The sequence below is a fragment of the Bacillus sp. JHAA genome, from assembly GCF_036961585.1.
Lineage (GTDB): Bacteria > Bacillota > Bacilli > Bacillales > Bacillaceae > Bacillus > Bacillus velezensis.
In genome coordinates, this window is sequence record NZ_JBAMDE010000008.1 from 1 (window position 1) to 57671 (window position 57671).

Genomic DNA, 57671 nt, shown 5'->3' on the forward strand with positions numbered 1-57671 from the left:
CGGGTTCGAGTCCCGTCCGGACCGCCATTTATAAAAAGGCTCGGTAGCTCAGTTGGTAGAGCAACGGACTGAAAATCCGTGTGTCGGCGGTTCGATTCCGTCCCGAGCCACCATTTGCCGGTCTAGCTCAATTGGTAGAGCAACTGACTTGTAATCAGTAGGTTGGGGGTTCAAGTCCTCTGGCCGGCACTCTAAATGATGGAGGGGTAGCGAAGTGGCTAAACGCGGCGGACTGTAAATCCGCTCCCTCAGGGTTCGGCAGTTCGAATCTGCCCCCCTCCACCATTTTATAAATAGGGGCATAGTTTAACGGTAGAACAGAGGTCTCCAAAACCTCCGGTGTGGGTTCGATTCCTACTGCCCCTGCCACTATTTTATTTATTCATCTTCAGATTATGGCGGTTGTGGCGAAGTGGTTAACGCACCAGATTGTGGCTCTGGCACTCGTGGGTTCGATTCCCATCAATCGCCCCATTTTATCATTGGGCTATAGCCAAGCGGTAAGGCAACGGACTTTGACTCCGTCATGCGTTGGTTCGAATCCAGCTAGCCCAGTTGCATTTTTTTAAAAACAACAGCATAACATGTATTAAGTTCTTTTACATGTTGCGGAAGTAGTTCAGTGGTAGAACATCACCTTGCCAAGGTGGGGGTCGCGGGTTCGAATCCCGTCTTCCGCTCCAAATTACGGCGGCATAGCCAAGTGGTAAGGCAGAGGTCTGCAAAACCTTTATCCCCGGTTCGAATCCGGGTGTCGCCTTTCTATTGCCGGGGTGGTGGAATTGGCAGACACACAGGACTTAAAATCCTGCGGTAGGTGACTACCGTGCCGGTTCAAGTCCGGCCCTCGGCACCAATTTAACTTTGAACGAACTATGTTAAATTGGTCATCAGTTTTCACATTATAAAACATATATGAGAGTGATTTGCATATTGCAGATCACTTTTTTTATATAATAAAAACGTAATGACTATCAATATAAGTTTCTTGCTTGTATCGTATATACTGCATTACCTTTTAAAAAACTTTGCTAAAACCGTTGACGTTTTATGAAATACATGTTATATTTATATACGTCGGTTGAACACGACGAATTACATGCCGGTGTGGCGGAATTGGCAGACGCGCACGACTCAAAATCGTGTTCCTTCTGGAGTGCCGGTTCGACCCCGGCCACCGGTATTAACTTTATAAAACGTCAATTAAAGAAGAATTAAGTAATATTAACGTTTTTAACGTCTTTCTACAGTAGTGTAGGAAGGCGTTTTTTCTTGTTTTAATGGCTTTTATTCACATGACAATATAATTTCAAATCGTGTGCACTAATCGTGTTCACAGAGAAAGAGGAATTGTCATGATGGCTAGATGTAAAAACATCTTAGACGAAAAGGGATTGGGTATCTTAGAAAGCGAAACAAAGTCATATGTAGAATCATTTCAGGAGGCAATAAACTGTGAGTTGCGAAAATTTAAGATCACACACTATAAAATAATACACGAATGAATTTAGTGCTTTTTTGATAAACTTAAGAGATCAAAGAATAGATACTCAACTATTAAATCCGTACAACTTTACTGAAGAACACGCAAAGGAAAATGTAATACTGTACATGAAGAATTATAAAGGGAACAGGATAATTACTATCAATGCTCGCTTAAGGGCTTTACGTGCTTTTTTAAGAGATTTAGTGTTAAAATTATCCTGTGAAGTTATTACCTAAGGAGAGATGAGTGTGGGTGTAGCAAAAAAGAACAAATACGACCTAATTTTACAAAATCAAATTGAAGAATCTATAGAAGAGTATCTTAGTGAGCGTGGAAGTAATGACTCTGTAAGTGTCGGGGACAGTTTTTGTGAGTGGATACTTTATAACATATTCGAGTTAAGAGAAGACGAAGTAGCAGAAGCTAAAGAAATAGGTGGGAAGTTTGATAACGGTTTAGACGCGGTTTTTGAATATAACGGTGAAGTTCACTTATTACAAAGTAAGTATAAGACATCCCATAATATTGACTCCACACAAAGGTTTATAGCTGATTGCCAACGAGTTTGTATAGAAGAACCAACTACAGAAAGAGATTCTGTAAAAGAAGCATGTAAAAATGTTAGAGAGTCATATCAGAATGATGAGACTATAAATTGTTACTATATTACGAACAACCATATAAGTGATTGGGAAAGAGTGCAAATAAAATCCAACTTAAAACATCTTAGTATGGAATTTAAGAATTTAAATTTCTTCTTACATGATTTAGATGATATTCAGGAAAGTATAGAAATAAAAAAGGGACTGTTACCAAAAGACTTTCGTGAAAAAACGTTCAGGTTGAATATAGAAGAGAATTTCTCTACTTTCGAAACGACTGTAGCAAAAGTAAGAGTTAAAGACTTTTCTCAATTTGTTAACGAAGGTGAAAACCTTCTCTTCCATTCAAATATAAGAAACTATCTAAAGAGTACTAAAATTAACAAAGGTATTAAAGATACTATAAGAAATGAACCTGAGAACTTTTGGTATTACAATAATGGGGTTACTGTGGTTTGTGATGAGTACTATGAGACTATGGGGAGTTTAGTAATGAAAGCACCGCAAATAGTTAATGGGTGCCAAACTGCCAAAACTCTGGGGGATTTCTATAAGCACAAGACCAATAAAGAACTCTCTGCTTTAGAATCCAATGGACACTTGCTTGTGAAAGTGATTAAAACTAAACGAAGTGCTGAGGAATCTCAAAAGAAAGAGTTAAGAGACAATATTACAAGGTACACAAATAGCCAAAATGCTGTTAGAGGGCTGGATTTTTATGCTTTAGACAGATTTCAAAATGGCTTAAAAGATCGAATGAAAAATTTGGGTTATTTTTATGAAATACAAAGAGGGGCATTCATAACTTTAGATCGAAAAGAACAAGAGTCCTATAGAGGTAATGATAGTTATAATTATTTGCTTGGAAGTGTTAATAGAAAGAAAAAATACGTTCTGCCTGCAAAAGAAGTAATTCAATCTTTTACAGCTGCTATAAAACTAATGCCGAATGTAGCTTATGGGCGAGCTAACGAATTGACTCCAGTAGGTAGTAGGTGGAAAGATATAATGAATGAAGAAACTAAAGGTCTACCTTTAGAACATTTTCTCTTTCCTTATTTAATTTTAATGTATGCTAAAGAAGAACTAAAATATAAGAGTGGATCAAATGACTTTAGAGTTAATTCAGCATTCCTTTTTATTGCAACATATTATTTACTAATTACAGAAATGGTCAATAAACATGCAGATAAGGAATACGATTCTGCCGACAAAATAAATGTTGAAGTTTTTAAAGATATCTTTAATAATCAGAACCTTAATAAGCAATTGTTACTGATTACTAATAGAACGCTTAGGTCATTCTTTAAAGATTTTTCAATTGAAGAAGCAATAGGAGATAACTTAAGAGGTTTCGTACAAAATAAAATGAAAAAAGGAAGCACCTACTGGATTATCCTTGAAAGAAAAATTTATCATAATCTAGATGATTTAGAATTTGAGAATATTGAAGTTTATGAAGAGATAAAGGCAATAATTTTAAAACATGTCTAACGTTACAATATTGTCCCTGGTAACATAATGCACAAAAATATTCTTTATTTATCTCTGCAGAATATAGTATTGTTAAGAACAAGTCGTGTTAATACAAAATTATTCTAGACTTAAATTATCTGCAGAATTACTTAATACCACCGGGAAATTAACGATAATAAAATTAGGTGCAGAAGGAACTTTTCGACTCAAAATCGTGTTCCTTCTGGAGTGCCGGTTCGACCCCGGCCACCGGTATACAAAGGCTTCTACAATATGTAGAAGCCTTTTTTGTTGTGTGAAAATATCCTCCAAGGCTTGTGAAAACATGATACGCGAGCAATTGTATAAATCCGCTTTTTTCAAAGATACTAACAAGAAGTTCTTTGAAAGAGGTGTTTTTTATGGAAGGGACTTGGGCTTGTCTTATCCCATTTATTCTGGTCATTCCCATTTCAATCATTACAAAGCAAGTGCAGTCCGGTCTGTTTGTCGGTTTGCTGGTCGGAAGCTATCTTTTGCATCCCAGCTTGCTTGGCGGGATTGAGCATATGGTTCAATATGTAATCAGCAACATTGTCGTCACCAATAATATTAGAATCATTGTGTTTCTATATTCATTTGCCGGCCTTGTAGGGATTATAAAGCTGACCGGCGGGATAAAAGGATTCGTCCATTTGATCAGTAAAAAAGTTAAAACCAAAAAAGGTGCGATGCTGCTTGCATGGCTGTCGACATTTGGCACGTTCAGTGAACCGGACTTTCGCATCGTCACAATTGCACCGATCATGAAAGCTTTAAGCAAGCGTCTGGACCTGTCGAAACAGAAAATTGCGTATGCCATTGAGTTTACGGCAAACCCTGTCATTGCCTTGATTCCGATAGCAACGGCATTTGTCGGCTACATGGTTTCCATTATCGGACAGGCCCTTAAAACGTCAGGAATAGATCAGCCGGCTTACACGGTGTATGTGAAAAGTATTCCCTTCAATTTTTTCTCCATTGTGATTATAGTAGTCGGAATTTATTACTGCTTTTTTAAGAAACAAAAAGCGGACGAAAGCTTAGAAAAAACAGAAAAGAGCGGACAAACTTCTGCTCGCAAACATAACAAAAATACGGAACCGATTCCGCGGAACAGCGGTGTGTTGCTTTCAAAAGGCTCAGGTTCATTCAACATGGAAACAGGGACGATCTCAGATTTTCACGGTGAACATACGGGAATGTTCAAAAGTGATGAGCATGCTGACCAGCAGGAGGAGCTGGATTCGGCGCACCGTGCTTATATTAAGGAAACACCGATTCGGCCGTGGAATTTAATCATTCCGATCGGGCTGTTTTTGCTATTAACACTCTTTCTCAGCTGGTGGGACGGCCATTCAAAAGCACAAGGGTTTTTGAATGCTTTTATCAAAAGCGATATGCTTGGCGTCATGTTAACCGCATTATTGGCAGCGGTTATTGCAGCATTTGCTCTTTTTATGTTTCAGCGTTTTCATGCAGGCGAGCTTGTTACCCATTTTATTAAGGGCGGAAACGAATTGGTCAACGTTATTATTATGTTATCGCTGATTTGGGCCGTAACAGCAGTATCTGAAGACCTTGGATTCTCGAAATATGTTACTTCTCATTTAACGTCATGGATCCCTCATATGTTTATTGCGCCGTCTCTTTTTATACTGGGGGCTGTTATATCCTATTTTATCGGGTCATCCTGGGGGACTTGGGGGCTATTAATGCCGCTCGGCGTAACGCTGGCGGTTCAGTCACATACCAGCTTATTATTAGCGATCGGGGCCGTGTTTGCGAGCGGAACATTTGGAGCGTTTGCTTCTCCTCTCAGTGATAATACGGTGACAACCTGTACGGTGTTGGGGATCGATGTTGTGAAGTATGCCCGTTCGAAGCTTGTTCCAGCGCTTATCGCCGCGGGGATCTCCGTTGTGTTATACGGTGCGTTTTCATTTTTCAGATAACAAATACTTTTTAAAGGCGGTATCCGAAATTGGGATAACGCCTTTTTATGAGCTGTTATACTAGAGGAAAAAAGAGGTGATGACATTGAAGCAGATTATTGCAATGGGCGGCGGGGGCTTTTCCATGGAGCCGGATCATCTTGTGCTGGATCAGTATATTTTAGAGCAGTCGGCGCGGTCAGAGCCGAAAATTTGTTTTTTGCCGACGGCAAGCGGAGATTCGGAGAATTATATCGGCAGGTTTTATCAGGCCTTTCAAAAGCTGCGGTGTGAGCCGGATCACTTGTCGCTGTTTAAACCGCCGGGTTCTGATCTCAGATCCTTTCTCATGAAGAAAGATATTATATATGTCGGCGGCGGAAATACGCGCAATATGCTTGTCTTATGGAAAGAGTGGGGGATTGACCTTATTCTTCGTGAGGCTTGGGAAAACGGCATCATGTTGGCGGGTCTCAGCGCCGGGGCGATTTGCTGGTATGAAGAAGGATTGACGGATTCGGCTGGAGATTTGAGAGAGTTAAGAGCTTTAGGATTTTTGCCGGGAAGCTTTTGTCCGCACTATGACGGAGAAGCGGAGCGCCGGCCGGTGTATCACCGTCTGATTTCAGAAATGAAACTCAGGGAGGGTTATGCCGCTGATGACGGCGCTGCGCTTCATTATAAAGACGGTCAGCTGTTCCGGGCTGTCTCTTCCCGGGAAACCGCAAAGGGTTATCGGGTTTTTAATACCGAAAAAGGCGTTCGGGAAACAGAGCTTATGACCGTACCGTTATCTGAATTTTGATAATATGCTTTTTTTTGTACACAACTTATGTTACGATGAGAGCGAAATCAATAGTTACTGGGGGTGCCCGTCTGAGCGGGCTGAGAGAGAAGCGGCGGCTTCTTAACCCTTTGGACCTGATCTGGTTCGTACCAGCGTGGGGAAGTAAACGTTTTATTATTGTTGATGAAAACAATAATAGTTTCTTTCTGACTGCAAAAACCGGGTTCTTCTTTGAACCCGGTTTTTTTGTGCTGGTGCTGAGCTTGGTTCTGTTATTCAAATGATAAAGGAGAGATTTGTATGCAAAATCAATCAGTACAGCAAGCGAACATTTCCATTATGTCGAGTTTTTCCGGCAGTAAAAAGGTTTATACAGAAGGTTCTTCGCCCGATATACGAGTGCCGATGCGGGAAATCAGCCTGAGTGCGACTACAGGGGCATTCGGGGAAGAGGAGAATGCGCCGGTCCGTGTTTATGATACGAGCGGGCCGTATACAGACCCGGATGTACAGATTGATATTCATGAAGGGCTGGGGGCGCTCCGCACAAAGTGGATTACCGGGCGCGGAGATGTAGAAGAATATAACGGCCGGACCGTGAGACCTGAAGACAACGGCTATAAAAAAGAGGGCCGTGCCGCCGAATACCCCGGCCTACAGCGGAAACCGCTTCGGGCCAAGCCGGGGAAAAATGTAACACAATTGCATTATGCGAGAAAAGGCATCATTACGCCGGAAATGGAGTTTATCGCAATACGTGAGCATGTGTCTCCCGAATTTGTCAGGGAAGAGGTGGCGAGCGGACGGGCGATTATTCCTTCTAACGTCAACCACCCGGAAAGCGAGCCGATGATTATCGGCCGGAATTTTCATGTGAAAATCAATGCAAATATCGGCAACTCGGCTGTTACATCTTCTATCGAAGAAGAAGTCGAAAAAATGACGTGGGCGATTCGCTGGGGCGCCGATACGATGATGGACTTATCCACGGGAAAAGACATTCATACGACGCGTGAATGGATTATCCGCAACTGCCCCGTGCCTGTGGGGACGGTGCCGATTTATCAGGCGCTTGAAAAAGTTAATGGCATTGCCGAGGATTTAACGTGGGACATTTATCGTGACACATTGATTGAGCAGGCGGAGCAGGGCGTGGATTATTTCACCATCCATGCCGGCGTACTGCTTCGTTACGTTCCGTTAACGGCTAAACGCACGACGGGAATCGTATCCCGCGGCGGGGCGATTATGGCGCAATGGTGCCTGGCTCATCATCAGGAAAGCTTTCTGTACACGCATTTTGAAGAAATTTGTGAAATCATGAAGGCCTATGATATCGCTTTTTCTCTTGGTGACGGGCTTCGCCCCGGTTCGATTGCGGATGCCAATGATGAAGCGCAGTTTGCGGAATTGGAGACTCTCGGAGAATTGACGGAGATTGCGTGGAAGCACGATGTGCAAGTGATGATCGAAGGACCGGGTCATGTGCCGATGCATAAAATTAAGGAAAACATGGACAAGCAGCTGGAAATTTGTAAAGAGGCGCCTTTTTACACGCTCGGGCCATTAACGACGGATATCGCTCCGGGTTATGACCACATTACTTCAGCAATCGGCGCGGCGATGATCGGCTGGTACGGGACGGCGATGCTTTGCTATGTCACGCCGAAGGAGCATTTGGGGCTGCCGAATCGTGATGATGTAAGAGAAGGCGTCATTACGTACAAAATCGCGGCACATGCCGCAGACCTTGCTAAAGGGCATCCGGGTGCACAGATCCGTGACGATGCTCTGTCTAAGGCGCGGTTTGAATTCCGGTGGCGTGATCAATTTCATTTGTCGCTTGATCCTGAAAGAGCAATGGAATATCATGATGAAACGCTGCCGGCTGAAGGCGCAAAAACAGCTCACTTCTGTTCGATGTGCGGTCCGAAGTTCTGCAGTATGAGAATTTCTCAGGATATTCGTGATTATGCGAAGGAAAACGGACTTACTGAAGACGAGGCCGTCAACGAAGGGCTGAAAGAAAAAGCAAAAGAGTTTGCAGAGAAGGGAAGCCGCTTATATCAATAAAAGAAAAGATGAAGATGGAGTTTGCCCATCTTCATCTTTTTTAGAAAAACGGTGAACGGCGAAGCGGCGGAATGCTCTGTTCAAAGCGGAATATATTTTCCGGATCGTATTTCGTTTTGACTTGACGGAGGCGGTGAACATTTTCTCCGTAATACGTTTGCAGCCAGTTTCTGATTTCTCTATCAGGCCAATTCACGTAATCTCCCATCGTTTCTCTTGATAGGGACGTTCTCAGTCCTTCGATCCAGCGGACATTTTGTCTTTCTTCTTCAGCAGATGTCCAAGTTGTAATATATTCTTGGGCAATGATTGCGTTGCGATAGTAGAATGCCGTTTGGTCCGGAGCGATCCGTCCGGCCGCCCCGCCGAGAGATTGCTGCCAGACACTGGCGTTTTCGTTCGGAGCGTGCTCTAAATAGCGCTTTAAAGTGGATATTGCGCGTGTTGATAATGGTTTTTCAATAAAGGATCCTGACCGCTTCATCTTTTGCGGCTGATTGCCTCCCGGGCTGTTAAAAAAGGCTGCCGCTTTAATAAATGGCACTGTCTTGACCATGCCGCTTGTCGGTTTTCCCGCTTTCATTAACGGAGCCAGCAGTTCTTTCAGCTCATCTTTTGTCCCGGTAAATTGACCGAGCGCTTCTATGCGGTTTACTTCCTTAGGCCAAAACTGAATTGATGAGGTAAGCCGGTTGTCTATAAATGGAGCCCAGCGCTGCCATGTGTTAAATACTTCCTCAAAATCATCCCAGCCCCAAGTGACAGAAAAAACAGACACGCACGAGATCGGTACGGCTTTAAACATCATGGATGTGACAATGCCGAAGTTGCCTCCCCCTCCTCCCTGAGACGCCCAAAATAGATCAGAGTGCTTTGAACGGTTGACTGTGATCAAGTCAGCACCCGCTTTTTCGTCCGCTATGATCATTTCGAGCTGGAGGAGACGATCGCAAGTAAGTCCGGCTGTCCTTGTTAAATATCCGATTCCTCCCCCGAGCGTCAGCCCCGTGATTCCCACATTCGCAATGGTTCCCGCAGGAAGAGTCAAGCCGTACCGCCAAAGTGTCCGGTAGACTTCCCCCAATTCGGCTCCCGCTTCAATCGAGACCAGCCGCTTATCCTCATTTACTCTTATTTTCTTCATTTCACTGAGATCAATGACTAGTCCGTCATTTAACAGGGAAAAATTTTCGTAGCTGTGTCTTCCGCCTCTGATACGGAAAGGCACATTGTTCTCACGCGCCCATCTCACCGCATTGAGGGCGTCATGTTTGTTTTGACAAAACACAATGATGTCTGGATATCTTTGCAGGCTTAAATTGATATTGGTTCTCGCAGCATTATAGTCCGGGTCATCTTTTTTGACGATGCGGCCGGTCAATGTTGTCTTTTCCACATTCTCACTCACTTTCACTTGTACTCTGCTATGTTTTCTAGCATATGCGGAAAAATGAGAGAGTGTATGAGGAAAACCCCCGGAAGGAAACGATATTTTAAATTGTAGTTGACAGGTAGGTATTGTATGAATTAACATAATCATTACATATTTCCAAACGATGGCTGATCGGATCACCGAAGGCTCTTATCTTTTAAACAGATAAGGGCCTTTTTTGCGTGAAAGTCATGAATGAAATGAAGAGCGGAGGGATGAAAAGTGGCGTTAAAAAAGGTATCACATGTGCGCAAAAAGAGCAAAAAACGAAAAAAGTATAGAAAACACACATTGAATTTCGAACTGCTTGTAGAGAAAAACAAACGGGAGATTATGAGAAATGAGGAACAGATGGAGCAGATTTATATAAAGATAGATGAAAAGCATGCGGGGGTTCGATAAAGATGAAGGAGAGAAAATGGAGGATAAAAACAACGGTACTCGCGCTGTCGGTATCCATCATGTTATCAGGGTGCGCGTTAGGGAGCGCCGGGGAAGAACCGTCATCTGCGGCGGATAAAAAGGAAGAAACACGTATTGCCCATGTCAAGACAAAGGAATTTAAAGCTTCTCATCCGGCGGCGATTCCCGCTAAATCGAAAGCCAGAACTGACACTTTTGTTGCTGGGATTTCCGCGCCGGGCGGTGTGTTTCTGCCGTACTTTTACGAAAACGGCTGGGACGGAAATGCGACAGATCCTATTTTTGAACCGTTAGTCAAACTGGATAAAACGGGGAAGCCTGCCCCGGCTCTTGCGGAAAGCTGGAAAATTTCCAAAGATCAGCTTACATACACGTTCCGTTTAAGAAAAAATCTCGTTTTCAGCGACGGTTCACCGCTGACCGCAAAGGATGCCGCATTCACTTTAACACTGTTGCATGATCCTGCATACGCGGGCTATGAAGATATCACCACGGCTTATATTAAAGGCGGTAAGGCTTACAAAGAAGGAAAGGCAAAGACGATAGAGGGCATTCGTGTCCTTGATGACAGAACCATTCAAATCACGACTGAGAAAGTCAGTGCGAAGTCGCTGCTTCTTTTGGGCGGGCAGGTGCTGTCAGAAGCCTACTACGGAAAGAATTATCAATTCGGCAAACTGGACTATTTAAAAGAGCTTTATGCCAAACCGCTCGGAGCGGGACCTTATCAATTTACAGAATACCTTCCGGGACAGGAAATACGCTATCAGGCTAATGAACACTATTATGCAGGAAAACCGAAAACGGAAAAGCTGATTTATAAAATTATCGATCCGTCAACTTCCCTTCAGCTGTTTGAAACGGGTGACCTTGATTACGCTTCTTTTTCACCTGATGATGATACGGTTCAGCATTTAAAAAGTCTCGGTTTTGCCAATATAAGCGTATCTGTCGTGAATGATTACGGGCTTGTGTACGTCAATCACAAGCGTCCGCCTTTTCAAGATAAGGAAGTGTCCCAGGCGCTTATTTACGGACTTGACCGTCAAAAAATCGTCGATGTCCGCTTTAAACGCTACGGAGAAGTCGCGAATGTGCCGGTGTCTCCGGTTTCGTGGGCTTATGATGACAAAGATGTCAATCGGTACGCGTTTAACCCTGAAAAAGCCAAAAAGCTTCTCGATGAAGCAGGCTGGAAAACGGGCAAAGACGGTGTACGTGAAAAAAACGGCAAAAAGCTTGAAATCAGCTATTACACGTCTAAAGCAGATGATGATTTCATCCCGATCGCGAAAGAAAATTACGCGGACATCGGAATCTCATTAAAACCGGAAGTGATGGATTTTAATACAGAAGTAGCGAAAATAAATGACAAACAATATGACCTTGCCGCCGTTTCCACCTCGCAGATTCTTGATCCGAATGACACGGTGGAAAAGCTGGCTTCCGGCCATCCCAATAATGTAACGGGGTATTCCAATCCAAAAGCGGACCGGCTGATAGAGAAAGGAGCCGGCACGCTTGATATCAGCAAAAGAAAAGAGATTTATCACCAGCTGTACCGGGAGCTCGGGGAAAACCCGCCTTACATTCTGATTCATTACCGTCAGAGCGCAAGGGCGGTCAGCGGAAAAATAAAAGGGCTTGAGCCTGACAATTATTCTGGAATCAGTTCAAGTCTCTCAAATGTCTCAATTCAATAGAACGGTTGGGCAAAATACCCGGTGCATCCCGGGGATTTTGCCCTTTCAGCGGAAAGGAGGGGCTTTTTGTGAAACGGTATGCCGCAGAACGATTCATTCAAATGCTTGTGATCTTATTCGGTACGTCCTTTATTATTTTTTTCTTATTCGCCATGCTGCCGGGCGACTATATTGATTCCAATGTAAACCTGACTCCTGAAAGAGCGCAGGAGTTAAAAGCGCTTTACGGGCTGGATCAGCCGATTTGGCAGCGCTATGTGACATGGCTCGGAAATGTGCTCAGCGGAGATTTTGGGTTTTCTTTGAAATATCAGGAGAACGTCCTGTCACTGCTTCGGAAATATGTCTGGAATTCGTTTTTTGTCGCGTTTTTGGCGTTGCTTGTCACATGGTCAGCCGCGATGATAACGGGTGTCATATCCGCTGTCAGGAAATACTCATGGTTTGACGGGATCGTGACGTTTCTTGTTTTTGCTTCCATGGCGTTCCCGTCTTTTTTTATCAGCCTTCTGTTTATTAAGTGGTTTGGGGTGGATTTGAAAATATTGCCCGTCGGCGGGATGATTGATACCGGAAGCACGAGTACAGGTTTTTCGTACGTGCTTGAAGCCGCCAGACATATGATTCTTCCGGTCGTGATTTTATCTATGCTCGGCATCGGCTCGCTGACAAGGTATTTCCGCTCCGGCATGCTGGACGTGATCAGACAGGATTATATCAGAACGGCGAGAGCGAAGGGATTGAAAGAGCGCACCGTCATCTGGAAACATGCGTTGAAAAACGCGCTCATTCCGGCCATCACTCTGCTTGCTTTTGAACTGCCGGGACTGTTTTCCGGAGCCATCATTATTGAACAGATTTTCGGGTGGCCGGGTGTCGGACGTATTCAGCTGGAATCTGTGCATTATCGTGATTATCCGGTTTTGATGGCGTTTACCTTGTTTTTGTCTTGTTTAACGATTGTGGGGAACTTCTTGGCGGATATCGCTTATGCCGCGGTTGATCCGCGGGTCAGGCTGAAATAGGGGGTGTTCGGAATGAAAAAACAAAAAGGGGTGCCGCCTTCTCTTTGGAAGCAGACGTACCGCCGCCTGCTGCAGCATAAGCTGACGGTCATCAGTCTTCTTTTCTTATGTTTTATGTTTTTATTGTGCTTTATCGGGCCGTCTTTTTCTCTGTACATAACAGATCGGACGGATATTTCAAATGCCAATCAGCAGCCGGGAATCCATCATTGGCTGGGAACTGACCAGTACGGGAGAGATGTGCTGACGAGGCTGATGCTGGCGGGGCAGATTTCTCTGACTGTGGGGCTTGCTTCAATGGTGCTGTCGCTTGTCATCGGTTCTTTACTCGGGGCTGCGGCCGGATTTTATCGGGGAGCCGCTGATATGATCATTATGCGCATTGCTGATATGCTCATGTCCATCCCGGGACTGCCGCTGCTTTTGATTTTGGCTGCGGTGATGTCGGAGTGGAAAGTGCCTTCTGAACACAGAATGTACCTGATTATGATGATGTTAAGCTTGATCGGATGGCCCGGTCTGGCGCGGCTTGTACGCGGACAGATTTTGTCGCTGAAGGAGCAGCCGTTTATGATGGCCGCGGAAGTTTTGGGGCTTAGTGATAAACGGAAAATCCTCTATCATTTGCTTCCCAATACATTGCCGTTATTACTGGTAGCGGCGACTTTGCATGTGGCGGGAGCGATGCTGAGTGAATCGGCGCTGAGTTTTCTCGGGCTTGGCGTTGCTCCGCCGACACCTTCTTGGGGAAACATGATGGAAGCTGCGAATCATTTTATGGATTTTACACTCCGTCCGTGGCTGTGGATTCCGCCGGGAACGGCCATTTTTCTGACCGTTGTGGCGATTCATCTGCTTGGAGACGGTTTAAGAGACGCTTTTGATCCTAAGGTAAAACGGCAGGTGAAAATGAAATGAAAAAACCGCTTTTAGAAGTGATGCATTTGGAAACGGCTTTTTATACAGAGGAGGGGGCGGTAAAGGCCGTGGACGATGTCAGCTTTACGATACATGAGGAGGAAACGGTTTGTATTGTAGGGGAGTCCGGCTGCGGGAAAAGCATGGCGTCATTGTCCATTATGCAGCTTATTCCCGAGACGGGGAGAATCGAACGGGGAGCGGTGCATTTTTCCGGACGGAACCTGTTGGAATTGAAACCAAAAGACATGCAGAAAATCCGCGGCAGCGAAATCGGGATGATATTTCAGGAACCGATGACATCTTTGAATCCGGTGTTTACAATCGGTGAGCAGCTGGCCGAACCGATTCGCGAACATTTGTTGCTGAGTAAGAAAGAAGCGTGGCGGAAGGCCGTTGAACTGATCACGTTAGTGGAGATCCCGCATGCCGAGCAGGTTATGCACCGATATCCTCATGAGCTGAGCGGCGGCATGCTGCAGCGCATCATGACGGCTGTCGCGCTAAGCTGCGAACCGAAATTGATCATTGCCGACGAGCCGACGACAGCGCTTGACGTAACCATTCAGGCGCAGATATTGGATTTATTGCGGGATATGAAAAAGCAATTCCGCACGTCTATTTTATTCATTACTCATGACCTTGGCGTGGTTGCTGAAATGGCTGATTATGTGATTGTCATGTATGCGGGAAAAATTGTGGAGGAAGGACCGGTTGCAAAGCTGTTTTCTGATCCGAAGCATCCGTATACGAAAGGGCTGCTCGCGGCCAAGCCGGTTATCGGTCAAAGAAGGGAGATGCTGTACACCATTCCGGGGCAGGTCCCCGAGCTTGCGGACCTGTCGGGATCGTCTTGTTATTTTGCGGAGCGATGTGAACACAGCACGGAAATATGCCGGAGATCGAGCCCGCATTTTACTGAATTCGGGAAGGGGCATCAGGCGGCGTGCTGGCTTTACAGAGAGGAGAAAGCAGATGAGTGATGTGTTGCTGGAGGTCAAGGGGCTGAAAAAATATTACGAGGAGCATGGGGGGATGAGAAAGACCCGCAAAAATCCCGTAAAAGCGGTTGACGGTGTCAGTTTTACGATAGAAAAGGGAGAAGTGTTCGGCTTAGCGGGAGAATCGGGCAGCGGAAAGTCATCAATCGGCAAGACCATTTTGAGGCTTCATGAAAAAACAGCGGGAGAGGTGTTTTTTCAGGGGCGTGATGTGTTTCGGATGAGCCGGCGCGAGCTCAAAACTTTCAGATCAGAAGCGCAGCTCATCTTTCAAGATCCGTTCAGTTCTTTAAATCCCCGGCGCCGGATCGGAGAAGCCATTGGTGAAGCGATGATCGAGCATCAATTGGCGGTGAAGCGGAATGCGCGTGATAAAGCGGCGGAAGTTCTTGAAGCCTGCGGACTTTCCGCAAACTTTATCGACCGTTATCCGCATGAATTTTCCGGAGGGCAGCGGCAGCGGATCGTGATTGCAAGAGCGATGGCGCTCAAGCCGCAATTTATCATTATGGATGAACCCGTGGCGGCGTTAGATGTCTCCATCCAGGCGCAGATGATCAATTTGTTCAGCAGCCTTCAAAAACAGCACGGGCTGTCATATTTGTTCATTTCTCATGATTTAAGCGTGGTGGAGCACTTATGTACGAAGGTCGCCATTATGTATTTAGGGACGATTGTGGAATACGCGTCAAAGGAGGAGCTCTTTTCACGGCCGCTTCACCCTTATACGAAAGCGCTGTTATCAGCCGTGCCTGTTCCTGATCCCGGAGCGAAAAGGGAGCGGATAATTTTAAAGGGTGATATACCGAGCCCCTCTGATCCGCCTTCAGGCTGTAAATTCCGAACGAGATGCCCGGCAGCCAAGAAGATATGTGCTGAGAAAAGTCCGGCGCTGTCAGAAAAAGGGCTTCATCATTTTGCGGCATGCCACTTCGTATAATTGAGAAAAAAACGGTTTTATTGATAATAAACAGGAAAAACCTGCCGGGCAGACCGGCAGGTTTTTTGATGTTATTTTGGTGATGGCAGTCCGAGTCCTTCGGCAACGCGTCTGCCGTATTCAGGATCAGCTTTGTAGAAGTGGCCGATCTGGCGCAGCTTAATTTCTTCTTTTTCCACAGGTTTCATCGCACTGACGATATTGGCGACAAGGCGCGCGCGCTCTTCTTCGCTCATCAGGCGGTACAGGTCGCCGGCTTGTGTGTAATGATCATGATGATTATAGCTTACACTGTCAGCGAAACCTGATACAGGATATGCCGCCTGTTTATCTTCAGGTGACTCTTTCGGGCCGCCGAAGCTGTTAGGCTCGTAATAGACAGAGCGGCCGCCGTTATCATCAAAACGCATTTGTCCGTCACGCTGATAGTTTTTCACTTCATTGCGGGAACGGTTGATCGGCAGCGCCTGATGGTTCGCGCCGACACGGTAGCGATGCGCGTCATGGTATGCGAACAACCGGCCTTGAAGCATTTTGTCAGGTGAGACGTCGACGCCGGGGACTAATGTGCCGGGAGAGAACGTCGCCTGTTCTACTTCCGCAAAGTAATTTTCCGGATTGCGGTTCAGAACCATGCGGCCGACTTCAATGAGCGGATAGTCTTTTTGAGACCATACTTTTGTGACGTCAAACGGATCAAAGCGATATGTGTTTGCGTCTTCTAACGGCATGATTTGAACATATAATTTCCATGCGGGGAAATCGCCGTTTTCAATCGCATTGAACAAATCTTCCGTATGGTAATCGGGATTTTCGCCCGCGATTTTTGCGGCTGTATTAACATCAAGGTTTTTCACGCCTTGCTCTGTTTTAAAGTGATATTTGATCCAGACGCCTTCGCCTTTATCATTTGTCCATTTAAATGTATGGCTTCCGAATCCGTGCATATGGCGAAGAGTCGCCGGAATGCCCCGGTCTGACATCAGAATGGTGACCTGGTGCAGGGATTCCGGTGACAGAGACCAGAAATCCCAAACGGCCGTCGGGTTTTTCAGATGTGTTCTCGGATCTCTTTTTTGTGTATGGATAAAGTCAGGGAACTTGATGGCATCGCGGATGAAGAACACGGGTGTATTGTTTCCGACGATGTCGTAGTTTCCTTCTTCTGTATAAAACTTAACGGCAAATCCGCGCGGGTCGCGCACTGTGTCACTAGAGCCCAGTTCGCCCGCAACGGTTGAGAAACGGATGAAGAGCGGCGTGCGTTTACCGACTTCTGACAGAAATGCGGCTTTCGTATATTTTGTAACGTCATTTGTGACTTCAAAATAACCGTGTGCGCCCGCGCCTTTTGCGTGAACGACACGCTCGGGAACGCGTTCTCTGTTAAAGTGCGCCAATTTCTCAAGCAGATGGACGTCTTGTATTAAAGCAGGACCGCGATCGCCGGCCGTCATTGAGTTTTGGTTATCTCCGACAGGAGCGCCCCAGCTGGTTGTCAATTTATTTGAACTCATGTGATCACCTCTTTAGATTTATAAAAATATAATATCACCTATCATTAAAAAGTCAATATTATTTTATAATGATTATAAAATAATTATTTTTATTATCGAAAAAAGGGTTTGGGTTTGAAAGCATACTTGACTGACGGGAATAATGGGTTTAAGATGAGAAAAAATAGAAACCGCTGACTTGGACACAAGAGGCTCTTATTCTTCACTGGATAAGGGCCTTTTTTTATTGTCAGGCGGTAAGGGAGGCGGCGATTGTATGCTTTTCCGGCAGCATTTTAAACCTGTCGATATTCACGGTCATCTGCCGTACAGCCTTTATTTCGGCAAAAACGATAAGACATTTTCCGATTATAACCGGGAGCGGTCAGAAAGAATGAATCTGACTTGGGATTTTCCTGATCCGCATGATGTTGAGGGCGATGACGGCGAAATCGCTTTGATGACAAGATGGGAGAATGAATTAGATAAGTATGGCATTGACGTGCTGAATTTTTTAACAGCAGAGAGCAATGACCGGATGGCGGCGTTTATTCAAGCCAATCCCGCGAGATTTACCGGATTTGCATATCATCCTTTGGAGCGGGAGGATGCGTATGAAGAGCTGAAAAGAGCGGTAGAAGAGCTCGGTCTGAAAGGATATAAACTGTTCGGGCCGCTGACAGACATCGATTTTCATGATCCGTCGCTGAAAAAGCTGTGGACGTATCTGGCTGACAAAAGGCTGCCTGTATTAATTCACTTCGGGCTTTTAGGAAGAGCGGGGGGCATTGTCAGCCATCGCAACATCAACCCGCTCTCCATCTATCGCGTCGCGAGAGAGTATGCTGATATCCCGTTCATCATTCCGCATTTCGGCGCCGGATATTATCAGGAACTGCTGCAGCTGTGCTGGAGCTGCCCGAATGTGTATATTGACACGTCCGGCTCAAATCAGTGGATGAGGTGGATGCCGTACCCGCTTGATTTGGAAATTCTGTTTCGGAAGACATCTGAATTAATCGGTGCTGAACGGATCATCTTCGGGACGGATTCGAACGGATTTCCGAGAGGATATGTATACAGATATCTTCAGGAGCAGGTGAGGACCTGCCGGGAAATCAATATGCGGGAAGAAGATATAGAGAACATTTTCGGCAACAACGCGCGGACATTATTGAAAATCGCCCGTCAAGAAAAGGAAGTAAATACGTGATACAGCCGATGCGCTCTCTGGCAGGGTTATGCCGGAGGGCGTATTTTAATCCTTATAAAAAACAGTTGACAAGTCGGAATAATTTGAATTAACATGATATTCAAATTTAAAAACAAACGGGTTGCCGATCGGACCGCCGAAGGCTCCCATCTCTGCAAGCAATCGGAGATGGGGGCCTTTTTGTTTTTCGATCGCACGCGGCAGAAAGAGAGGGGAAGACAGATGGCTGTAACCATCAGCATACAAGAAAAAGCTTTTGAGCATGAAGGCCGGAAAACGCCGGTGCTGAATGATATTGAGCTGTCAATTGCATCGGGAGAATTTTTGACTGTCATCGGGCCGAGCGGATGCGGCAAAAGCACGCTTTTAAAATTGATTGCCGGTCTTGATACCGATTATAAAGGCTCTGTCACAATAAACGGCCGCAATGTATCGGGACCGGGCATCCGGCAGGGATTTATCTTTCAGGAGCACCGGCTGTTTCCCTGGCTGACGGTAAAACAAAACATCGCTGCCGATCTCAATATGAACGACCCGGCCGTTCGGAAAAAAGTGGATGATCTGATTGAGGTTGTCAGGCTGCAGGGAGCGGAGAACGCTTATCCGCGCGAATTATCCGGCGGCATGTCGCAGCGGGTTGCCATCGCCAGAGCCCTTTTGCGCGAGCCGGAGGTGCTGCTTTTAGATGAACCGTTCGGGGCGCTTGACGCTTTTACGAGAAAACATTTGCAGGATGTGCTGCTTGATATATGGAGCGAGAAAAAAACGACGATGATTCTGGTCACGCATGATATTGATGAATCCGTCTATTTAGGCGATAAGCTGGCGATCCTCAGGGCAAAGCCCGGCCGGCTGCACAGCCTGATGCCGATTCAGCTTCCGCATCCGCGCAATCGGACCTCAGCGGATTTTCAGGCCGTCCGGCAGAAGGTGCTTTCTGAGTTTGAGAAAACGGAAGACCTCCGGTTTGCGGATGGGTCCGGGATATAGAAGGGACGAAGCGAAGTGAAAAAAATCATCATTCTTTTAGCCGCAGCAGTCATGATGTCAGCCGGATGCAGTGCAGACGGGACAGGAGGGAGCGGGAAAACGGTGAAAGAAATCCGGATCGGCATCCAGCAGAGTTTAAGCCCGCTTCTCATTGCCAAGGAAAAAGGCTGGTTTGAAGAGGCCTTCAAAAAAGACGGAATAAAAGTAAAATGGGTCGAATTTCAAAGCGGTCCTCCGCAGTTTGAAGGTCTTGCCGCCGATAAGCTTGATTTTTCCCAGGTCGGCAATTCACCGGTCATTTCCGGTCAGGCGGCTGGAATTGATTTTAAAGAGATCGGGCTGTCTCAGGACGGGTTAAAGGCAAATGGCATTCTCGTAAACAAGGGCAGCGGGATTCAGAGCCTGAAAGAATTGAAAGGTAAAAAAATCGCTGTAGCCAAAGGCAGCAGCGGCTTTGATTTTCTCTATAAAGCTTTAGATAAAGCAGGGCTTTCCGCCGATGACGTCACCATCATCCAGCTTCAGCCTGATGAGGCGGTTTCCGCTTTTGAAAACAAATCAGTTAACGCATGGTCCATTTGGGAGCCGTATTTGTCGATTGAAACGCTGCAGCACGGGGCGGAAATATTGGCGAACGGAGAAAGCACAGATTTATATTCTCCCGGTTTCACGTTAGTCAGAACGGGATTTTCCAAAGAACACCCGGATGAGGTTGTCCGATTTCTGAAAGTGTTCAATAAAGCAGTTGCATGGCAAAAGGAACACAAAGATGAAGCTGTCTCTTTATATGCGAAAATCAAACATCTTGATCCGAAAGTCGTCAGAAACGTGCTTAACAATACTGAGCCTCTCAATGAACCGATCAATGATGATATTGTCAAAGCCCAGCAGGAAACCGCTGATTTTCAATATCAAACAAAAGCGATTCATAAGAAAATTCATGTAAAAGACGTTGTCGACAATTCATTTATTAAAAAAGCGCTTGAAACGGGGGATGGCAAGTAATGAAAGCAGAAGTATCAACGGCTGCCGGCGCAATAAGCCAATCAGAAAAGAAAGCTCTGGCAAGATCCCGGAAGTATTCATACCAATGGATGAAAGGGGTTGTACTCCCGGCTGCGGTCATCGCAGTATGGCAGGTTATCGCAAGTCTGGGCATCGTCTCGACAACGGTGCTCCCGTCACCTGTCGTCATCTTGCAGACGTTTCAGGAACTTCTTCTTTCAGGTGAACTGTGGGGTCATTTAGAGATCAGTTTATACAGGGCGGCTGCCGGATTTCTGCTTGGCGCGGGCCTCGGACTTGTTTTCGGGCTGCTGGTCGGTTTCTCAAAGCGGACGGAAGCATATCTTGATCCGTCTCTTCAAATGCTCAGAACGGTTCCGCACTTGGCCGTGACTCCTCTGTTTATTTTGTGGTTCGGGTTTGATGAGACATCAAAAATTCTGCTGATCGCATTGGGGGCTTTTTTCCCCGTGTACATTAATACGTTTCTCGGAATCCGCAGTGTGGACGCGAAGCTGTTTGACGTCGCGCGGGTGCTGGAATTTAACTGGTATCAGCAGATGACGAAATTAATTCTTCCGGCATCTCTGCCGAATACCCTGCTCGGCATCAGGCTCTCTCTGGGCATTGCGTGGCTCGGTCTCGTGGTGGCGGAACTGATGGGATCGAGCGAGGGCGTCGGTTATATGATTATGGATGCCAGACAATTTTCACAGACAAATAAGGTGTTTGTCGGCATTATCATTTTTGCGGCTGTCGGCAAGCTGACAGATGCATTGGTCAGAATGCTCGAACGGAAACTATTAAAATGGCGGAACAGTTATGAAGGGTAACCTATTAAAAAAGGAGAGATTCATATGGAGATTCTTTGGTTTATTCCGACGCATGGTGACGGCCGGTATTTAGGGACGCAAACGGGAGGGAGAACGGCGGATCATCTTTATTTTAAGCAAGTGGCACAGGCGGCGGACAGACTCGGGTATACGGGGGTGCTGCTGCCGACCGGGAGATCATGTGAAGACCCGTGGCTGACGGCTGCCGCTTTAGCGGGGGAAACGAGTGACTTGAAATTTTTAGTGGCGGTCCGTCCGGGACTGATGCAGCCGTCTGTCGCCGCGAGAATGGCGTCGACAATGGATCGGCTGTCAGACGGCCGTTTGCTCGTAAATGTCGTAGCGGGCGGAGATCCTTATGAACTGGCGGGAGACGGTATGTTTATCAGCCACGATGAACGTTATAAGGCGACTGAAGAATTTTTAACCGTCTGGCGCGGACTCATGCGGGGCGAAACGGTGACATATGAAGGGGACCATATCAAAGTGGAAAACAGCAATCTGCTGTTTCCGCCAAAGCAGTCTCCGCATCCGCCATTATATTTCGGCGGTTCATCACAGGCGGGAATTGAGGCTGCGGCGAAACATACAGATGTCTATTTAACATGGGGAGAGCCGCCGGAGCAGGTAAAAGAAAAGATTGAAACCGTTAAAAAACAGGCTGCCAAGGAAGGAAGGACGATGCGTTTTGGCATCAGACTTCACGTGATTGTCCGGGAGACTGAGGAAGAGGCATGGGAAGCGGCTGAACGATTAATCAGCCATTTAGACGAAGAGACGATTGCGAAAGCGCAGGCTGCGCTCCGGCGCGCTGATTCTTCGGGACAAAAACGGATGGCCGATCTCCATAACGGTGACCGCTCGAAGCTTGAGATCAGCCCGAATCTCTGGGCCGGCATCGGACTGGTCAGAGGCGGAGCGGGCACGGCGCTTGTCGGTGATCCGCAGACTGTCGCTGCTCGAATTTTAGAGTATCAGGCACTCGGCATTGAGTCGTTTATCTTTTCAGGCTACCCGCATCTGGAAGAAGCTTATTATCTGGCTGAACTCGTGTTTCCGCTTCTGCCGTTTCAGAATGAACGGACTAAAAAGTTTGAGCGCAGACTGGGTGAAGCAATGGGAAACGACCATTTTGCAAGAGGAAATAAAGCGACAGTCTGATGACGTCGCAAGGCGGATAATTGACGGCGAGCGCTTTCTGCGGTTTCATTTCCGGGGAAATGCCGGCAGTGAAGGCGGGTATTCACCCGCCTTTTTAAGCGCTTAGCTTGCACGATGCTCATATGGATGATATGATACAAAACGTAATTATTACGATTTGTTAGGAGTGCTGAAATGGCAAAAAAATCAAAAGTGATCAAAGAGCTCAAGCGGCAGAAGCTTGTTGAACAATATGCGGACATCCGAAGAGAATTAAAGGCAAAAGGAGACTGGGAAGCGCTGAGCAAACTGCCGCGTGATTCTGCTCCGGGCAGGCTTCATAACCGCTGTACGGTGACGGGGCGGCCCCGCGGATATATGAGAAAATTTAAACTGTCCAGAATCGCATTCAGGGAGCTGGCCCATAAAGGCCGGATTCCCGGGGTGAAAAAAGCGAGCTGGTAATGTAAAAAACTCCGGATCTGTCATGAACCGGAGTTTTTGCCGTGCTTATGAAAAGTGAAAGCATAAGCCAAATGCTGAATCATCATCAGAATGAAAATCAAAAGAATCGGAAAAAAGGGTAGATGCGGCTGAATCAGCGGATAAAACAAAAGCAGAACGGCTGCGGCCGGCAATGAGAAGTAAACGGCGATATACGAGGAACGGCAAGCTTTAGCCGTCATCATTCGTTCTCTTTCATCCTGTTCCTCAAATTCATCGGGCACAAGCCTGTGCTTTTTGCCGTTCCGTTTTTTCTTTTCAGTATAGATATATAATGCGGCACAAACGGTAAACAGCAGAAACGGAGTGATATTCAGCTCAAATGAACCGCTCCCCTCCGTTTGGAAAAACTGAGCGATCCGCGGCGCCGCTTCCATAAAGGAAATAAGCGTCCAGCAGGCCAATCCGTAGAGTGCAAGGTGAAAACACGCTTTTCTTTTCAAACTCATTTTTTCTCCTCCTCCAGCCAGAAAACTTCCTCCATCGGCAGGGAGAAAGCCCGGCAGATGTTAAGCGCCAATAAAAGTGAAGGCACATAATCTCCTTTTTCAATCGCTGCAATCGTCTGTCTGGTGGCTCCGGCTTCTTTTCCGAGCGTTTCCTGAGAATAGCCGAATCTGGCTCTCAGCTCTTTTACTTTATTTTTCATCATCAGGCGTACCTCAAGTTTTCTTCTTTTTTATATTGTATGAGACTCTTAACAAAATGTAAACCCAACTTAACATGTGGACAAAAAAAGAATTTTTTTCGACAAATTTTTTAACATTCCCTTGACGAAAAAAAAATAAACATGTAATATTAGAAACATCAAATCGGTACTGACAAAAAATAATTTTAATGCGGGTGTAGTTTAGTGGTAAAACCTCAGCCTTCCAAGCTGATGTCGTGAGTTCGATTCTCATCACCCGCTCCATACATACGTTATTAACGCAGTGTTTCGTTTCTCTGATAAACGAAGTATTGCGTTTTTTTATGTGAAAAAAGACACGAAGGCGTGTCTTTTTATGAAAGCCAAGAGACGGTATGCGTGCCTCCGTGAATTTGTTCAAACATTTTTGTTAAGGATGATAGCAGCTCATCCGCCGCGTCGGCATGAAATGAAGGCGGGAAAAAGATCAGCTGCAGCATTTTCCTTGTGCCGGGCGTGACAGGGCGTGTATTGATATGTCCGGTGAAGTCGCCGAAAACGCCGTCCGGGCCGGAGAAAGACAGTACGCTTTCTTTTTCTCCGATCGTAATCGAAATCGGTTCATCTATTTCTGCGGCGTCATACGCCATGATAGGCAATGAATATTTCAAGGAGAAAAAAAGTATGGTATCATGGGCTGAATTCACACTTTCAATGAATCGTTCCCGGGAAATATCGCCGAGCATAAGCTCCATCGGCGTTTTTTGTCCTGAAAAGGCGGGACTGAGCTGTTCCATTATACGCGCCAACTCTTTTACAAAAGGCTGCTCTTCTATACCGCCGTCAGCATAATCAAAGTAAAGAGATTCTTGAAATAAACGGAGGCGGCCTTTCAGCATTTGCGGAGCAGGCCCGACTTCGATCTGTTCATATAAGACGGCTGCCGCTTTGATCCCCGGCACCCGTTCAGCAATAAGTGGATCTAAACTGATGTTCAAGTGTGTTCACTCCATTTCGGGATGATAAAACTCTATTATACCTGTGCGGGAGCCTGATCACAAAGAAAGGAGGCTGTGCAAAAAATGAATATTCATAAACTGAAAGAGGAATTAATCGAATACGCCAAAAGCATCGGAGTCGACAAAATCGGGTTTACGACGGCTGATACGTTCGACAGTCTGCGGGACCGGCTGATTCTTCAGGAATCACTCGGCTATTTATCCGGTTTTGAAGAGCCGGATATTGAAAAACGGGTTACTCCGTCTTTGCTTCTCCCGAAAGCCAAATCAATCGTCGCCATCGCCCTTGCGTATCCTTCCAAAATGAAAGATGCGCCGAGGAGCACGAGGGACGGGCGGCGCGGCATTTTTTGCAGAGCTTCCTGGGGGAAGGATTATCATGACGTGCTGAGGGAAAAGCTTGACCTGCTGGAGAATTTTCTCCAAAGCAAACATGAGGATATCCGCACGAAGTCAATGGTGGATACAGGAGAATTGTCCGACAGGGCCGTGGCTGAACGGGCGGGAATCGGCTTCAGCGCCAAAAACTGCATGATCACCACGCCTGAATACGGCTCTTACGTCTATCTGGCTGAAATGATCACCAATCTGCCCTTTGAACCGGATGTGCCGATTGAAGATATGTGCGGTACGTGCACAAAATGTTTAGACGCGTGTCCGACCGGCGCACTCGTCAATCCCGGACAGCTTAACGCCCAGCGCTGTATTTCGTTCCTGACCCAGACAAAGGGATTTTTGCCGGATGAGTTCCGCACGAAAATCGGAAACCGTCTGTATGGCTGTGACACGTGCCAGACGGTCTGTCCGATTAATAAGGGGAAAGATTTTCATCTTCATCCGCAGATGGAGCCTGATCCGGAAATCGCAAAGCCGCTGTTAAAGCCGCTTTTGACCATAAGCAACCGCGAATTCAAAGAAAAATTCGGACATGTATCGGGATCATGGCGCGGCAAGAAGCCGATACAGCGGAATGCGATTTTAGCTTTGGCTCATTTTAAAGATGCCTCGTCTCTTCCGGAATTAACGGCCTTGATGCACCAAGATCCGCGCCCTGTTATCAGGGGGACGGCCGCCTGGGCCATCGGGAAAATCGGTGATCCTGATTATGCGGGGGAATTAGAAAAAGCGCTTCAAAAGGAGCAGGATGTGGACGCCATACGGGAAATTGAAAAGGGACTGGAGCTGTTATCGGTTTCTGATAAGACTAAAACCGGCCGGTCCTGACATATGTATAGAGAAAAAGCACTTGGCGTGAGTTCAAGTGTTTTTCTTTATAAAACAGTATGGTGGGTGGAGCGCTTGAAGCATATTATTGAAGATTTAGCGGAGGCCCGGCTTCATTATTTAATCAACGGAACCGAGATGAGGCACAATGGGCAGCCCGGCGATCTTGAGGTCCTGACGAGAAAAAAAGAGCTGTTTGAAAAACGGAAAGTTGACATTGTGAAAGCGAAGGCAAAAGCCGTCATTGTCAAAAGCAGCCTTGAGGACGACGGCACGTTATGCGTCATGTACACGATTCATTTCGAATATTTGTGCAAGGAGCATGACGGACACCTTTACTTAGAAGAGCAGATTGAGGAGCGGACTGCATTTCTCTATGATCAGCTTTTGATTAAAGATCGGGAAGTAAAGAAAAAACCGGCGGGATTTTCTGACGGAAACAGCGTAATTGAATATGAGCGGAGTGAACGGGAAGATTTCGGGCGGGCGTTTCTATACGACCGTCTGGCTGCCGTGCAGTACGCGGAGAAGTTTTGGAATAAACGAAATCCCGCTTATAACAATTTCAGCGACAACTGCACCAATTTTATTTCCCAATGTTTACATGCCGGAAAAGCACCGATGCGGGGGCATCCGAACAGAGGCTCAGGCTGGTGGATGAAGGCAAGCTCGTGGAGCTACAGCTGGACGGTCGCGCATTCGATGAAGATGTATCTGGCCCAATCCAAGGCAGGGCTTCGCGCGGTGCAAGTATCAAGAGCCGAAGAACTGATGCCCGGAGATATCATTTGCTATGATTTTGAAGGGGACGGCCGTTTTAATCATACGGCGATCGTGGTCGCGAAAGATAAAAGCAATATGCCGCTTGTCAATGCCCAAACGTATGACAGCAGAATGAGATATTGGTCATATGAGGATTCAACGGCGTATACTCCTTCCATCAGATATGCGTTTTTTCATATTACGGATGATACGACAAAAGTGTAATTAATGATATAATGGTGGGCGGAATAAAAAACAGAGGTGAACATCGTGGCATTACATGTCGTTTTATATCAACCCGAAATCCCGGCCAATACGGGAAATATCGCACGTACTTGTGCGGCAACAGACACAACGCTTCATTTGATCCGCCCGCTCGGATTCTCGACCGATGATAAAATGCTGAAGCGCGCCGGACTCGATTATTGGGAGTTCGTCAACGTCGTATATCATGATTCATTGGAAGAGTTATTTGAGGCATATGAGAACGGAAAGTTTTTCTTCATTACAAAATTCGGCCAAAAGCCGCACACATCATTTGATTACTCAAATACGGAGGAAGACTTTTTCTTCGTATTCGGCAGAGAAACGAGCGGACTTCCGAAAGAATTGATCGAAAACAATATGGACCGCTGCCTGCGTCTGCCGATGACCGAGCATGTGAGATCATTAAACCTGTCCAACACGGCCGCGATTCTTGTATATGAAGCGCTGCGCCAGCAAAATTACAGAGATTTGACGTGAGAAAAAACGCCCGCATCCGGGCGTTTTTTTTATTGAATAAAAAAGACGGACAGCAGCGGTTCACGGCGTTTTTATATTTATGGGCTTAACAACGTAACAGTGTTATGTTACAATACATTCATCGAAGGAGCTGGATTCATGGAGGAACAACTGATTTCTAAAAAAGAATTGCTGGAAGAAACATCAATTTCATACGGGCAGCTGTACCGCTGGAAACGGAAAAATTTAATTCCTGAAGAATGGTTTATCCGAAAATCAACATTTACAGGCCAGGAAACATTTTTTCCGAGAGCGGAAATATTAAAACGCATCTCAAAAATACAGAAAATGAAAGAAAATCTGTCTTTGGATGAAATGAGAGAAATGCTGTCTCCGCAAATGACTGATGTCAATATAACGTCTGCGGAGCTGCTTCAAAAGGGACTGATTTCAAAAGCCGCGCTGCAAGTTTATGGCGAAGACGGCGTGACATTCACGTCCCGCGCGCTGCTGTCTTTATATGTGCTTGAAGGACTTTTGCGATCGGGCAATATCAGCCTTGAGGAAGGAAAATTGGCGGCAGGGGTGCTGAAAACGTATGAGGCTTCCGAACTGAAAGCAAATACGGAGCTTGTCATGCTCCGAAAGCTTGGCGTAACGACGTGCTTCATCGCAGACGCGGAACATATTTTATTTGAACCGACTGTCAAAGTGGTTGAACGGGTGGCGCTTGCTGCGGCATCGGAAGAATTAAAAACGAAATGGATGCAGGAGGACCATCAATGGAAGTAACAGATAAATTAATCATCAACGGTTCAGGAAGTTCAAAAGGAGGCCGTTTTCATACAGTAGAGATCAACGGAAGCGGCACGGTGTCAGGTGATGTGGAGTGCGCGAGCTTTTTGTTTAACGGCAGCGGAAAAACAGACGGACATGTCAAGACGCAAACGCTGACGATCAGCGGTTCGGGGAAAATTTCCGGCAGTGCCGAAGCTGAATCCATCCGTATCAATGGAACGGGTGTCATTAAAGGTGATGTCAAAACGGAGCGGCTGAACGTCGCGGGATTTTCATCTTTCGGCGGCGGTGTGAAAGCTGATGATATTTTCATATCCGGGAAAGCCGCGATTGAAGGCGATTGCGAGACAGAGACGTTCCGTTCGGAAGGCAAATGCAAGATCGGCGGCCTGCTGAATGCCGATGAAGTCAGTATTAAGCTGGCGGCGGGAGAAAGCCATGTGAAAGAGATCGGCTGCCGCCATTTGAAAGTGATGAGCAGAAAGAGCGTGCTTACGCGTTTTAAGCTGATGCCGGCCCCGGTGCTGACAGCGGAGCTGATTGAAGGTGACATCATTGAATTGGCGGACACGAACGCGAAGACAGTCCGCGGAAATCATGTACGGATCGGCGCAGGCTGCACCATTGGGACTGTGGAATACAGCGGCGATTTTACATGTGATCCTTCCGCTTTGGTTAACAAAGTCGTGAAACGATAGGAGGAACTGCGATGGAAACGACAAAAAAATTGAGTCATTTAAAAATGTACGGAGCCGGACACGCCTCCGGCGGCTCCTACCAAAATGTAAGCATTAAAGGGGAAGGAACTGTCGGCGAAGGACTTCAAAGCGAACGCTGCCGGATATTCGGTACGGGACTTTTTCTCGGAGATGCCGAGATCAACAGGCTGAAAATTTTCGGAGAGCATGAAGTTGCAGGAGATTTATCAGCACGTTCAGCAAATGTGATGGGCACATTGAAAGTCGGCGGCTCCATGCGTTTCGCCACGATGAGGCTGAAAGGACTTGCTGAAATTGGCGGCGGGGCCGCGGGAGAGCGGTGTCATATAAAAGGCAGTCTCACCGTCAGCGGTGATTGCCAGACGGAGCTGCTTCATGTAACAGGATGTATCAATGTGGCGGGATTGTTAAACGCGGGGGACGTAAACATCCATTTGCGTTATGACCGAAGCCGCGTGAAAGAAATCGGCGGCACATCGATCACCGTCAGACGGAAACCCGGTTTTCTTAAACGGAAAGCCGGCACGCTTTCTGCTGAATTGATCGAAGGGGACGCAATTTACCTCGAATACACGGAAGCGGACATCGTCAGAGGGAAACATGTGGAAATCGGCCCGGGCTGCAAAATCGGAAAAATCGAGTATCAAACAAGCTGCAAATCTCATGAAAAATCAACTGTCCAAGAACATATTCAAATATGAAACATTGTTATGTTGTACAGGAAAGGGTGCTCTTTATGAAGAGCACCCTTTTGCCGTTATTTGTTTTCAGGTTTGCTGTCGTAACCCGCCGTAAAAATGGATACTAAAAAAGTGAGAATGACCCCAAGTAAAATGATCGTTTTCATCATTTCTCCTCCTCTTTGCTTTTCCATTTGATGTCCGAGTCTGGATGAAACTGTATTTCTTTCATTATGAACGGTGCACCGGACCCTTGTCAATGACGGCCTTATAACGTCTTTATTTTTAAGAAACGAAAAGCATGTATTATCACGTCACCGCATAGATTGTAACAAAGTACCTTATTTCTAGTGCATTAACCATGATAGAGGAGGTTCTTATGGATATATTAAAGAAAATTGAAAAGTACAGAGAGGAAGAGCAGCGTCTCAAATGGGAAGGGACGTTCGCTGATTATTTGGAGATCATAAAAGAAAATCCATTGGTCGCGCAGTCTGCTCATTCTCGCGTTTTTAATATGATAAAAGACAGCGGAATCGAGGAGGATGACGGTAAAAAGACATACAGCTTTTTCTCGCGGGAGCTGTTCGGCCTTGAGGAATCTCTGGAACGGCTCGTGGAGGAATACTTTCACCCGGCTGCCAAGCGGCTCGATGTAAGAAAACGGATTTTACTATTGATGGGACCCGTCAGCGGCGGAAAGTCAACTCTTGTCACCATGCTGAAAAAAGGGCTTGAAGCCTACTCATTGACAGACAACGGCGCTGTTTACGCCATTAAAGGCTGCCCGATGCATGAAGATCCTCTCCATCTCATTCCCCATCATCTGCGCGACGACTTCTACAGAGAATACGGCATCAGAATTGAGGGCAGCCTTTCTCCGCTTAATGTCATGCGGCTTGAAGAAGAATACGGCGGCAGAATTGAGGATGTAAAGGTTGAACGTATATTCTTCTCGGAGGATAAACGTACCGGAATCGGAACCTTCAGCCCGTCTGACCCGAAATCACAGGATATCGCCGACTTGACGGGGAGTATTGATTTTTCAACAATTGCCGAATACGGCTCAGAATCAGATCCGCGCGCTTATCGGTTTGACGGTGAATTAAATAAAGCGAACCGCGGAATGATGGAGTTTCAGGAAATGCTGAAATGCGATGAAAAATTTCTGTGGCACCTTCTGTCACTCACGCAGGAAGGGAATTTCAAAGCCGGACGGTTTGCGCTCATCTCAGCCGACGAATTGGTTGTTGCGCATACGAACGAAACGGAGTACCGCTCGTTTATTGCCAATAAGAAAAATGAAGCCCTTCACTCCAGGATCATCGTGATGCCTGTTCCTTATAATTTAAAGGTGTCAGAGGAAGAACGGATTTATGAAAAAATGATTTCTGAAAGTGATGTTTCTGACGTACACATCGCCCCCCATACATTAAAAGTGGCCGCGATGTTTTCTATTTTGACCCGGCTGAAGGAACCGAACCGCTCTGATATTGATCTCGTCAAAAAAATGAGGCTTTATGACGGAGAAAGCGTTGAAGGTTACAATTCCGTTGATCTTGAGGATATGAAGAAGGAATTCCATGATGAAGGAATGAGCGGAATTGACCCGCGCTATGTCATCAACCGCATTTCCTCAACAATTATCAGAAAAAATATGGAATCGATCAATTCGCTTGACGTGCTGCGTTCCTTAAAAGAAGGACTTGACCAGCATCCGTCCATCTCCGCCGAGGACAAAGAGCGGTATATGAATTTTATTTCCGCCGCCAGGAAAGAGTACGATGACATCGCTAAAAAAGAAGTGCAGAAGGCGTTCGTCTATTCATATGAAGAATCCGCGAAAACTCTCATGGACAATTATTTAGATAATGTGGAAGCGTACTGCAATAAAAATAAGCTCCGCGATCCGCTGACGGGTGAAGAAATGAATCCTGACGAAAAACTGATGAGATCCATTGAAGAGCAGATCGGCATTTCAGAAAACGCGAAAAAAGCGTTCCGCGAAGAAATCTTAATCCGCATATCCGCCTATGCAAGAAAAGGAAAACGCTTTGACTATAATTCGCACGAAAGACTCCGCGAGGCGATTCAGAAAAAGCTGTTCGCAGACTTAAAAGATGTGGTGAAAATTACGACCTCCACCAAAACGCCGGATGAGCAGCAGCTTAAAAAGGTCAATGAGGTAGTGGCAAGGTTAATAGATGAACACGGCTATAATTCGACAAGCGCTAATGAACTGCTGAAGTATGTCGGAAGCTTGTTAAACCGCTGATGTTTGATTTCATTGAGAGGCCCGTCTGTAAAAGGACGGGTTCTTTTGTCTGTTTTTCGCAATTGTTTGTCAATTGGAGAGTCCGGCCGGCATAAGATAAAAATAAATCTTTTCGCCGGACTTGTTTCATAAACAGGACCAAGCCGGAATACACATGTAAAACGACCATAACGGTTAAGGAGGGGAATTCATGTCCCGTAATGACAGCGGAAATTTTTTGATTTCAGAGGAAGACTGGTCCCTCCATCGCAAAGGCTTTGACGACCAGCAGCGCCACCAAAAGAAAGTACAGGAAGCGATAAAAAACAACCTTCCGGATCTTGTCACTGAGGAAAGCATTATTATGTCCAACGGAAAAGATGTCGTGAAAATCCCGATTCGTTCGCTTGATGAATATAAAATCCGTTATAACTATGATAAAAATAAACATGTCGGCCAAGGCGACGGCGACAGCGAAGTCGGCGATGTCGTCGCAAGAGACGGCGCAGATAAAAAGCAGGGAGCTGGAAAAGGCCAGGGAGCCGGCGATCAGGCAGGCGAGGATTATTATGAAGCGGAAGTTTCATTGATGGATCTGGAAGAAGCGCTGTTTCAGGAATTAGAACTGCCGAATCTGCAGCAAAAGGAAAGGGACAATATCGTCCATACCGATATCGAGTTCAATGATATCCGGAAAACCGGGCTGACAGGGAATATCGATAAGAAAAGGACGATGCTGTCGGCCTATAAACGAAACGCCATGACAGGCAAGCCGTCGTTTTACCCTATTTATCCGGAAGATCTGAAATACAAAACATGGAATGATGTGACGAAGCCGGAATCGAAAGCTGTCGTTTTAGCGATGATGGATACAAGCGGTTCGATGGGCGTATGGGAAAAGTATATGGCGAGGAGCTTCTTTTTTTGGATGACACGATTTTTACGGACAAAGTATGAAACGGTTGATATCGAATTTATCGCCCACCATACGGAAGCGAAGGTTGTGTCCGAAGAAGATTTTTTCTCGAAAGGCGAGAGCGGGGGCACCATCTGTTCCTCCGTTTACCGGAAGTCTCTTGAATTAATTGATGAAAAATATGACCCCGCCCGCTACAACATCTATCCGTTTCATTTTTCAGACGGAGATAACCTGACTTCGGATAATGCCCGGTGCGTAAAGCTCGTCAATGACATCATGAAAAAATCGAATCTGTTCTGTTACGGTGAGGTCAATCAATATAACAGGCATTCCACCCTCATGTCCGCCTATAAAAATGTCAAAGATGATAAATTTAAATACTACATCCTGAAACAGAAATCAGACGTATTTCAAGCGCTGAAAAGCTTTTTTAAAAATGAGGAAGCCGGTGTAAGCAAAGCATCGTATGAAATATAAAGCCGAGTGAAGAATCGTGCGGCCGCGGTTCTTCACCCGGCTTTTTTAAATTAAAAATAAAGAGAAAAAACGGCATAAAAAAAATCCTTAAAAAATGAAACTTTTCTCTTTACAAACCTTCTTTCATTTATTAATATTTTATCTTGTGAACTATTATTAAGGGAATGAGGTGAAAATACGGTGATTGAATCAGAGCTCGCTTTGCTCAGTTTTGAACAACTGTTTGATACTTCCAGATCGATTTACAAAAAGCAGAAAATGATTCTGGAGACAGTTCTTGAACCTTTTGATATTACAGTGCTGCAGTATCTGCTGATGTTCAAAATACATAAGAGCAAAAGCACGCAGCTTTCAAGGCTGGCTTTGTCGCTTGATCTGAAACCGGCGTCTGTCACGAGAATGACCGATATTCTGTATAAGCGCCGCCTAATGGTTCGGAGCGACTATCACGACGACCGGCGTGTTGTTATGATTCAGTTAACCGAAGAGGGGGAAGAACTTCTAAAGAAAGCTGCTGTTCAATATGCCGAAAAAGCGGCGGTCTTATACCGGCAGCTCAATACCGCTGAACTGCAGTACCTGCGCAAGCTTGCGGAAAGTTTAACGAAGCTTGCAAACGGCTGTGCAGTGAAAAACGGAAAATAAAAAAATCCCCACATATTTTTATCATCATTCCACAAAATGATAGAGGAAGAAACGAAAGGAGAAAACAAAATGAACAGAGGACGTTTAATTCTGACCAACATTATCGGTTTGATTGTTGTTCTTGCAATTATAGGCGGAGGTGCTTACTACTATTATCAAAGCACACACTATGTAAAAACCGATGAAGCAAAAGTTGCCGGCGACATGGCTGCTATCACAGCTCCTGCTGCGGGTAAAGTAACTGACTGGAACCTTGATGAGGGGAAAGAAGTAAGCAAAAACGACGTTGTTGCAAAAATCAAAGGACAGCAAAATGCTGACGTAAAAGCCATCATGGATGGAACAATCGTGAAAAACGAAGTGAAAAACGGCCAAATGGTGCAAGCCGGTACGACAATTGCCCAGGAAATTGACATGAAACACCTTTACATCACTGCAAACATTAAAGAAACAGATATTAGAGACATTGAAGTAGGAAACAAAGTAGACGTAATTGTTGACGGCGACCCTAATACAACATTTGACGGAACAGTAGAAGAAATCGGTTATGCGACAAATTCAACATTTGATATGCTGCCTTCTTCAAACTCAAGCGGCAACTACACAAAAGTAACGCAAAAAGTTCCTGTTAAAATTTCACTCAGCAACCCATCTGACAAGGTGCTTCCTGGTATGAACGCATCTGTAAAAATCTCTGAATAATACAGATCAGTCATCAAACCATGAAGGGAGGTTGTCTTAGGTGGCTAAATCAGATAATCAAGTAAAAAGTCCTAAAACATTGCTTATTGTGCTTATGGCCGGGTTATTCCTGGCGATCTTGAACCAAACGCTTCTTAACGTGGCGATGCCGCACTTAATGACCGAGTTCGGTGTGAGTGCGACGACGATTCAGTGGCTTACGACCGGATACATGCTGGTCAACGGTGTTTTGATTCCGTTATCTGCGTTCTTAATTACCCGGTTCGGACAGAGAAGCCTCTTTCTCGTAGCCATGTTCTGTTTTACAGCGGGAACGTTAGTCTGCGGAATCGCGCCTAACTTCTCAACCATGCTGATCGGCCGGTTAATTCAGGCGGTCGGCGGCGGTATCCTGCAGCCGCTGGTCATGACAACCATTCTGCTTATCTTCCCGCCTGAAAGCAGGGGGAAAGGAATGGGGATTTTCGGTCTTGCGATGATGTTTGCTCCGGCGGTCGGACCGACTCTTTCCGGCTGGATCATCGAGCATTACACATGGCGCATTATGTTCTACGGCCTTGTTCCGATCGGGGCAATCGTTATTATCATAGCGTTCTTCCTCTTTAAGAACTTGGTGGAACCGCAAAAAATCAAACTCGACAGCTTGGGTGCGATTCTATCCATTGTCGGATTTGCCTCATTGCTTTACGGAGTCAGTGAAGCGGGCAGCGACGGCTGGGGAGATCCGATCGTGCTGTCTACCGTCATTGTCGGTGTCATCGCGATTGCCGCGTTTGTCATTCAGCAATTGCGCTCTGAAAAACCGATGCTCGACTTCCGGGTATTTAAATATGATATTTTCTCACTTTCCAGTGTGATTAACATCATTATTACCGTTGCGCTTTACACAGGAATGTTCCTGCTTCCGATTTACCTGCAGAACTTAGTCGGCTTTACGGCGCTGCAATCGGGCCTCTTGCTATTGCCGGGCGCGATTGTCATGCTGATCATGTCGCCGATTTCCGGTATTCTGTTTGACAAAATCGGTCCAAGACCGCTTGCGATTATCGGGCTGGTCATCACGGTCGCAACGACATTCCAGTACACAAAATTGACAATTGACACACCTTACACGCACATTATGCTTGTCTATGCCATCCGCGCATTCGGTATGTCACTGTTAATGATGCCTGTTATGACAGCCGGAATGAACCAGCTTCCGGCACGGTTGAACAGCCACGGCACGGCGATGAGCAACACGCTCCGCCAGATCAGCGGTTCAATCGGAACAAGTTTGATCACAACGATTTATACGAACCGTACGACAATGCACTATTCGCAGATTGCGGATAAAACGAGCACGGCTGATCCAAGCTTCATGCAGTCGTTCCAAAGCGCGGTTTCGAATTTAATGGTCAACATGAACATGTCGCTTGATGCGGCGAAACAAACCGTTTATTCTTATCTCTACAAAACAGCTTCACTTAATTCCAACGTTATGGGGATTAATGACGCGTTTATGTGGGCGACGATCTTTGCGGTTATCGGCGTAGTCCTGAGCCTGTTCTTGCGTGACGTACGGAAAGACAAACAGCGGGCGAAGAAAAAAGAGGAGCTGTCATTGCTTCCGGCCCCTAAAGAAGTGAAGGAATCTTAATCATCTGAATGGGAGGTTTCCTGAATGAAAATTTACGTAGTGTACGATAGTGAAGGCGAACATACAAAACATCTTGCTGAAGCCATTGCCGAAGGAGCACGAGAAAACGCTGAGGCTGAAGTCCTGATCGACCATGTCGATCAAGCAGACATCCGCAAGCTGAAAGACATGGATGCCATTATCTGGGGATGCCCGGGACACTTTGGCACCATCAGTTCAGGCTTAAAAGCGTGGATCGACAGACTCGGCTATCTGTGGGCTGAAGGCGAGCTGATTGATAAAGTCGGCGCCGTATTCTGTACGACGGCGACAACACATGGCGGATTAGAAATGACAATGCACAATCTGATCACTCCTATGTTTCACCAAGGCATGATTGTTGTCGGACTTCCCGGCAACGTTCCTGAAAACGCGCTGTACGGCTCTTACTACGGCGCGGGCGTCACATGCCCGGTTGACAGCGATGTGCTGATGACGGAAGAAGGCCTTCAATTAGGCCGTGCGCTTGGCAGACGTGTCAGCCAAGTCACAGGTAATCTAACTGCCGGACGACAGTAAGGAGAGGGTTATATGGCCATTATTATAGCGGTTATTGCTGCTGTCATTGTGATTGCACTTCTTATCACATTCAATGTCCGCAGCACTTCTGCAGGACAGAATGTCAAAGAAGAAAAGAGAGAAGCGATCGGCACTACAGCCGAACAGCCGGAAAAGCATGATCCGGCCGAGGAGCGCTCAGCCGAGCATGCTCCAGTCGTTGTAAAATCTGAATCTCCCCGTGAGAAAAAGAATACAATGGGCGATGATGTGTACCGTCAGGCGCTTCAGAAGTTTAAGACTTCTGAGACGGATCAGGAACCAAACGATCCTGATAGCGGCGGCAAAATGCAGGATAGCAGCTATCGTGATGCGCTGCTCTCCTTAAAAAACAAAAAGAAGTAATTGAAAAGGCAAATCTGCGTAAGAGCGGATTTGTCTTTTTTTTATTGAAGATATTGTAATACGTGATGATCTAGTGTACTATGTTACTCATACACTTGATCCGAATGGAGAGAGAAAGAATGACATCGTTTTTAGGTTTGCTGAAAAAAGATGCGAAAGTTTCATGGATTTGGCTCGCGGTGTGGCTTTGCGGCATGATTTGCTGGGCGTTTGCAGCCCATGTCATCGCTGCCCGTCAGAAAGAACCGCTCGTCATTTTCGGCTTTTTTACGGCAATGGGGTTTTTTCAATTTCTTGTAGCGCCGCTTTTTATGTACTATCACCTTCATAAAGAAGGAAAAAATCAGCTGTGGCTTTACAATCCGAATGGAGGATTTTATCTGCTGGCTTCCAAGCTGACGGCCTCACTGCTGTATCAGTTGATCGGGCAGCTGGCGCTGACCGGTTACGGTATTTGGATGTACCGGATGCTTTCTGCAAAAGGAGCGCTGGAACACACCATTCCCCTGGCCGGCACATTAACCGGACTGAATGCTTACCTGCTGATCAGTTCAGCGTATTTATCTGTGATCGTGGCCGTCTTTTGGACTGTTTTTCACTCATTAAAACATGTTCCCGTCCTCCGTTGGGTGATCTGCATCGTGCTTGCGTTTGTCTGGACCTATATTGACGATAAAATCATTACGCCTTTCACTTCATCTCAACATGATTTATGGCCGGTAAAAGTGTATGCGGATTTTGATTTTCACTATACAAAATTGACCGGCTGGACGGTGGAGCTGAAGGCCGTCCACATCTCGCTTTTCAGCTTCCTGGCAGTGATCGTGCTTGCGGCGCTCTGTCTCGCACTGGCCTCTATGCTGCTGAATCGAAAGGTTGAGGTGTAATGATGGAGAATGAATTTCAGTCATCCAAGCCGATTTATCTGCAGATTGCCGATCGTGTATATTACCGGCTGATCCGAAGTGAGCTTTCACCGGGGGACAAACTGCCGTCCGTAAGGGAGATGGCCGTACAGATGAAAGTGAATCCGAATACGATACAAAGAACGTACAGTGAAATGGAAAGGCTGGGGATCGTGGAGACGAGAAGAGGACAGGGAACCTTTGTAGCGGAAAGGTCCGATCTGAAAGCGGAGCTGAAAGACAGGCTGACTAAAGACGTTTTCAAACGCTTTATTCAGGAAATGGCGGAGCTGGGGCTATCTCCTGAGGAAATGATCGACGGGATCAAACAATATGCGGAGGAAGCAAACGATGAATCTTGATTTTGAACGCGTAACAAAAAAATACGGCCGCAGGCTCGCGGTCAGCGATGTATCATTTTCATTGTCTCCGGGTAAAATCTACGGAATTTTAGGGCCGAACGGAAGCGGTAAATCAACAACGCTTAAAATGCTTGCCGGGCTTGCGTTCCCGACCTCGGGCGCCGTCCGGATCGGAGACTGCGCAGTAAGCAGGAACATGCTGTTTCGTACGGCTTATTTAACCGAACATGATATGTTTTTCGCCCGGACGACCGTCGGTGATATGCTCACATTTTATCATTCGCAATTCCCGGATTTTCAGCTGGAAAAAGCACATAACCTATTAACGGAAATGAATCTTTCAGCGAAGCAGAAGATAAAAGAGCTGTCCAAAGGCAGCCGGGGCAGGCTGAAAATCGTTTTGGCCCTGTCGAGAAAAGCATCCGTCATTCTGCTGGATGAGCCGTTTTCAGGTCTTGATCCGGCGGTCAGAGAATCGATTGTCAACAGTCTCGTATCTTATATTGATTTTGACAGCCAGATCGTCGTCATCGCCACGCATGAGATCGGCGAAATTGAGACGCTGTTAGACGAAGTGATGGTTTTCATAAAAGGGAAAATCGCTGAACGGCGCGAGGTCGAAGAAATTAGGGAACAGGAAGGAATGTCCGTGCTGCAATGGTACAGAAGCGTCATGCAGGCGCACGAAATAGAAGGGGGATTCTAATTGGAAACGGTATTAGAACTGCAACAGGTAAAGAAAACGATAAAAGGACGAACGATTATTCATGATCTGAGCTTCTCCGTCCGGGCGGGCGAAGTGTTTGGGTTTCTAGGGCCGAACGGAGCGGGGAAAACCACTACGATCAGAATGATGGTCGGATTAATGAAACTGTCTCAGGGAGACATCGTAATCTGCGGGGAATCCATTACGAAAAACTATGCAAAAGCGGTCAGGCACGTCGGAGCCATCGTGGAAAACCCGGAGCTGTACAAATTCCTGAGCGGTTATAAAAATTTACAGCAGTACGCAAGGATGGTAAAAGGCGTTACGAAAGAAAAAATAGATGAGGTCATCGAGCTCGTCGGGTTGCAGGACAGAATACATGACAAAGTAAAAACCTACTCTCTCGGAATGAGACAGCGTCTCGGCCTCGCCCAAAGCCTGCTGCATAATCCTAAGGTGCTGATTCTGGATGAACCGACAAACGGCCTTGATCCCGCGGGCATCAGGGAAATCAGGGACCATCTGAAAAAGCTGACACGTGAAAAAGGAATGGCTGTCATCGTCTCAAGCCATCTGCTGTCAGAAATGGAGTTAATGTGCGACCGAATCGGCATTCTGCAAAAAGGGGAGCTTGTCGATATTCAAAAAGTAAGGGATGAAGGAAAAGAGGATAAAGATACATACTTCTTCCATATTGAACAAAGAGAAGAGGCTCTTGCCGTTCTGAGTCAGTTTGACTGTGTGAAGAAGACAAACGGCATTGAGATCAAGCTGTCAAAACAGGAAGTGCCTGATGTGATTTCACTGCTCGTCCGTGAAAACATCCGCTTATATGAAGTGAAAATCATGACAAAATCTTTGGAAGACCGTTTCTTGGAGATTACCGGCGGGACGAAAGAGGAGGTTCAATATGTTTAAGCTGATCTATAATGAATGGATAAAAATTTTCAGCCGCGTCGGCACGTGGGCTATGATTGTAATTTTAGGCGTTTCGATGATCGGTTTTGCGCTTCTGTCAAACCATTTCACCTCGAGCGAAGCCAATCCGAATTGGAAACAGGAGCTCCAGGCCGAAAACAAAGAAATGAAACAGCAGATGAAGGAAACCGGAAACCAGACGCTCATTGATAACCTGAAACAGAATGTCGCGATAAATCAATACCGTATGGATCATAACATCCCTGAGGATACAGGGTACACAGTGTGGTCATACGTAGCTGATTCTTCGATGATGACTGTTTTGACCGGGCTGTTTACGATTATCATTGCCGCAGGCATCGTGGCGAATGAGTTCAACTGGGGGACGATCAAGCTGCTGGCTATCCGTCCGCTCAGCCGTTTTCAGATTTTGCTTTCTAAATATATGACGGTGCTGCTGTTCGGACTGCTGATGCTTGTGATTTTATTTGCCGGCTCCGCTCTGTTGGGATTGGTCTTTTTCGGTACAGGGGGAGATACTGCGGCTGATGTTCATCTCGTATACAAAGACGGCCATGTTTTTGAGCAAAATATCATCGCCTTCCTCGCTAAAACATATGTCTATGAATCTGTCTCCGCTTTTATGCTTGCGACGATGGCGTTTATGCTGTCTGCGGTATTCCGGAACAGCTCATTAGCGGTCGGATTTTCTATTTTTCTATTGGTTATGGGAAACACGGCGACTGTATTTCTTGCCACGAAATTTGAATGGACCAAATATATTTTATTCGCCAATACGGATTTGTCGCAATATATGAACGGGACTCCTTTAGTAGAGGGGATGACGATGACATTTTCGGTTGTGATGCTTGTGATTTACTTCGTTATTTTTCTGGCGCTCGCATTCGGCGTCTTCTTAAAACGCGATATTGCCACCTGATATAAAAAGCTGTTTTGCCTTTGCAAAACAGCTTTTCGTTTTAGATGAAAAAAACCCTGCCGGCGTACACCGGCAGGGTTTTTAAACAATTTATGCTTTTGTTACGTTAGCAGCTTGTGGTCCGCGGTTTCCTTCAACGATTTCGAAAGAAACAGATTGGCCTTCTTCTAAAGTTTTGAAGCCTTCGCCTTGAATAGCAGAGAAGTGAACGAATACATCGTCTTGACCTTCTACTTCGATGAATCCGAATCCTTTTTCAGAGTTGAACCATTTTACTTTACCTTCTAACATGAAATTTCCTCCTAAAGCGACATAACGCTTAAATTCACTATTCTTGCTCTAAAACAAACTTCCAAGACGAAAACTCTTACAAAACTTTCTTCTTAAAGATAGTTCGAACAAAAATAATTACCTTTACTCTACCAGTAATTCGAAGAAAAAACAACTGCTAAATGTAACTTTTTTCGAAATAACATGTTTTAAGAGGAGAACGCTCTGATACGGAAATCTGATTTGAGACTAGAACAGCCCATTTTCAGCTGATAAAAACCGCTTTGCAGCCTCTTAAGGAAGCAATTGACAACCCTTTTTTTAATCGGTATTGTATGTAATCATGAGCCCGAATACCATGGTGCAGCCTCTGTACATAAAAATAGATAGGGAGTAGGTCAACTTGAACCTGCGGCTTATAAACAGTCTGTTTCTTTTCATTTTGATCATATCACTTACTTCATGCCATTATCCTGACGGGAACCGGACAATTACTATCGGAATCAATGAATCTGATCAATCGATCTGGGAGTTTGTCGCGAAAAAAGCCGGTGAGGAAGGATTGCAGCTTTCTTTGGTAACGTTTTCGGATTATGCCGAGGCCGATTTGGCGCTTGCCGGCGGGGATCTCGACGCCAATGCGTTTCAATCCGTTTCTTATTTTCAATCTTTGCCGCCTCATGTGAAAAAGAAGCTGGCTCCTTTAGGAACGACATATGCGGCATCGCTGGGGGTGTATTCCAAGCAACATAAACGGCTGAAGGATATACCGGACGGAGCGGTCATTGCTGTGCCTGGTGAAGCGGCGGCCTTCGGCAGGGCGCTTTTTCTCATGCAGGAGGCCGGACTGATGACATTGAAAAAGGGATTCACCGGTACGGGTTCAACTGATATGATCAAGGACAACCCGAAGCATCTGACCTTAAAAACGGAAACAAAAAAGAACGCCTATCAGGCGGCGGAACATGCTGACGCAGCAGTTCTCAGTCAAAGCGAGGCGAAAAGAGCAGGATTTCATGCGGAGAAGGACGCGCTGATCCGATCGGCGCAAATGAAGGAAGCGTATATTCATCTGATCGCCGTCAGGGCTGAGGATAAAGATGATGAACGGATGCAAAAACTCCTGTCTTTGTATCAATCAGATGATACCGCGGCGTTTATTGAAAAAGAATATGAGGGCAGCCTGATTCCTGTTTTCCTGAAAGGCGGCTTTCTCACTGAAAAGAAAGAATGATTTCCTCTTCGGGCGATCATTCTTTTTTTTCAGTGCTGCACACTTGATTGCGCCCTGATGTTTTCGCTTTGTACAGCATCCGGTCCGCGATCAGGGGCAATGTCTGAGGATCCGATGTATTTGTCGGATAATGCGCGATGCCGAGGGAAACGGTCACGGGAATTGTATCTCCGCTCGTCAGCAGAATCGGGTTCGCGTCAATCGTGTGCCTGATTTCTTCTGCGAGGTGAAGCCCTTTTGTATACGTGCAATTGGGCATAAGCACGGCAAATTCTTCCCCGCCGATGCGGGCTGACGGATCAGAACTGCTGAGTAAGAACCTCAGGCGCGCCCCCAGTTCCTTCAGTACTTGGTCCCCTTCATAATGGCCGTATTGATCATTGATCTGCTTAAAGTGATCAATATCCAAATAAATAAGCGCGAGCTGAGACGAGGGGGATTGAGACGCCCGATCGTACAGAACGCGCGAGACTTCCTCGAATTTTCTCTTATTAAAAATCCCCGTCAGAAAATCATAATTCGCTTGAAACTTGTATTGCTTGAACAAAAGGCGGGCATCGGCTTCGTGTTTAATGATATACAGCGACAGCATTCCGCCCAAGGTAGAAATGAGCCAAAAATAAACGAGGGCCCCGGCAGGCTGTTCAGGCATAAGTAACAGCAGCGTCAGGGTGATAATAACATTTGAAAAGAGCAGCATAACGAACGCATTTTTGTGATTCGGCTTTTTTCCTCTGAATACGGCCACAGAAAGTATCGCAATCATGCCGACTGCGGCGATAGAATAAATGGCGCTGGCATTGAAATTGATCAGGATACGGCCTGCCACGATAATGATAAAGGCAGCTGCTGTAGACACCCAGCCTCCGTAAAGAGCGGCGATGATAATGGGGATATTTCTGAGATCAATGATGGAATCGGAGTAAGAAAAGCCGAAAGCAATCAGAAAAACCCCTAAAAGCCCGCAAACCGCCCCCTTCAGTAATTGAAACATCGGACGGTCTTCTTTATGTGAAAGCGACTCTTTAAAAAGAACGGTGAAGAGATAATTAAATGTGATTAAAATCGTCAAATTAAGAAACAGTTCCTTCAGCATAACAATCACCCTTATATAAGTTACTAAAGAAAGGATGGAAAGAAAAGAGAAAAATCATTAAAAATACATATATTGTCAATTCTTACTTGACCGATCGGAATTGATGTAATATAGTGTTTAAGGATAATGAGCAAGGGAGTGTTTACCTGTTTTGGAGAATTTATTTGTAATCTTACATGTTTTTATTTTGTTTTTGTTTATAGCAGGTCTGTTTGTGATGCAAAAAAAACACGTTTCCTTTTCTAAACGTGTCTTTACCGCGCTCGGATTAGGCATTGTATTCGGTTTTGCGCTGCAATTGATTTACGGGCCGGCCTCACATGTCGTGGCACAAACGGCCGATTGGTTTAATATTGCCGGCGGCGGTTATGTCAAATTGCTTCAGATGATCGTCATGCCGCTAGTCTTTATTTCTATTCTCGGCGCATTTACGAAGCTTAAACTGACCCATAACATCGGGAAAATCAGCGGTCTGATCATCGGAATTTTGATCGCTACGACAGCAATTGCCGCGGCAGTCGGAATTGTTTCGGCGCTTTCCTTTGATCTGAAAGCCGTTCATATCGACCAGGGGAGCACTGAGTTATCAAGGGGTCAGGAGCTGCAGCAAAAATCTGAGGATATGACGGCCAAAACGCTGCCTCAGCAAATCGTTGAGCTTCTGCCGGGGAATCCGTTTCTTGATTTCACGGGAGCCAGACCGACTTCCACCATCGGAGTCGTTATTTTCGCCGCTTTCCTCGGCATCGCTTTTCTGGGGGTGAAACGGAAGCAGCCGGAGCACGCAGCGACATTCAGCGGAATTGTCGATGCGGTTTACGCGATTATTATGCGCGTCGTGACATTAATTTTAAGACTGACGCCTTACGGGGTATTGGCGATTATGACCAAAACGATCGCGACAAGCGACATCGACAGCATTGCGAAACTGGGGATGTTTGTGATCGCTTCATACGCCGCGCTTATCGCCATGTTTATCATTCACTTGCTGCTGATCACGTTCAGCGGTTTAAATCCGATCACATACGTGAAAAAAGCATTTCCGGTTATGGTGTTTGCGTTTACGTCCCGTTCAAGCGCAGGGGCTTTGCCGCTCAATATTAAAACACAAAAAAGCATGGGCGTACCGGAAGGCATTGCGAACTTCGCCGGTTCATTCGGCTTATCAATCGGTCAAAACGGCTGTGCCGGCATTTACCCGGCGATGCTCGCGATGATGATTGCGCCGACAGTAGGGCAAAACCCGTTTGAACCGGGATTTATCATCTCCGTCATCGCCATCGTGGCAATCAGTTCATTCGGTGTAGCAGGCGTGGGAGGCGGCGCGACATTTGCGGCTCTGCTCGTCCTATCCTCTTTGAACATGCCTGTCGCGCTTGCCGGGCTGCTCATTTCAATTGAGCCGTTAATTGACATGGGGCGCACCGCCTTAAATGTCAGCGGCAGTATGACCGCAGGGCTGTTAACAAGTAAAATGACGAAGGAAACCGATACCGCGGTGTACAATGATTCCTCAATCGTCATTGAAGCTGAAGAAGCTTAACAAAAGCAGATCGATGGTTCATTTTCTTATAGAAAAATATGAGATAGAGCGCTAAAACGAAAAAATCCTTCATCGTTGAACGAATGAAGGATTTTTTCGTTTCTAATGATTTCCGGGTTCAATTTCTTCCAGCATATTCATCACGGTGCTGTCATTTAAAACATTTACCGCGCTTTCTTCGAAGTGAATCGGCTCGGTATAGTGAGGCTTCGGCGAAGTTTCTTTACTGCGGCTGCGGTCTGCCTGTCTGTCCGTATGGGATGAGCCGGAGTGATTGCGGGAAGTCTGCTCATGCTGCTGTCCGCCGGATTCCCCGCCGAACGCCTGTTTGATCAGCTCGGCAGGCTGCAATGAGCCGGTTTGTGAATGCCGGGCTTTGTCCGTGTGCTGCTGTCCGCCGGATTCCCCGCCGAACGCCTGTTTGATCAGCTCGGCAGGCTGTAATGAGCCGGTTTGTGAATGCCGGGCTTTGTCTGCGTGCTGCTGTCCGCCGGATTCCCCGCCGAACGCCTGTTGAATCAGGTCAGCAGGCTGCATGGAGTGTGTGCCATCTTTATGCTGCATTCTGCCTGAAACCATTCCGGAGATTTTCCGGCGGATTTCGGGTGATAAAGCTGCAATCAGAATCGATGATCCGATCAGCAGCGCTGTCGGGCCGATGCCGCTTTTTTTTCTGAACAAGTTAAATCCCTCCTCATTCAATTGATTACGCTTACCTTTCCCTTTCCTTCTGATATTTATCCAAACCGCTCAGAATGCAAACGGCGTGTATAAATCCCGCCGAATAGAAAAACCTATACGTAAAGTGAGAAAGGAGGAATTCACATGATAAAAAAGCAAGCAGTTATCTCTGCCCTTCTTCTGCCGATGCTGATTACCGCAGGGTGCAGTATGGGGAACCAGGGAGAAGGAAAACGAAATGACAACCGCACCCAGAATGTAAATTACCGCAACACGCCTAACGACGGTGCGACAAATATGAATACAGTGAACCGTCATAACCAAAACACCGATCACAATGACAATCGTAACCTGAGAGTGGCTGATAAAGCCGCCGACAAGGTGACTGATTTAAAAGAGGTTAAAAATGCGACTGTGATCGTTGCCGGAAACAGCGCATATGTTGCTGTTGTTTTGACAAACGGGCAAAAAGGCGCCATCGCCAACCATTTAAAAAATAAGATTACCGATAAGGTGAAATCAGCCGATAAACATGTCCGGACTGTATATGTATCAGCGAACCCGGACTTCGTTGAACGTATGCAAGGCTACGGAAAACGAATCCAAAACGGACATCCTGTATCCGGTCTGTTTGATGAGTTCGGCCAAATGGTTCAGCGTGTATTCCCAAACCCCAATAAATAAATGAATGGAAAAGCCGCATTTGCTGCGGCTTTTTTATTTTATCTGCCGTCACGACCCAGCGCTCCTGAGCATAAAGTAAAGAATGAGATGAAAATGAAAGGATCGGGGAGGGGAGCTTGTTTGCGTGACGGCATGGGGAAACGGGCGGCATTCACTCTGATCCTGTGCGGAGTCCTTGTCATATTGGCTGTCAGTTCAGCCGTTTCAGTAAGTATGATGTACGTCCTGTCAGGCCAAAACAGCCGCTCTGTTCCGACGAAGGAACAAGTGACTGAACACATGAATAAAGAAATTTACAAACATACAGCGATTTACTATACGGCGGATGAAAAGCCGCTCTTGGATCTGACCAAGCTTACGCTGGACCACGCAAAGCGTATCAATCAAATCATTGTCGGCTATAAAGGTGCAGCGCCGCTTGAACTCATTTTCTTTTCGGATGAAGCTGAAATGGAGCAATATTCAGGATTGAAAAATGTAGTCGGTTTTTATTCAGAACAGGAGCAGATGATGGGGCTTTTGCCTGAAGAGAAAAAACAGCTTTTGAAAAAAGATGAGCTGGCCGTTTTCATGTATAAGCAATTGATTATACATGAATATACACATTACGCGTTTCATCAAAAAACGCGGCAATTGGGGACGGATACGTCTGTATTTCCGCTTTGGTTTCATGAGGGGCTGAGCGAGTGGGTCGCGCATTATGATGTAGTCATTGATCCGATTGCATTTTCCGTCGTGCCGTTTGATCAATTAACGACCGACCGAAAATGGCAGAAATCGCGTATGGAATATGAAACGGATGTCTATTTGCAAAGCTTCTATATGATAAAGGACTTAACCGAAACATTCGGAGAAGGCATTATCTTAACCATTATCAACAAAACCGCCGAAACACAGGATTTTGAAAAAGGCTTTGAAGCGGCTACGAAAGAAAGCCTGAAACAATTTGAACATGATTTCATAAAAGCATATGAAAAAAAGAAAACGGCATTGGAGAGTCAGGTTTCCAACGCCGTTTTTTAATCAATGGAGGTTTTGCTGCTGCTGTCCCATTTGTCCTTTAATCGGAGGCATTTGCGGCTGTCCCTGGGCCGGCGTAAATGAATTCAGCATGGTCTGCATATCTTGTGCATTGAGCTGAGGAACCTGATAATAACCGTGTTTGTTTTGGTATAAGAAGATTTCATACGCCATTTCGACATATTGCTGAATTTGGGCGGAGAGCACTCTTCTAGTGACGGGATTGGTCATTTCAAGCGAGCTCATCGTCAAGAGAGAAGCTTGAGCTTTAATCAGGCCGAGCATATGGCCGCTGATCCCGAGATCTTTGACATCATTTAATGATTGATTCGGTTTTTTCGGCTGAGTCGGTTTTATACCGTAGACGGCCTGGTTCTGTTCCTTCATCATATATGTCGACGTTTCCTGAGAAGGCTTTTGGCCGGTCTTAAAGCATTCTGCCGTCAGATTATAGAGTCCGAGAATGAATTGATACTGGCGGTCAAGGATGTCGGCCAGCTGCTGATCCTGTATAAACTGTCTGAGCATCATAAATTGATCCAAAACGCCGACTGTTCCGGCCAGCACTTCATGCATATCGAAAAGCTCATGTCCTCCGTGATTCACTTGCGGTGAACCCGGGATCCCTTGATTTACTGGCGGCTGCTGATTCTGCTGCTGTTCCACTGGTTGTTTTCCTCCTTCATGTCAAATCATCATTAAGATGTGAAAAAAGCCGATCCGTTATACATCAAGACCTGTTTCGTTACGTGGGGATTATTTACTATTTTGCGCCAGTGAAGACAATCTTTACAAAAAAGTGATGTGATTTCTAAGAAAATAAGCTAACGTATTTCTTAGAAGACAGGGGGGAAATAAATGAAGAAAAAAAGGGGTATGCGTCTTACGTGCTGTTTGCTGACGGTTTGTTTTATGATGTTCAGCGTGAAAGATGCAGAAGCAATCGGACAAGCAGGATCACTGAATGAAGCTGGAATGGATAAAGCGTATAAAGAACGGCAGACTGAAGACTCCGGCCGTGTCCCGCTCAGAATCATCAGCATGAATGATCTGCACGGAAAAATTGATCAGCAATATGAGCTTGACCTTAACGGAGACGGTAAACCGGATGGCACGTTCGGGCGGATGGACTACGCCGCAGCGTACATTAAAAAGGCGAAAGCCGAGAAAGAACACGCCTTTGTCGTGCATGCGGGCGATATGATCGGGGGCAGCTCTCCCGTGTCAGCCCTTTTTCAGGATGAACCGACAGTAGAATTGATGGAAGACATCGGTTTTGATGTCGGAACTGTCGGCAATCACGAATTCGATGAAGGAACGAATGAGCTTAAACGGATCATCAATGGAGGAGATCATCCGGACGGTAAGGGGACAAGCTGTTATGACGGCCAAAATTTCCCGCTCGTCTGCGCCAACTGTAAACTGAAGTCAGGGGAGTCCTTTCTGCCGCCGTATGAAATTAAATACGTTTCCGGAATTCCGGTCGCATTTATCGGGGTTGTAACCAGATCGGCGGCAGGCATGGTCATCCCGGACGGAATTAAAGATATTACGTTTACGGATGAGGTAAAGGCCGTCAATGACGCCGCCGCTGACCTGAAGAAAAAAGGAATTAAAGCAATCGCCGTGCTCGCCCATATGTCTGCTGAACAAAATGGCTCAGCAATCACGGGAGAATCCGCAAAGCTTGCAAGCGGAACAGACTCAGAGATTGATGTGATTTTCGCCGCGCACAATCATAAAGTCGTAAACGGAGAAATCGACGGCAAGCTGATCGTGCAGGCATTTGAATACGGAAAAGCAATCGGAATCGCCGATCTTGAACTTGATAAAGAGTCGAAGGATATCGTGAAAAAATCAGCGGAAATCCAATATATCGATCAAAGTAAAATCAAGCCTGACCCGGCTGCGGCAGGCATATTAAGCAAATATGAAGAGAAAGTGAAACCGATTATCAGCGAAGCGGTCGGGGAAGCGGCCCATGATATAACGGGCGGGTATTCAAATGACGGCGACACGGCGCTCGGAAATCTGATTGCCGACGGTATGAAAGCGAAGATGAAATCCGATTTTGCGCTTATGAATGGGGGAGGCATCCGGGACGGCATAAAAAAAGGGGCGATCACATGGGGAGACCTTTATAATGTACAGCCGTTCGGCAATGTGCTGACGAAGCTTGAAATCAAAGGAAAAGATTTGCGGGAGATCATTAACGCGCAAATTTCTCCGGTGTACGGTCCGGATTACAGCATCAGCGGATTTTCCTATACATGGAACCCGGAAACCGGACAAGCGGTTGAAATGAAAATGGCGGACGGGACAGACATACAGCCCGAAAAAGGATATACAGTAACAGTCAATCAATTTATGGCGACGGCAGCGGGGGCAAAATACGGTCCGATCGGGAAACTCGGCAAGAATCCGGTGACGGGGCCTGAGGATTTGGAAGCGACAGTAGACTATGTCAAAAGCTTTTCCGCGCCGATTTCTTATCAAACCGACGGCCGCATCCGCACGGTATCAGCCGCCGAAACACCTGATGACACCGGCAATCAGCCGGGAAGCGGGGAAACACCGGGCGGCACCAGGCCTGATAAAGGAGAAAAACCTCAAGCGGAAAAACCCGCTAAAAAACCGGATGCGGCAGAACAGCCTGATCAAACCAAAAAAACTAAACGTCCTGTCGTAGAAGAAACAGCATCTGATACAGTGCAGTCAATTCCCGAATCCCGTCCGGCGTCTGCCGCAAATTCGGAACAAAGCACAAAACAGACTGAAAGCGGCACACAAAAAGGCCGCCCATTGCCTGATACTTCAGCGGGCAGCCATCAGACGGCATTGGCCGGCCTAGTGATCACGGGTGCCGGCGTATATTGGCTTTTCAGAAAGAAAAGGGGAACCCGCACACGATGAACAAACTGAAACATATTCCGCTTCTCGTCATCATCGCCGGTATCATCATCACATGTTACGGAAGCTGGAAGATCATTGATTCACATATGAAAACGAACCAATCGCTTGAAGAAGCAAAAAAAGCAACAGAACCTGTCTTGGAAAAGAACGAAACAAAAAGCGCTGTGCTGACACAGCGCAAAAAAGAATTTCACCCCGAAACGGGTGAGGCAAGCGGCATTTTAGAAATCCCTGAAATCGACGCTGAGCTCCCGATCGTCGAAGGGACTGACGCAGATGATTTAGCAAAAGGCGTCGGACATTATAAGGACAGCTATTATCCGGGCGATCACGGCCAAATTGTGTTATCCGGCCACAGGGACACGGTGTTCCGCCGGACCGGCGAATTGAAAAAAGGAGACAGACTGAACGTGATTTTGTCTTACGGCACGTTTTCTTATAAAATCAGCCGTACAAAAATCGTCAGCCGGGATGATACATCTGTCATCACCCTTCAGCACAAGCGGGAGGAACTGATCCTGACCACTTGCTACCCGTTTTCTTACATTGGAAATGCGCCGAAACGATATATTATATATGCCGACCCGGTTTAAAAAAAATACGTTTCGGTAAAATGAGCCAGATCAGCCGGCATCGGCGCCTCGGCAACGATTTCTTCTCCTGAGATCGGATGGACGACACTGACTTTTTTTGCGTGAAGCGCCTGCCTGTGAAACAGCGTCCTGCTTCCGCCGTACAGGTCATCGCCCGCCAACGGATGGCCGATGCTTGCCATATGCACCCTGATTTGATGTGTTCTCCCGGTTTCCAGTTCAAGCTCTGCCAATGTAAGCTGCGCACCGGGATGATAGCCTTTCACTTTGTAATGGGTGACGGCAGCTTGTCCGCCGGGTGAGACACGCCGTCTGACCGAATGTGACCTGTCGCGGCCGATCGGCGAGTCAACCGTGCCTTTTTTAGGCGCGACTTTTCCTTCCGCCGCGGCGATATAGGTGCGTTTTAATGTTTTGGTTTCGAGCTGACGGTCAAGGATTGCATGGGCCAGGCGGTGTTTCGCGAAAACGACCGCGCCTGACGTGTCACGGTCAAGACGGTGAACGTGGCGCACTTTCGCCTGCTCGCCGTTGATTTGAAAATGGTAAGCGATCAGGTTGCTGAGGGTGCCGGTCTGACCCTCTTCATTTGGATGAGTCGGCATTCCCGCCGGCTTATTTGCAATCAGCATATGATTGTCCTCAAATAAAATGTCCGGCTCTCCGTATTCCGGAGTCACCGAAGAACCCGTTTTTTCCTGAAGATCAATGAATAAGCGATCTCCGGTTTTCAGTATGATGTTGTTTTTCGGGGATGTTCGATTCACCTGAATGCTTTCTTGGTTCATCCATTCCGTAATTACGGGTTTTGACGCCTGGAATTCAGATTTCAGGACTGAAAACAGCCATTGTCCGGCGTGCTTTTCCGTAATCAGGAGTTCCAGACCGCGGTCATTTTGTTTCATATCATAAAGCTCCTTTTCAAGCGGAAAGCGGCTGTTTCAATAGGAAACACTTACCTTAGCTTTCGCGTTTTTTTCTGTGCTATTCTTGATAAAGATTAAGGATATTCACATGGCAAGAAAGGTGATTGATGTGAGAATTGTGAACGCAGCGACTGACGGACAAGAAAGCGCGATACAAGAGCTTTCCTCTGAATTGTTTCAAAATGTCTTTCCTCTTTATTTCTCCGAACTGGAAATTCAGCGCTTTAAAAAAAGGGGCGTATTATCATTACAAAACCAACGTTACCAAGGAACTTTAAAAGAAGCGTTTCAAATTATGGCTTGTCTGCAAACGGTACATATCATGCTGTCAAAGCCGCACCCGGTATATGACGTCAAAAAGCGGGCGCTGTTTGATAAAAATTGCGCTTTGCTGAATGAATGCGGAATGAATTTTCCCTTTACCTATGATGCTTTCGAGACAGGGGCCGGATCAGAAGCCTGCGGTCACAGAAGGCTGATCTGACGGGTATAAAGAGCCTTTTGACAGGCTCTTTTTTGCTTCCTTGACATGATACCACAATTTCTTTCCTCTAACTCCCTTTATAATGAGACAAATCCCCGAGCATAATAAATATCGAAAGGGGTGCTTTACAATGAGTTCAATCAAACAATCAATGACTACCCACGTGGCTACCGTTTCTCCCAATCAAACGATTCAGGAAGCGGCTGCGCTGATGCACCAGCATAATGTCGGAGCAATTCCCGTCGTTGACGGAGGGGAATTAAAAGGAATGCTGACAGACCGTGATATCGCATTGAGAACAACGGCTCAAGGCCGCGACGGCCAAACACCTGTTTCACACGTGATGTCTTCTGCAGTTGTATCCGGAAACCCGGAAATGAGTCTTGAAGAGGCGTCACATCTGATGGCCCAACACCAAATCCGCCGCCTTCCCATTGTCGATCAAAATCATCTGGTCGGGATCGTTGCGCTTGGAGACTTAGCGGTTGATCAGCGTTCAAATGAGTCTGCGGGAGCGGCTCTTTCCAATATTTCCAGTCAAAACACACAGTAACGGATGAAGAGAGCTTGCACTTATGCAGGCTCTTCTTTCCGTCAGAATGTTACATTTTGAACGCGAAAGAAATTCACGGTATAGTGTATACATAGGTCAGTACGTTTAACTAAAGGAGCTGTAACCATTGATAAAAGCATTAATCTTTGATTTTGACGGGTTAATTTTAGATACAGAAACCCATGAATATGAAGTGCTGCAGGAAATGTTTGAGGAACACGGTTCAACATTGCCTTTATCCGTCTGGGGAAAGGTGATCGGAACGGCCGCGGGGTTTAAGCCGTTCGCATATTTAGAGGAGCAGCTGGGAAGAAAGCTCGATCATGATGAACTGACGGCGATCAGGCGCGGGCGCTTCGAACAGCGGATGAAGACGGAAACGGCTCGCCCCGGGGTGGAAGCTTATTTAGCCGCGGCAAAAGAATTAGGATTGAAGGTGGGGCTCGCGTCCAGCTCAGATTTCAAATGGGTATCGGGCCATCTGAAGGAATTAGGCCTGTTTGATGAATTTGAAGTGATTCAGACGGCTGACGACGTAGAAGAAGTGAAGCCGAATCCGGAACTCTATCTGAAAGCTGCGGAACATTTAGGCGTTGAACCATCTGAATGTCTGGCCTTTGAGGATTCGGTTAACGGCTCAATTGCAGCCAAACGGGCCGGCATGAAATGTGTCATCGTGCCGAATAAGGTAACAAGCGCCCTGTTATTTGAAGAGTACGATCACAGACTGGAATCGATGGCGGAAATGGAACTTGAATTACTCTTACAGCGATTGAACGATCAAAACGAACCGGCAGGGGGAAGCAGCATTGTCTGAGAAACTTGATCTGACCCGTTTTGAAAAGAAAATGGTCATCCGGAATATGGAAGAGAAAGATATCAACAAAATTATTGAGCTGCAAAAGGATTGTTTTCCGGGGATGGAGCCGTGGGAGCCTGAGCATTTAATCAGCCATCTCGCGCACTTTCCCGAAGGTCAGTTTTGCGCCGAGTATGAAGGGGAAATTATCGGTTCATGCTCAAGCCTGATCATCAATTTCGATGAATATGATGACCGCCACACGTGGCAGGACATTACAGACGACGGTTATATCACGAACCACAACCCGGACGGATTGAATCTGTACGGGATTGAGGTAATGGTTCACCCGGAATACAGACGGATGAAGATCGGACACCGGCTGTATGAGGCGAGAAAAGACTTGGCGAGACGATTGAATCTGAAAAGCATTATTATCGGCGGGCGGATTCCGAATTATCATAAGTATGCGGAAGAAATGACGGCGAGAGCTTATGTCGAACAGGTGACGCGCCATCAGATTTATGATCCGGTGCTTTCTTTCCAGCTGATGAACGGATTTACGCTCATGCGGATCAATCCGAATTATCTCCCGGATGACACCGCGTCCATAAAATATGCGACATTAATGGAATGGAACAATGTCGATTACCTGCCGCAATCGAAGCGCTATTACAAATCGGCATTTCCGGTGCGCATCTGCGTCATTCAATATGAAATGAAAAAGATTTACTCCTTCGAGGAATTTGCCAATCAGGTTGAATATTATGTCGATGTGGCTTCCGATGCGAGATCTGATTTCGCGGTGTTCCCGGAAATTTTCACGACGCAGCTCATGTCTTTCCTCGAGGAGCGTTCTCCGAGTCTGGCCATTCAGAGGATTACCGAATATACCGAGGACTATATCAGCCTCTTTACAGATCTCGCGGTGAAATATAATGTCAACATCATCGGCGGCTCCCACTTCGTTGAAGAAGAGGGGAAAATTTATAACATCGCCTACTTATTCAGACGTGACGGCACGATTGAAAAACAATATAAGCTTCACATTACGCCGAATGAGCGGAAATGGTGGGGCATCAGCGCCGGAGACAGGGTGCGCGTATTTGATACGGACTGCGGAAAGATCGCCATTCAGATCTGTTACGATATTGAATTTCCGGAGCTTGCGAGAATTGCCGCGGATCAAGGGGCGAAAATTATCTTTACGCCGTTCTGCACTGAAGACCGCCAAGGCTACTTGCGCGTAAGGTACTGCTCTCAGGCGCGAGCGGTTGAAAACCAAATTTACACCGTCATCTCGGGTACGGTCGGAAACCTGCCGCAAACAGAAAATATGGATATTCAATACGCGCAGTCAGCCATTTTTGCTCCGTCTGATTTTGAATTTGCCAGAGACGGAATCGTCGGTGAAACGAATCCGAATATCGAAATGGTCGTGATCGGGGACGTGGACCTTGAAATCTTAAGAAGGCAGCGTGAAAACGGAACCGTGCGCCAGCTGAAAGACCGGCGCAAAGATATTTACCGGATTACGCATCTGAAATAAAAAAAACGCCCGCTCCGCTTAAGGGGCGGGTTTTTTTATAAAAACACTTGCACCGGCCCCGGTTTCGGGATATGCTCTTGTAGCCCTTTCGCTTTCTGGGAGAAAGCGTTTTTTTAATTGCCGCCGCTTTATTGACTCGCCCATGCCGCGCCTTTATATTCTTATTAAGAGGAAAACTTCACCAAGAGAATCGGCGTCAGAAGCCGGGCAGCTTTCGATACAGTGCAATGATATTGAAAGGGAGATGAGCGGTGTGGAACATGTACAAAAAAATCAGTCACTCAAACAAAAGGATAAAGAGCTGATTTGGCACGCGATGAAAGGGGCGGAGCCGGATGACAGCATAATCGTCCAAAAAGGGGAAGGCGCCTGGGTTACGGACATTGACGGCAGACGGTATTTGGACGGCATGTCAGGCCTGTGGTGCGTCAATATCGGATATGGGAGAAAGGAACTTGCCGATGCGGCTTACAGTCAATTGAAGGAGCTTCCTTATTATCCGCTGACCCAAAGCCATCAACCCGCGATTGAGCTTGCGGAAAAACTGAATGAATGGCTAGGCGGCGATTATGTAATCTTCTTTTCCAACAGCGGATCGGAAGCAAATGAAACCGCGTTCAAAATTGCCCGCCAATACCACATTGAAAACGGCGATCACAGCCGCTTCAAATTCATCTCCCGGTACAGAGGCTATCACGGCAATACGATGGGGGCGCTCGCCGCTACCGGCCAGGCGCAGAGAAAGTATAAATATGAGCCGCTCTCACAAGGTTTTTTGCACGCGGCGCCGCCTGATCTTTATCGGAATCCCGGCGATGCCGTCACATTGGAAAGCGCGCATGACATCGACCGGATCATGACGTGGGAATTAAGCGAAACGATTGCCGGCGTTATTATGGAACCGATTATTACAGGCGGAGGGATATTGATGCCCCCGGACGGGTATATGGCAAAGGTAGAGGACATTTGCCGCCGCCACGGCGCGCTTCTGATCAGTGATGAAGTTATTTGCGGTTTCGGCCGCACGGGAGAGCCGTTCGGATTTCAGCATTACGGCGTTTCACCGGACATCGTCACAATGGCAAAAGGCATTACGAGCGCTTATCTGCCGCTGTCGGCAACGGCAGTAAAACGGGAGATTTTTGAGGCGTATTCGGGCGGTGAGCCGTACGGCCGCTTCCGGCACGTGAATACATTCGGAGGCAATCCGGCAGCCTGCGCCCTGGCCTTGAAAAACCTGCAATTGATGGAGGACGAAAATCTGATCGCCCGCTCCCGGGAGCTTGGAGAAAGGCTGCTCCGTGAGCTTGAGCCGCTCAGAGAACATCCGGCGGTCGGAGATGTACGGGGCAAGGGCCTTCTTGCCGGCATTGAGCTCGTCAAGGACAAAATCACGAAGGAACCCGCTGATGCCGCCCTTGTGCAGCACGTCATCACCGCGTGCAGAGAAAAAGGCCTGCTTGTCGGGAAAAATGGCGATACTGTAGCGGGATATAATAATGTCATTCAGCTGTCTCCGCCTTTTTGCCTGTCGGACGAGGAGCTCTCTTTCATCATTTCGACCGTCAAGGAAAGTGTGCTGAGCATTGATTTTTAATGTAAAGGAGTAAAACATGAGTTTTCACAACCAGCAGATTCTACCGGCAATCCGGAACATGAAGCAATTCGATGCATTTTTAGAAAGTCCGTTCTTATACGGCGTCATTTTAGATATCCACCTCGGTCAATTAAAAGGTGTCGTGAATGAAGCGAAAAAACACGGAAAACTTCTGATGGTTCACGTCGATTTAATCCACGGCATTAAGCATGATGAATACGGTGCGGAGTTCATTTGCCAGGATATCCGGCCCGCGGGCATCATTTCGACGAGATCATCAGTCATCGTCAAAGCGAAACAAAAGAAAATATACGCGATCCAGCGTCTGTTTCTCTTAGATACGAGCGCCATGGAGAAAAGCATGGAATTCGTCGGGAAGCATAAGCCTGACTTTATCGAGGTTCTCCCGGGCATCGTTCCGACTTTAATCAGAGAAATTAAAGAAATGACGGGGATTCCGATTTTTGCCGGCGGCTTCATCCGCACGGAGCAGGACGTTGAAAACGCCTTGCAGGCAGGAGCCACGGCCGTGACGACTTCAGACACCGAACTATGGGCTAAATATGAACATTCTATGACAAAAAAAGATTGACACCGCTTACACCCATTGTTACAATAGACCTAGGTTAATACTATGTGATGGAGACCCGGAGACCCACAACAGCTCTTTACGGAAGCAATAAAGCGTAAAGCGGTTTGTTGTGGGTTTTTTATTCTCTATAACTCTGTCAAACCTGCTATTATGTCATTTAGGAGGAATGATGATGACAG

The 57671-nt window shown here is 46.4% G+C and carries 57 protein-coding genes, 11 tRNA genes and 1 riboswitch (1 of these 69 running past the window's edge); of the genes, 58 read left to right on the top strand and 10 right to left on the bottom strand.

Annotation, left to right across the window (positions count from 1 at the left end; translation table 11 throughout):
• Positions 1-37 precede the first annotated feature (37 nt).
• From V7728_RS16950 to thiC, 14 genes are all read left to right on the top strand, one after another.
• A tRNA-Phe gene (locus V7728_RS16950) sits at positions 38-113 on the top strand.
• Between the two features lie 3 nt (positions 114-116).
• Positions 117-189: transfer RNA gene (locus V7728_RS16955), tRNA-Thr, on the top strand.
• Positions 190-200: 11 nt separating this feature from the next.
• Positions 201-285: transfer RNA gene (locus V7728_RS16960), tRNA-Tyr, on the top strand.
• A 10-nt stretch (positions 286-295) separates the two neighbouring features.
• Positions 296-369 (top strand) — tRNA-Trp (locus V7728_RS16965).
• A gap of 29 nt (positions 370-398) precedes the next feature.
• Positions 399-474 (top strand) — tRNA-His (locus V7728_RS16970).
• A 9-nt stretch (positions 475-483) separates the two neighbouring features.
• Positions 484-555 (top strand) — tRNA-Gln (locus tag V7728_RS16975).
• 53 nt (positions 556-608) lie between these two features.
• Positions 609-683: transfer RNA gene (locus tag V7728_RS16980), tRNA-Gly, on the top strand.
• A gap of 6 nt (positions 684-689) precedes the next feature.
• Positions 690-760 (top strand) — tRNA-Cys (locus V7728_RS16985).
• Positions 761-767: 7 nt separating this feature from the next.
• Positions 768-856, top strand: a tRNA-Leu gene (locus V7728_RS16990).
• Between the two features lie 245 nt (positions 857-1101).
• Positions 1102-1183: transfer RNA gene (locus V7728_RS16995), tRNA-Leu, on the top strand.
• A gap of 551 nt (positions 1184-1734) precedes the next feature.
• A complete protein-coding gene (locus V7728_RS17000; RefSeq protein WP_069013623.1) occupies positions 1735-3582 on the top strand; it encodes an AIPR family protein in 1848 nt (615 codons plus the stop codon).
• A 383-nt stretch (positions 3583-3965) separates the two neighbouring features.
• Positions 3966-5537 (top strand): Na+/H+ antiporter NhaC family protein, encoded by a 1572-nt coding sequence (locus V7728_RS17005; protein WP_099566508.1) that lies wholly within the window; start codon positions 3966-3968, stop codon positions 5535-5537.
• 85 nt (positions 5538-5622) lie between these two features.
• Complete coding sequence (locus V7728_RS17010) at positions 5623-6321, top strand: peptidase E (protein WP_041482004.1); 699 nt, start codon at positions 5623-5625, stop codon at positions 6319-6321.
• Between the two features lie 49 nt (positions 6322-6370).
• Positions 6371-6481: riboswitch (TPP riboswitch) on the top strand.
• A 122-nt stretch (positions 6482-6603) separates the two neighbouring features.
• The gene (gene thiC / locus V7728_RS17015) at positions 6604-8376 is read left to right on the top strand and encodes a phosphomethylpyrimidine synthase ThiC (protein ID WP_015239438.1); all 1773 of its coding nucleotides are present in this window, start codon (positions 6604-6606) and stop codon (positions 8374-8376) included.
• A gap of 40 nt (positions 8377-8416) precedes the next feature.
• On the opposite strand, the gene V7728_RS17020 is transcribed toward thiC, so the two are convergent.
• Positions 8417-9772, bottom strand: coding sequence for an FAD-binding oxidoreductase (locus V7728_RS17020; RefSeq protein WP_099567262.1), 1356 nt, complete (start codon positions 9770-9772; stop codon positions 8417-8419).
• Positions 9773-10030: 258 nt separating this feature from the next.
• Here V7728_RS17020 and V7728_RS17025 point away from each other — a divergent pair, with 258 nt between their 5' ends.
• The 6 genes from V7728_RS17025 (at position 10031) to V7728_RS17050 (ending at position 15818) form a co-directional block, all read left to right on the top strand.
• Positions 10031-10210, top strand: coding sequence for an FbpB family small basic protein (locus tag V7728_RS17025; protein ID WP_003155431.1), 180 nt, complete (start codon positions 10031-10033; stop codon positions 10208-10210).
• Positions 10211-10212: 2 nt separating this feature from the next.
• Positions 10213-11934 (top strand): ABC transporter substrate-binding protein, encoded by a 1722-nt coding sequence (locus tag V7728_RS17030; RefSeq protein WP_099566509.1) that lies wholly within the window; start codon positions 10213-10215, stop codon positions 11932-11934.
• Between the two features lie 68 nt (positions 11935-12002).
• The gene (locus V7728_RS17035; protein ID WP_007408412.1) at positions 12003-12959 is read left to right on the top strand and encodes an ABC transporter permease; all 957 of its coding nucleotides are present in this window, start codon (positions 12003-12005) and stop codon (positions 12957-12959) included.
• A 12-nt stretch (positions 12960-12971) separates the two neighbouring features.
• Positions 12972-13877 (top strand): oligopeptide ABC transporter permease, encoded by a 906-nt coding sequence (gene opp4C, locus V7728_RS17040; RefSeq protein ID WP_099566510.1) that lies wholly within the window; start codon positions 12972-12974, stop codon positions 13875-13877.
• Entirely contained in the window at positions 13874-14860 is a 987-nt protein-coding gene (locus V7728_RS17045; protein ID WP_099566511.1) for an ABC transporter ATP-binding protein, read from the top strand. Before opp4C ends, V7728_RS17045 begins: the two co-directional genes overlap by 4 nt.
• The gene (locus V7728_RS17050; protein WP_025284458.1) at positions 14853-15818 is read left to right on the top strand and encodes an ABC transporter ATP-binding protein; all 966 of its coding nucleotides are present in this window, start codon (positions 14853-14855) and stop codon (positions 15816-15818) included. The genes V7728_RS17045 and V7728_RS17050 overlap by 8 nt, the downstream gene beginning before the upstream one ends.
• 71 nt (positions 15819-15889) lie before the next feature.
• Here the strand turns inward: V7728_RS17050 and katA are convergent, their stop codons facing one another.
• Positions 15890-17335: a catalase KatA gene (gene katA / locus V7728_RS17055; protein ID WP_003155420.1), complete on the bottom strand. Its 1446-nt coding sequence runs from the start codon at positions 17333-17335 to the stop codon at positions 15890-15892.
• 256 nt (positions 17336-17591) lie between these two features.
• Here katA and V7728_RS17060 point away from each other — a divergent pair, with 256 nt between their 5' ends.
• The 6 genes from V7728_RS17060 (at position 17592) to rpsN (ending at position 22960) form a co-directional block, all read left to right on the top strand.
• On the top strand, positions 17592-18527 hold the full coding sequence (locus V7728_RS17060; RefSeq protein ID WP_033574447.1) for an amidohydrolase family protein: 936 nt from the start codon (positions 17592-17594) through the stop codon (positions 18525-18527).
• A 222-nt stretch (positions 18528-18749) separates the two neighbouring features.
• The gene (locus V7728_RS17065; protein WP_015239445.1) at positions 18750-19517 is read left to right on the top strand and encodes an ABC transporter ATP-binding protein; all 768 of its coding nucleotides are present in this window, start codon (positions 18750-18752) and stop codon (positions 19515-19517) included.
• 15 nt (positions 19518-19532) lie between these two features.
• Entirely contained in the window at positions 19533-20522 is a 990-nt protein-coding gene (locus V7728_RS17070) for an aliphatic sulfonate ABC transporter substrate-binding protein (protein WP_099566512.1), read from the top strand.
• Positions 20522-21355: an ABC transporter permease gene (locus tag V7728_RS17075; protein WP_099566513.1), complete on the top strand. Its 834-nt coding sequence runs from the start codon at positions 20522-20524 to the stop codon at positions 21353-21355. The genes V7728_RS17070 and V7728_RS17075 overlap by 1 nt, the downstream gene beginning before the upstream one ends.
• A gap of 24 nt (positions 21356-21379) precedes the next feature.
• Positions 21380-22516: an FMNH2-dependent alkanesulfonate monooxygenase gene (gene ssuD, locus V7728_RS17080; RefSeq protein WP_025284462.1), complete on the top strand. Its 1137-nt coding sequence runs from the start codon at positions 21380-21382 to the stop codon at positions 22514-22516.
• A gap of 174 nt (positions 22517-22690) precedes the next feature.
• On the top strand, positions 22691-22960 hold the full coding sequence (gene rpsN, locus V7728_RS17085; RefSeq protein WP_025284463.1) for a 30S ribosomal protein S14: 270 nt from the start codon (positions 22691-22693) through the stop codon (positions 22958-22960).
• Between the two features lie 20 nt (positions 22961-22980).
• Here the strand turns inward: rpsN and V7728_RS17090 are convergent, their stop codons facing one another.
• Complete coding sequence (locus V7728_RS17090) at positions 22981-23448, bottom strand: hypothetical protein (protein ID WP_025284464.1); 468 nt, start codon at positions 23446-23448, stop codon at positions 22981-22983.
• Complete coding sequence (locus V7728_RS17095; protein WP_003155407.1) at positions 23445-23648, bottom strand: helix-turn-helix transcriptional regulator; 204 nt, start codon at positions 23646-23648, stop codon at positions 23445-23447. Before V7728_RS17095 ends, V7728_RS17090 begins: the two co-directional genes overlap by 4 nt.
• A 190-nt stretch (positions 23649-23838) precedes the next feature.
• Here V7728_RS17095 and V7728_RS17100 point away from each other — a divergent pair.
• A tRNA-Gly gene (locus V7728_RS17100) sits at positions 23839-23912 on the top strand.
• 89 nt (positions 23913-24001) lie between these two features.
• Here the strand turns inward: V7728_RS17100 and V7728_RS17105 are convergent.
• Complete coding sequence (locus tag V7728_RS17105; RefSeq protein ID WP_099566514.1) at positions 24002-24625, bottom strand: hypothetical protein; 624 nt, start codon at positions 24623-24625, stop codon at positions 24002-24004.
• An 84-nt stretch (positions 24626-24709) separates the two neighbouring features.
• Here V7728_RS17105 and queG point away from each other — a divergent pair, with 84 nt between their 5' ends.
• The 18 genes from queG (at position 24710) to V7728_RS17195 (ending at position 40958) form a co-directional block, all read left to right on the top strand.
• Positions 24710-25870 carry a tRNA epoxyqueuosine(34) reductase QueG gene (queG, locus tag V7728_RS17110; RefSeq protein WP_042634992.1) on the top strand — a complete coding sequence of 387 codons (1161 nt, stop codon included), beginning with the start codon at positions 24710-24712 and terminating at the stop codon, positions 25868-25870.
• Between the two features lie 75 nt (positions 25871-25945).
• Positions 25946-26857, top strand: coding sequence for an amidase domain-containing protein (locus tag V7728_RS17115; protein WP_042634993.1), 912 nt, complete (start codon positions 25946-25948; stop codon positions 26855-26857).
• Between the two features lie 36 nt (positions 26858-26893).
• Entirely contained in the window at positions 26894-27376 is a 483-nt protein-coding gene (trmL, locus tag V7728_RS17120; protein WP_007610253.1) for a tRNA (uridine(34)/cytosine(34)/5-carboxymethylaminomethyluridine(34)-2'-O)-methyltransferase TrmL, read from the top strand.
• 138 nt (positions 27377-27514) lie between these two features.
• On the top strand, positions 27515-28147 hold the full coding sequence (locus V7728_RS17125) for a YhbD family protein (protein WP_007408428.1): 633 nt from the start codon (positions 27515-27517) through the stop codon (positions 28145-28147).
• Positions 28138-28851, top strand: coding sequence for a polymer-forming cytoskeletal protein (locus V7728_RS17130; protein WP_236655711.1), 714 nt, complete (start codon positions 28138-28140; stop codon positions 28849-28851). The genes V7728_RS17125 and V7728_RS17130 overlap by 10 nt, the downstream gene beginning before the upstream one ends.
• 11 nt (positions 28852-28862) lie before the next feature.
• Positions 28863-29573, top strand: a complete 711-nt coding sequence (locus V7728_RS17135) for a hypothetical protein (RefSeq protein WP_072588933.1) — start codon at positions 28863-28865, stop codon at positions 29571-29573.
• 358 nt (positions 29574-29931) lie between these two features.
• Positions 29932-31827, top strand: a complete 1896-nt coding sequence (gene prkA, locus V7728_RS17140; RefSeq protein WP_003155391.1) for a serine/threonine protein kinase PrkA — start codon at positions 29932-29934, stop codon at positions 31825-31827.
• Between the two features lie 190 nt (positions 31828-32017).
• Positions 32018-33202: a sporulation protein YhbH gene (gene yhbH, locus V7728_RS17145; RefSeq protein ID WP_007408433.1), complete on the top strand. Its 1185-nt coding sequence runs from the start codon at positions 32018-32020 to the stop codon at positions 33200-33202.
• 180 nt (positions 33203-33382) lie between these two features.
• Positions 33383-33847, top strand: coding sequence for a MarR family transcriptional regulator (locus V7728_RS17150; RefSeq protein WP_003155389.1), 465 nt, complete (start codon positions 33383-33385; stop codon positions 33845-33847).
• A 36-nt stretch (positions 33848-33883) separates the two neighbouring features.
• Entirely contained in the window at positions 33884-34549 is a 666-nt protein-coding gene (locus tag V7728_RS17155; RefSeq protein WP_007610259.1) for an HlyD family secretion protein, read from the top strand.
• 40 nt (positions 34550-34589) lie between these two features.
• On the top strand, positions 34590-36185 hold the full coding sequence (locus V7728_RS17160; protein ID WP_003155387.1) for an MFS transporter: 1596 nt from the start codon (positions 34590-34592) through the stop codon (positions 36183-36185).
• A 24-nt stretch (positions 36186-36209) separates the two neighbouring features.
• A complete protein-coding gene (locus tag V7728_RS17165) occupies positions 36210-36743 on the top strand; it encodes an NAD(P)H-dependent oxidoreductase (RefSeq protein ID WP_003155386.1) in 534 nt (177 codons plus the stop codon).
• A gap of 12 nt (positions 36744-36755) precedes the next feature.
• Entirely contained in the window at positions 36756-37127 is a 372-nt protein-coding gene (locus V7728_RS17170; protein WP_025284468.1) for a hypothetical protein, read from the top strand.
• 119 nt (positions 37128-37246) lie between these two features.
• On the top strand, positions 37247-38014 hold the full coding sequence (locus V7728_RS17175; RefSeq protein ID WP_012117148.1) for a hypothetical protein: 768 nt from the start codon (positions 37247-37249) through the stop codon (positions 38012-38014).
• A 2-nt stretch (positions 38015-38016) separates the two neighbouring features.
• Positions 38017-38394 (top strand): GntR family transcriptional regulator, encoded by a 378-nt coding sequence (locus tag V7728_RS17180; protein ID WP_099567263.1) that lies wholly within the window; start codon positions 38017-38019, stop codon positions 38392-38394.
• Positions 38384-39100, top strand: a complete 717-nt coding sequence (locus tag V7728_RS17185) for an ATP-binding cassette domain-containing protein (protein ID WP_025284469.1) — start codon at positions 38384-38386, stop codon at positions 39098-39100. Before V7728_RS17180 ends, V7728_RS17185 begins: the two co-directional genes overlap by 11 nt.
• Positions 39101-40018, top strand: a complete 918-nt coding sequence (locus V7728_RS17190; RefSeq protein ID WP_012117151.1) for an ABC transporter ATP-binding protein — start codon at positions 39101-39103, stop codon at positions 40016-40018. It abuts the gene before it with no gap.
• Positions 40011-40958, top strand: coding sequence for an ABC transporter permease (locus tag V7728_RS17195; RefSeq protein WP_025284471.1), 948 nt, complete (start codon positions 40011-40013; stop codon positions 40956-40958). Before V7728_RS17190 ends, V7728_RS17195 begins: the two co-directional genes overlap by 8 nt.
• 90 nt (positions 40959-41048) lie before the next feature.
• On the opposite strand, the gene cspB is transcribed toward V7728_RS17195, so the two are convergent.
• On the bottom strand, positions 41049-41249 hold the full coding sequence (cspB, locus tag V7728_RS17200; RefSeq protein WP_003155376.1) for a cold shock-like protein CspB: 201 nt from the start codon (positions 41247-41249) through the stop codon (positions 41049-41051).
• Positions 41250-41631: 382 nt separating this feature from the next.
• Between cspB and V7728_RS17205 the strand changes: the two genes are divergently transcribed.
• The gene (locus tag V7728_RS17205; RefSeq protein ID WP_045207034.1) at positions 41632-42462 is read left to right on the top strand and encodes a MetQ/NlpA family ABC transporter substrate-binding protein; all 831 of its coding nucleotides are present in this window, start codon (positions 41632-41634) and stop codon (positions 42460-42462) included.
• Positions 42463-42478: 16 nt separating this feature from the next.
• On the opposite strand, the gene V7728_RS17210 is transcribed toward V7728_RS17205, so the two are convergent.
• Positions 42479-43558 carry a GGDEF domain-containing protein gene (locus V7728_RS17210; protein WP_095284604.1) on the bottom strand — a complete coding sequence of 360 codons (1080 nt, stop codon included), beginning with the start codon at positions 43556-43558 and terminating at the stop codon, positions 42479-42481.
• Positions 43559-43709: 151 nt separating this feature from the next.
• Between V7728_RS17210 and V7728_RS17215 the strand changes: the two genes are divergently transcribed.
• Positions 43710-45101 carry an L-cystine transporter gene (locus V7728_RS17215; RefSeq protein ID WP_061581852.1) on the top strand — a complete coding sequence of 464 codons (1392 nt, stop codon included), beginning with the start codon at positions 43710-43712 and terminating at the stop codon, positions 45099-45101.
• 102 nt (positions 45102-45203) lie between these two features.
• Here the strand turns inward: V7728_RS17215 and V7728_RS17220 are convergent, their stop codons facing one another.
• The gene (locus tag V7728_RS17220) at positions 45204-45782 is read right to left on the bottom strand and encodes a hypothetical protein (protein ID WP_099566516.1); all 579 of its coding nucleotides are present in this window, start codon (positions 45780-45782) and stop codon (positions 45204-45206) included.
• Positions 45783-45926: 144 nt separating this feature from the next.
• On the opposite strand from V7728_RS17220, the gene V7728_RS17225 reads away from it, so the two are divergent.
• Both V7728_RS17225 and V7728_RS17230 read left to right on the top strand, forming a co-directional pair.
• Positions 45927-46466, top strand: a complete 540-nt coding sequence (locus V7728_RS17225; protein WP_003155362.1) for a YhcN/YlaJ family sporulation lipoprotein — start codon at positions 45927-45929, stop codon at positions 46464-46466.
• A 120-nt stretch (positions 46467-46586) separates the two neighbouring features.
• Positions 46587-47489: a hypothetical protein gene (locus V7728_RS17230; RefSeq protein ID WP_014417278.1), complete on the top strand. Its 903-nt coding sequence runs from the start codon at positions 46587-46589 to the stop codon at positions 47487-47489.
• On the opposite strand, the gene V7728_RS17235 is transcribed toward V7728_RS17230, so the two are convergent.
• Positions 47490-48152 carry a spore coat protein gene (locus V7728_RS17235; RefSeq protein ID WP_099566517.1) on the bottom strand — a complete coding sequence of 221 codons (663 nt, stop codon included), beginning with the start codon at positions 48150-48152 and terminating at the stop codon, positions 47490-47492.
• A 192-nt stretch (positions 48153-48344) separates the two neighbouring features.
• Here V7728_RS17235 and V7728_RS17240 point away from each other — a divergent pair, with 192 nt between their 5' ends.
• Both V7728_RS17240 and V7728_RS17245 read left to right on the top strand, forming a co-directional pair.
• On the top strand, positions 48345-50399 hold the full coding sequence (locus V7728_RS17240; RefSeq protein ID WP_309194182.1) for a 5'-nucleotidase C-terminal domain-containing protein: 2055 nt from the start codon (positions 48345-48347) through the stop codon (positions 50397-50399).
• Positions 50396-50992 (top strand): class D sortase, encoded by a 597-nt coding sequence (locus V7728_RS17245; protein WP_061581855.1) that lies wholly within the window; start codon positions 50396-50398, stop codon positions 50990-50992. The genes V7728_RS17240 and V7728_RS17245 overlap by 4 nt, the downstream gene beginning before the upstream one ends.
• On the opposite strand, the gene V7728_RS17250 is transcribed toward V7728_RS17245, so the two are convergent.
• A complete protein-coding gene (locus V7728_RS17250) occupies positions 50989-51897 on the bottom strand; it encodes an RluA family pseudouridine synthase (RefSeq protein ID WP_099566518.1) in 909 nt (302 codons plus the stop codon). The two genes, V7728_RS17245 and V7728_RS17250, sit on opposite strands and share 4 nt — an antisense overlap.
• Before the next feature lie 109 nt (positions 51898-52006).
• Between V7728_RS17250 and V7728_RS17255 the strand changes: the two genes are divergently transcribed.
• The 7 genes from V7728_RS17255 to V7728_RS17285 all read left to right on the top strand — a co-directional run.
• Positions 52007-52402 (top strand): DUF5365 family protein, encoded by a 396-nt coding sequence (locus tag V7728_RS17255; RefSeq protein ID WP_099566519.1) that lies wholly within the window; start codon positions 52007-52009, stop codon positions 52400-52402.
• A 130-nt stretch (positions 52403-52532) separates the two neighbouring features.
• Positions 52533-52955 carry a CBS domain-containing protein gene (locus V7728_RS17260; protein WP_007408449.1) on the top strand — a complete coding sequence of 141 codons (423 nt, stop codon included), beginning with the start codon at positions 52533-52535 and terminating at the stop codon, positions 52953-52955.
• 127 nt (positions 52956-53082) lie between these two features.
• Positions 53083-53772 carry an HAD family hydrolase gene (locus tag V7728_RS17265; RefSeq protein WP_003155347.1) on the top strand — a complete coding sequence of 230 codons (690 nt, stop codon included), beginning with the start codon at positions 53083-53085 and terminating at the stop codon, positions 53770-53772.
• Entirely contained in the window at positions 53765-55303 is a 1539-nt protein-coding gene (locus V7728_RS17270) for a bifunctional GNAT family N-acetyltransferase/carbon-nitrogen hydrolase family protein (RefSeq protein WP_003155346.1), read from the top strand. Before V7728_RS17265 ends, V7728_RS17270 begins: the two co-directional genes overlap by 8 nt.
• Before the next feature lie 244 nt (positions 55304-55547).
• Entirely contained in the window at positions 55548-56900 is a 1353-nt protein-coding gene (locus tag V7728_RS17275) for an aspartate aminotransferase family protein (protein WP_099567264.1), read from the top strand.
• A gap of 16 nt (positions 56901-56916) precedes the next feature.
• Complete coding sequence (locus V7728_RS17280) at positions 56917-57492, top strand: glycerol-3-phosphate responsive antiterminator (RefSeq protein ID WP_007610287.1); 576 nt, start codon at positions 56917-56919, stop codon at positions 57490-57492.
• Positions 57493-57664: 172 nt separating this feature from the next.
• On the top strand, positions 57665-57671 hold the start of the coding sequence (locus V7728_RS17285) for an MIP/aquaporin family protein (RefSeq protein WP_015239469.1). Its footprint extends 821 nt past the window's final position; the window shows 7 of its 828 coding nt (coding positions 1-7); the start codon lies at positions 57665-57667; its stop codon lies beyond the right edge, outside the window.

Coding starts and splice junctions, on each gene's coding strand:
- V7728_RS17050 (WP_025284458.1), top strand. CDS start 14,853: ATGAGTGATGTGTTGCTGGAGGTCAAGGGGCTGAAAAAATATTACGAG.
- V7728_RS17165 (WP_003155386.1), top strand. CDS start 36,210: ATGAAAATTTACGTAGTGTACGATAGTGAAGGCGAACATACAAAACAT.
- queG (WP_042634992.1), top strand. CDS start 24,710: ATGAATATTCATAAACTGAAAGAGGAATTAATCGAATACGCCAAAAGC.
- V7728_RS17185 (WP_025284469.1), top strand. CDS start 38,384: ATGAATCTTGATTTTGAACGCGTAACAAAAAAATACGGCCGCAGGCTC.
- V7728_RS17005 (WP_099566508.1), top strand. CDS start 3,966: ATGGAAGGGACTTGGGCTTGTCTTATCCCATTTATTCTGGTCATTCCC.
- V7728_RS17245 (WP_061581855.1), top strand. CDS start 50,396: ATGAACAAACTGAAACATATTCCGCTTCTCGTCATCATCGCCGGTATC.
- opp4C (WP_099566510.1), top strand. CDS start 12,972: ATGAAAAAACAAAAAGGGGTGCCGCCTTCTCTTTGGAAGCAGACGTAC.
- V7728_RS17065 (WP_015239445.1), top strand. CDS start 18,750: ATGGCTGTAACCATCAGCATACAAGAAAAAGCTTTTGAGCATGAAGGC.
- thiC (WP_015239438.1), top strand. CDS start 6,604: ATGCAAAATCAATCAGTACAGCAAGCGAACATTTCCATTATGTCGAGT.
- V7728_RS17090 (WP_025284464.1), bottom strand. CDS start 23,448: ATGAGTTTGAAAAGAAAAGCGTGTTTTCACCTTGCACTCTACGGATTG.
- ssuD (WP_025284462.1), top strand. CDS start 21,380: ATGGAGATTCTTTGGTTTATTCCGACGCATGGTGACGGCCGGTATTTA.
- V7728_RS17180 (WP_099567263.1), top strand. CDS start 38,017: ATGGAGAATGAATTTCAGTCATCCAAGCCGATTTATCTGCAGATTGCC.
- V7728_RS17175 (WP_012117148.1), top strand. CDS start 37,247: ATGACATCGTTTTTAGGTTTGCTGAAAAAAGATGCGAAAGTTTCATGG.
- V7728_RS17130 (WP_236655711.1), top strand. CDS start 28,138: ATGGAAGTAACAGATAAATTAATCATCAACGGTTCAGGAAGTTCAAAA.
- V7728_RS17045 (WP_099566511.1), top strand. CDS start 13,874: ATGAAAAAACCGCTTTTAGAAGTGATGCATTTGGAAACGGCTTTTTAT.
- prkA (WP_003155391.1), top strand. CDS start 29,932: ATGGATATATTAAAGAAAATTGAAAAGTACAGAGAGGAAGAGCAGCGT.
- V7728_RS17125 (WP_007408428.1), top strand. CDS start 27,515: ATGGAGGAACAACTGATTTCTAAAAAAGAATTGCTGGAAGAAACATCA.
- V7728_RS17170 (WP_025284468.1), top strand. CDS start 36,756: ATGGCCATTATTATAGCGGTTATTGCTGCTGTCATTGTGATTGCACTT.
- V7728_RS17260 (WP_007408449.1), top strand. CDS start 52,533: ATGAGTTCAATCAAACAATCAATGACTACCCACGTGGCTACCGTTTCT.
- katA (WP_003155420.1), bottom strand. CDS start 17,335: ATGAGTTCAAATAAATTGACAACCAGCTGGGGCGCTCCTGTCGGAGAT.
- V7728_RS17240 (WP_309194182.1), top strand. CDS start 48,345: ATGAAGAAAAAAAGGGGTATGCGTCTTACGTGCTGTTTGCTGACGGTT.
- V7728_RS17060 (WP_033574447.1), top strand. CDS start 17,592: ATGCTTTTCCGGCAGCATTTTAAACCTGTCGATATTCACGGTCATCTG.
- yhbH (WP_007408433.1), top strand. CDS start 32,018: ATGTCCCGTAATGACAGCGGAAATTTTTTGATTTCAGAGGAAGACTGG.
- V7728_RS17255 (WP_099566519.1), top strand. CDS start 52,007: ATGGCAAGAAAGGTGATTGATGTGAGAATTGTGAACGCAGCGACTGAC.
- V7728_RS17095 (WP_003155407.1), bottom strand. CDS start 23,648: ATGAAAAATAAAGTAAAAGAGCTGAGAGCCAGATTCGGCTATTCTCAG.
- V7728_RS17030 (WP_099566509.1), top strand. CDS start 10,213: ATGAAGGAGAGAAAATGGAGGATAAAAACAACGGTACTCGCGCTGTCG.
- V7728_RS17155 (WP_007610259.1), top strand. CDS start 33,884: ATGATAGAGGAAGAAACGAAAGGAGAAAACAAAATGAACAGAGGACGT.
- V7728_RS17195 (WP_025284471.1), top strand. CDS start 40,011: ATGTTTAAGCTGATCTATAATGAATGGATAAAAATTTTCAGCCGCGTC.
- V7728_RS17075 (WP_099566513.1), top strand. CDS start 20,522: ATGAAAGCAGAAGTATCAACGGCTGCCGGCGCAATAAGCCAATCAGAA.
- V7728_RS17280 (WP_007610287.1), top strand. CDS start 56,917: ATGAGTTTTCACAACCAGCAGATTCTACCGGCAATCCGGAACATGAAG.
- V7728_RS17250 (WP_099566518.1), bottom strand. CDS start 51,897: ATGAAACAAAATGACCGCGGTCTGGAACTCCTGATTACGGAAAAGCAC.
- cspB (WP_003155376.1), bottom strand. CDS start 41,249: ATGTTAGAAGGTAAAGTAAAATGGTTCAACTCTGAAAAAGGATTCGGA.
- V7728_RS17135 (WP_072588933.1), top strand. CDS start 28,863: ATGGAAACGACAAAAAAATTGAGTCATTTAAAAATGTACGGAGCCGGA.
- V7728_RS17210 (WP_095284604.1), bottom strand. CDS start 43,558: ATGCTGAAGGAACTGTTTCTTAATTTGACGATTTTAATCACATTTAAT.
- V7728_RS17225 (WP_003155362.1), top strand. CDS start 45,927: ATGATAAAAAAGCAAGCAGTTATCTCTGCCCTTCTTCTGCCGATGCTG.
- rpsN (WP_025284463.1), top strand. CDS start 22,691: ATGGCAAAAAAATCAAAAGTGATCAAAGAGCTCAAGCGGCAGAAGCTT.
- V7728_RS17275 (WP_099567264.1), top strand. CDS start 55,548: ATGAGCGGTGTGGAACATGTACAAAAAAATCAGTCACTCAAACAAAAG.